Source organism: Kitasatospora sp. NPDC048239, assembly GCF_043202015.1.
GTDB lineage: Bacteria > Actinomycetota > Actinomycetes > Streptomycetales > Streptomycetaceae > Kitasatospora.
Map to the genome: position 1 here is coordinate 332,524 of NZ_JBICZP010000004.1, position 51,949 is coordinate 384,472.

Here is a 51,949-nt window from a genome sequence, read left to right on the forward strand (position 1 = left end):
CAAGCGCCTTGCCGCGCGATACCTCCTCGCCGCCCGCACCCCGACCAGCTGAGGACCACCGTGACCACCATCCTCGGAGGCTTCGCCGGCATCGGCTGGGCCGAAGGCGCCCAGGTGCTCGGCCTCACCGAGACCGGCATCGACTACTCGGCCTCCGCCTGCACCACCCGCACCGCAGCCGGACACGCCACCATCCACGCCGACATCACCACCCTCGACACCGCCGACCACCGCGGCACCACCGGGGTGATCATGTCGCCGCCCTGCCCCAGCTTCTCCAAGTCCGGTAACGGCGCCGGCACCCACGACGCCCCGTACGTAGCCGGAGCGATCCGCGACTACGCCCGCGGCCACGACACCCGCCAGGCCCTGCGCGCCGCCTGCCGCGACGAACGCTCCGCCCTCACCGCCGAACCCATGCGCTGGTACCACGACCTCCGCCCGGAGTGGATCCTCATGGAACAGGTACCCGCCGTCCTGCCCCTGTGGGAGCTGTACGCCGACCTGCTGCAGGACTGGGGCTACCGGACCGCCACCGGCATCGTGGACGCCGCCTCGTACGGGCTCGGCCAGCACCGCAAGCGCGCCGTCCTCATCGCCTCCCAGGCCCGGCCCGTGGCCCTTCCCGCCACGACGCACGGCGGGCCCGGACAGCTGCCGCTCACCGCCATGCGCGACACCGTCGGCTGGGGATACACCCGGCGCCCGTCCCCCACCGTCACCGGCGGCGGCACCTCCACCGGCGGGGCCGAGCCGTTCGGCAACGGCAGCCGACGGGCGATGCGCAACACCGCCGACCGCGACCCGGCCCTGTGCGTCCCCGGCCCCCGCGGCTGGCGGCCCACGGTTGCCGACTGTGCCGCGCTGCAGGGCTTCCGCCCCGGCCTCCAGTGGCACGGCACCGCCGGACAGCAGTACCTCGCCATCGGCAACGCCGTCCCCCCGCCCCTCGCCACGGTGCTGATCGCCGAAGCCACCGGCATCACCGCCCGCCAGCCTGCGCTCGCCGCTGCCTGACATCCCGTCCCGCCGCCGCCCACCCCGGGCGGCGGCCCCACCCACCCGAGGAGCGCCCGTGCCCGACCAGCCCGCCGACCTGCTCGCCAACGCAGCCCAGCACCTGTGGGAGATCGACCACCCGTACTACGGAGCAGAGGGCTACACCAACGAGTGCGAGGACTGGAGCGAGTTCGCCACCGAGATCGCCCCCCACCTCGATGCCGACCTCAACCACCTCTACCGCTGGGACTGGCGCAAGCCCGGCCACCACGAATGGGACGGCCGCGAGAAGTTGGAGCTGTTCTTCATCATGCCGCGCAAGAGCTGCTGCATGTCCTACAGCATCCGCGTCACCGAGGCTGACGAGCCGGCCATCCGCAAGTGGTTGACCAGCATGGTCCAACACCTGGCCGCGCTGTGGGAGCCCATCGACCTCGCCCGTGCGGTGCTCGGCCAGGACGGCGGCCAGCAGTGACCGTCCTGGAGCCGCGGGTGCAGGCCACCCGTTACACCGTCAACTGCATGCCCGAGGACTCCAGCCCCGACGCCCACGTCTTCGAGATCGCCGTTGAGTACCGCGGTCGCGACCTGTGGGCCGTCACCCGGCACCACCAGTCGCTCGGCGCCGATGGCCAGTGGTCCTGGGGCCCCGAGTGGCCGCCCGGCAAGCCCGGCAGCCGCGAACCCGAGAACGACACCGAGTGGGACGCCTACCACGCCGCCCGCGACGAGTGGACGGCCAATCACCGGCACGACCTCGACACCGCGCTGAAGCTCGCACAGGAGGCGGCCCGGCACGTCACGGTAAACGGCCTCACTGTGCAGGCCGCGCTCGACCGGATCGCCCAGATCAGGGCCGCCGAGTGACGACCGCGCACCTGCTGCTCGTGGCCGGCGCCATCCTCGGCGCCGGTTCCGCCCTCACCCTCATCGCCTGCTGCCACGGCACCCGCCGCACCCCCCGCCCCGGAGGCACCACATGAACGACATCCAGGCCCTGCCCGACCTCTGGCTCGTTGGAGTCCGCCGCTGGGGCGGAGAGAACACCCCTGTCGTCATCGACGGCCGCCGGACCTGCGGCACCTGGAGTGGCCACCAGCGCGCTGGCTGCATAGGCCTCGCCCTCGACAACCGACGCGGCCTCACCGGGCTCCTCCACCTGACCATCGACGACGCGCTCCGCTTGTCTGACCTGCTCCGCGCACTCGCCGCCCCCGAGGAGCCGCAGCCGTGAAGCGCCCGCCGTCCGAGCCGACCTTCATCACCGTCACCGACTTGCCCGACGGACGCGTCGCCATCAGCCTGCAGCTCGGCGCCCTCCGTACGTTCAGCCTCGGCCCGGACCGCGACGAGATCGTCCTCGACCGCCGCACCGCCGACGAGCTGGAGGGCATGCTCGCCCGCCACTCGATGCGCCGCATCCACCCGATGCAGGGCTGCAACACGTCGATGGCCTGCGTTATGCACAACGGCTGCCACCGATGCCAGCCCATCGCCGAGGAGCCGCAGCCGTGACCCGACCGCCCAGCACCCCGAACGCCGAGCCCGGCGAACTTCTGAACGAGCGCGAACTTCAGGTCCTCCGCCTCACCGCCAACGGCCACACCACCGCCTACATCGCCCACACCCTCGGCATCTCCAGAGGCACCGTCACCAACATCCGAACCACCACCCACCGCAAGCTCGGCGCCCGCGACAACGCCCACTCAATCGGCCTCGCGATCATCACGCGCCAGCTCCACCCCCGCGAGGTCCGCCTCGTCCACCCGCTCACCCCCAGGAGCGCCGCATGATCCCCGAGCAGGAGACCTACCAGCAGCAACTCACGCGCCAACGCGACGACGCACTCGCCCGGGCCGCCAAGGCCGCGACCGACCTGCGGGCCGCCGAGGACGAGCTCGCCGCGTGGCGCCGGCCGGGCCGCCGCGCCGACCGCTACCGGGCCGCCTGGCAGTCCGCCCGCCGCCGCGCCGCCTACACCCGCCGCGCCTGGCAGTCCACCATCCTGGAGGCCCGCCGCCAGCAGGCCCGGGCCGCCGACGCCGAGACCACCGTCGACATCCTCAGCGCCCAGTACGCGGAGTTCGTGCGGCTGACCCGCGGCATGGTCGACATCCACTACCAGCGTGCCGAGCGTGCCGAGTCCCGCATCGACGCCGCCCGGGCCGAGTGCGAGCGGCTGGTCGCCTCCGTGTACGGCCAGCACGACGAGGACGACGACGCTACCCGCGACGTCTGCGGCCGCATCACCACGATCCTCGACGGCGGGCAGCCCTGCGTCTGCCGTCCGCTCGACGGGTGCGACTGCGGCATGCCGATCAACACCGAGACCGTCCGAGGTGGCCGCCGCCTCACCCACACCGCCCTCGACGGGGCCACCACCAGCACGGCAGGCAGTGCCGGGTACGCGGGCCTGGACGAGCGCCTCCCGGACGGCACCTGCCCCGACACGTGTTCCTGCCACCGGCTGGCCAGCAAGGTCCGGCCGTGAGCTGCGCGGACGACCGCCACCAGGACGAGCGGTACACGGACCAGGCCATCACTGACCGCATCCTCGCCGACAGCGCCGACGCCCCGACCCCGCCCATCACCCCGCCGACCATCACCGTCATCCGCGACCTCGCCGACTACCAACCCTGAGGAGCCTCATGAACCAGCCCATCGCCGTCGGCGACATTCTTCACGGATTCTGTGGCGGGGTTTTCGGCCGCGACCACTACACCTGCTGCACCGTCGAGGCGCTCGGCCCCGACTGGCTCGTCGCCCGCAACCCGCGCGGCGAACTGTCCTGGGCCGACGGCGAGGACGCCCTCGTCACGCTCCGCCGGTACCGCGAGCGGACGGCCAACTACGACGGCGACTTCTGCTGCGAGCCTCGACCGGCCTGGCAGCAGTTCCCGTACGGCCCGCCCACCCACCGCCACTGACCCCAGGCACGGCAACGGGGCACCCACGCAGTCCAATCACCGCGCCGCCCGAGCCGGCCATGACTTACCGCATCCCACCGTGACGGCCTGACGCTCTCGCGTAACGGCGTGGATAGTTCCAACCTGCCGAGCCATTTCGGGTGACCCTTTCGGGCTCTGGCCGGGCATTTTAGGGACCACTAGAAAGGACTCATGAGCAACCCCGAGTACGTCCCGGTCAGTGCCGCACACCTCCGCAACTTCTTCGACGCCGACGGCAAGCCCCTCGGCGGGAGGAGCAAGTGCCCGACGTGCGGCCGGACCAACATGTTCCAGCTGGACTTCTCGGACGGCCAGGTGATGCGGTTCTCCAGCCCCTGCCACGCGTTCGAGGTGCCGACGCCCAAGTAGCCACTCTCGCCCGTTGCGCCCGGCCTACTGGTCGGGCGCTTTTGCGTGTTCGATGGGCTGGTCGTCGCCGCGGAGGTTGGCGAGTCCGTCGGCGATGAGCCAGGCGAGGGGTTCGGCGTCGGCGAGGGGGAGGTGGCCGACGACTTCGCCGTTGATGATCCATTTGAGGAACACGCCGGCGCGGGGTCGGGCGGATTGGGCGAGGCCGGCGTAGACGTGGCCAGTTTCGCCGCGGGCTTCGGCTTCCAGGTTGAGCGCGACCAGCTTGGAGCGGTGGGCGCCGCCGCGGGCTCCGAGCGGCTGGCGGTCGGGGACGTCGCAGTGTGCGGGGTCGCACCATGTGGGGTGGAGGGCTGTGCTCACACACCCACGATATCGAACGTGCGTTCTATGTGTTTGTGATGGTCAGACGCAGCACCACAATCCCTGCCCGCTCGGACACCACCTGGTACCGGGCTCCCCCGTTCTCCGCCGCGGCATAGCCGACCAGATCGGCGGGGGCCTCCGGCCACTCCGGGCGGTCGATGACGATCCAGCCGACGGGCCGGTGCGGGTCGCCGGTCCAGTACACGGTCGCCCGGCCGGCAAGGTGGGGGGACACGGCGATTCCAGCCTCGACTCTGGCTCCGTCGGGGATCATGCGGGCGGCCGCGGCCCGGGCAGCGCCTACTTCGGTGCCGGTCCAGGCTTGGACTCTGGTGAGGTCGGCGATGCCGTATCCGAAGGCGCACATCAGGGCGAGGGAGATGGCGGGGAGTGTGGTGATGGCGCGGTCTGCGATTTGGCGCAGCGGAATCTTCGGTGAGCGGCGGAGCCTGGTGGCGGCGTCCGCAGCGGCGAGGAACATGATCGGCATGGCGGTGGCGGAGTAGTGCGCGCCGGTGCCGTGGATGCCTTCGTTGCTGGAGGCGAGGCGCAGCAGCAGGCCGGGGGCGGCCACGAGGGCGAGTGGGGATCTGGCTGCGAGGAGGCCGGTGATGCCGAGCGTCCAGCCCAGGGTCTTCCAGGTCTGTAGGCGGGTGGCGGCGTCGGCGGGGGTGTGCCACCAGGGGCCGGCGGGGATTCGGTCCCAGTACGGGTAGGCGTGGTCGGGGTTGTAGTGCGGGATGAGCCACCAGACGCATGCCGTCATCGCTGCCAGGCCGAGGACGGCCAGTGTTGCGCCCAGGACACGGTGTCGGCTGGCGAGGGCGATGTACAGGCCGATCGCGGCGACGGTCAGGCCGAGGTCTTCTTTGACGAGGAGTAGCGGCAGTGCCCACCAGGCGGCGCGGGTCCAGCGGCGCAGGATCAGCTGGCGGCCGGTCATGGCGAGGAGGGGGACGGCGAACGCTATCTCGTGGAACTCGAAGTCGACGGCTCGCAGGATCCCGAAGCTGAGGCCGTATGCGGCGCCGGTGCATAGGCCGCGGGCCCGGCCGAGGAGGTGTTCGGCGGTCGCGGAGACGATGCCGGCGGACCAGGCCATGAGTGCGGCCTGGGCGACGAGGAGGGTGATCGCACTGGGGGCGATCCACCAGGCCGGGGCGAGCGTCGCGGTGACGGGTGAGAAGTGGTCGCCGAGGAGGTTGAAGCCGTCGCCTTTGATCGGGGCGATCGGCGGGCCGAACGCTGCGTAGGCCTTGACGGCTTGGGTGAAGATGGCGAGGTCCCAGCTGGGCGATGCGTAGCGCTGGTATCGGAGGACCGAGGTGAGGGTGTAGGCGGCGAACAGGCCTGCGGCGAGGGCCAGGTGCGGGGTGTGACGGCGGTCTGGTCTTCGTGCGGGGCGGGCCTGGGCGGGGAGGGTGGTGACGGCCATTGGTGAACGGTAGCGGCCTGTTGCGGATCAAGGTATTGACTCCGCATGATCACCGGGATCATCCTGGCCACCCCTCAGGGAGGAGCCCGCATTGACCGACATGGCCGACTTCCAAGTGAACCGCACCGGCGACATGCCGCCCTGCCCCCGCTGCGGCGAACCGGCCGCTCTCACCGCCCACCTTCCCCTCGGCGACGGCATCGAGCTGTTCCTGTGCCTCCGGTGCGATACCGGCAACACTCCTGCTGGCCGGCTCGTCGCGATCCTGGGCCTGCCCGAGGACCAGCGTCCGCAGGATCTCTTCCTCGACTTCGCCGTCGCCTGGCTGCGCGACGGCGCTGCGGCACGTGGCTGGGTCCAGATACCCGGGCAACGCGAGCCATAGGAGACGAAGAGGCCCCGCCACTGCGATCGTGGCGGGGCCTTCGTGGTCTCCGGGGTGCCTTCACCTCTACCCCTCGGCTGGCGGGTACTGCTCGCCCCGGGCCAGCGCGGCACGGGCCTGCTGCGCCTCGGCGATGAACTTGTCGAGGCTGTACAGCGCGGCCTGTTGGCTGCTGGGGTCGGCGTAGGCGGTGTCAGCGTCGATGCGCCAGTTGTCACACTGGTGGGGGAGGTGGACCTTCCAGCCGGGCTTGTTGTCGTCGTCGAGCCAGAGTTCCTTGATGTACTCGACGGTGAACCCGAAACGGGGCACTCTCATCGCTTCACTCCGCTCAGGAACTCGTGGAGCTGCCGGTTGTACTTGGCGTCGGCGAGGGCGTGGTGCTCGCCGCCGTCTTGCTGCGGTAGTTGCGGGTTGCCGGATTGCCAGGCAAGGGACTGCAGTTCGTGGAACCACTGCGGGATGTCTTCGGGCATGCGGGACCAGTCGTTGTCCCAGAGGGAGTGGAGGCGGCAGATGTCCTGGCCGCCGTACCAGGCGTAGAGATGGGCTGGCTGGTGATCGGCGAAGTAGCGGGCGATGTCCTTGCGGATCTGCGCGAGCGGCTTGACGTCGGGGTGGAAGTGATCGAGGAACCCGGCGTTGTTCTTCGGGAGGTAGGGCCAGACATGCTTGCCGAGCCAAGGGTGGAAGGCAACGTCGGGCGGGTTGATGTCGCCGTTGACAGCGTAGTAGTCGCGGCCTTGGTTGTCGGTGAGGCCGATGCTGATGAGGCCGCTGGTGGTGGGGTCGGAGGGGATGAACTCGGTGTCGAGGTAGACCTTGCGGATCACTGCTACTCCTCAGAGTCAGAGGGGTTGGCCGTCGCAGTCGGTGTAGCCGTCGACGGTGCGGTGGGGCTGGATGCAGTCGGAGTGGTCGGCACCGTCCTGCCATGCGTTGGCGAGTGCGATCTGCTGGTCGGTCGGCAGGTCGTTGTAGAACACTGCGTCGCCGAACCGGTTGGTCTTGTCGGTCAGCGCTTCGGCTTCGGTGTTCCCGGTGAGCGGGGTCCACCATGCGGTGCACCAGGCGCCGTGGGAGAAGTTGTGGGTGCGGCCGTGGTCAAAGCACCAGACATAGGAGGCGGAGGCGCCTCCGTTCGTGGTCACTGCTGTCCCCGGGCGATCCGGGCGGCCTTGGTGCAGTCGCGGGAGTCGATCCACTGGCCGTCCTCGCCATAGCGGGGGTGGGCTGTCTCGCGCCAGGGAGCGGGCCCGCGGTCCTGATCGATGGCGGGCCAGTAGTGGGCGAGGAACGCGGCGGCCTGGTTCTGGCTGAGGACGATGCCGGACGGATCGGTGTAGACGAGGCTGGTGACGCTGGTGGGGATGTCGTCGGGAGTCACTGCTGCTCCTTCGGGTCGATGAGGTCGAACAGCTGCCACCGGCCGGCCGGCCGGTCCCACTGCTCGACTCGGATGCGGGTGACGCGGCTGGCGCCGGCGCGGGCAGCGGCGAGTTCGGCGCGGACGTGCTCGTAGGCCTTGGCTTCGCTGGTGTGCTCGGTGCGGAGCGGGCCGCCGGGGGCATTGAGGACGACGGCCCACGGCTTGGCCTTGCGCTTCGGCGTGGTCACTGCTGCTCCTTGGCTTGGCAGTTGTGGGCGGGGATGGTGCCGTCGTAGAGGTCTCGCGTGGCGAGGGGGGTTCCGCACTGGGGGCATGGGGCTTGTCTGGTGCGGAACCACTGGTCTTCGACGGTGCAGTCGGTACAGGTGCGGCGGGTTCCGGGGTGGGTGGTTCGGTCGCCGAGGTGGTAGCTGATGTGCGTGGCGTCCACGGTTACTGCTGCGCCTTGGCCTTCTCGTATGCGGCGGTGATGGCGGGCAGGGCGATGTCGAACGCGCTGGTGTCCCAGCCACTGGCGTTGTACCGGCTGACGCAGGAGTTGGGCCACGGGGAGCAGCCGCAGAGGTCGTCGTGGTAGTGGTCGCTGAGGGCCCTGTTGCCGACGGCGGCGAGGTGGTCGAGCAGGTCGGGCGGCAAGGGGGTCATCGGTTCCTCGGTTTCAGTGGCGGATGATGCGGGGGCCGGCGTCGACGCTGGCGTCGCGGTAACGCGTGGGACCCGACAGGCGTGACCAGTGCCGGAATAAAGATCCGTCCCGTTTGATCGCGGTATCACGCCCGCAAGTTGGGCAGGCGACACGCTTTCGCGAGCGGGCCTGCTTGGCGGCGCTGGTTGGCTGATCGCGATGCCAGGCACGGGCGAGGTACTCGTTGACTTCCGGGCCAGCGTGCCTGGTGCCCGCATCGACGTACCTCAGGCCCTGGTTGCAGGTGTGGCATATCAGGCCGCGAACGGCCCACGTCCCAAGTTGGTGGTCGTGGTCGATGTAGAGCCGGGCGGTTGCTTCGCTGCACATCATGCAGCGACCGGCGGCCAGCCCGCGAAGATCGTCGTACTCATTGCAGTTCAGTGAGTATCCGACGTGATAGCAGGACGAGTGCCTCCGGGGAATCCTCGACCCCCGATCCACATTCATGTACACCAGTGTACATGAACGAACGCCGGAGTACACTCCCGTTCATGAATAACGAAGCCGTTGAGATGAGCACTGCCGACGTCCGTGCCAACCTCGCCGACGTCATCAACGCGGCGGCCGCTCACGGCCGCATCACCTACCTGACCAGCCGCGGTCGACGGATCGCCGCTATGGTGCCGCTCGCCATCGCCGAGCAAGCCGAAGCGACGCGACGCCCGACGGACGGTGCCGACGCCTCGTGAACACTGGAGAAGAGCTCCTGCTTCGCCGTGGGATCAGGATCTTGGAGACTGACCTGCCCCCAGACGCAGACCCGCGCCACGACGGCCTCGTCCTCGCCCGGCGGGCCCAGGCCGGCTATCTGTTGAAGGTGGCAGTCAAGCGCGGAGTGAAGGGTGCACAGCGCGCAGCCTTCGCGCAGTGGGCCGAGTCAACCATCGAGCGGCTCCTGGACTCAGGACCCGACGATCGATGGGAGAGGTTCTCGGAGACTGATCAGCACATTTGGCATCGACCCACCACCATCAGCTGGCCATGATCAGGCACAGCGCGTCGACTCCACCCTGCCCAAGTATGAGAGGCCCCGCCGACTCGGCGGGGCCTTGTGTGTGCGGGCATGAAGAAAGCCCCCGGCCCGAGTGGGCGGGGGCTTGCAGTGGCGGGGTTCAGGCGGTGCGGCGGGCCTTCGCCAGCTGGACGGCCGCGACGACCATGCGGGCCGCGAACCGCACGAAGTGGGCGGCGAGGAGCAGCGCCCCGCCCGGGCTGAGACTGGCGGTATCACCGCCCCAGGCGAGGACGAGGAGCGGCCCGCCTTCCTCGTACTCCTCCAGCCGTAGGTCGACCAGGTTCGGGTGGCCTGCCGCCGGCGGGGCGGGGATCGCGTGAGTGGGTCCGTAGTGGAGCCAGTGGTCGCCGGTCTCGGTGCAGTGGCCGGCGAGCCGGTTGCAGTGGGGCACGAGGGTCTCCTTGGTCCGGGAACGCAAGAAGGCCCCACCCTGGCGCGGGTGGAGCCTTCGACTGGTCGTGGTCCGGGCTTGGGGCACCCGGCCGACGTGGCGGCGATTGTAGCCAGCACATCCGGCAGAGCGGAAGTCCCCCACAGCGACACGCCGTTCGCGCCGACCGGCGGGGGCTGATTGTCCGACCCCGCCGCTAGCCTCCCGCCATGAACAATTCTCTGCAGTGGATCCGCGGAGTCGAGCTCCGCCTCAAGGACAAGCTCATCCCGTCCCCGGGCCACCAGTCCCTCCTCCTCGACCAGCTGGCGAACGTCCGGGTGGCGTTCGACAACGGCTTCGTGCACGTCGACACGCGGTCCTCCAGCACCGTCCCCCCGGACCCGAGCGGCGAGTACACGGTGTTCGTGTTCCCCGCGTCCGTGGTCGAGTCGGCCAGGTACCGGGTCACGGAGAGCCAGCCCCGAGTGCGGGCCATCTGACCTGAATGGAGCTCCTCGGATCGCAGGGCGCCGGCCCTTGCCGTGACTGCGGCCAGCACTCTCCCGGCCGGTGGCCCGGTGACCGGTGTCGGCCCTGTTGGGACGTGAAGGTGGCGGCCCGCAACGCCGCGTTCTGGAATGGCCCGACGGGCCTGTACCGGCTGTACGACGGGAACGGGCTGCTGCTGTATGTCGGCTTGTCGACGGCGCCGGAGCGCCGGTTCCGGGAGCACCGCAAGGCGACGCCGTGGTGGCGGGACGTGGACCGGTCGCGGACGACTGTCGAGTGGCTGCAGTGCGGCGGGAACGATGCGATCGCCGTGGAGCGGGAGGTGATCCGCGCGGAGTTGCCGGCGGCGAACATCGAGTGGGTGGCGCCGTTGCCGGACGGGTGTCCGGAGCGGTTGCCGTTGGAGACGTGGTTCGACCGCGAGGCGCAGTATCTGGCGTGGCGGCGGTGGTTCGTGGTGTGGCGGGATTGCCGGTTGCAGGCGGGCGAGTTGGTGGCGCGGGAGTCGGCTGGGGTGCGGTGACGTCACAGGTTCATCACGTCGCCGACGGGCCGGGGGTGGGTCCTGGGAGGCTCGGCGAGTCAGTTCTCCGGAGTCGAGGAGCAGCGCCTTGTCCTACCAGAACTACCCTCCCCCGCCTGGTCCGCAGCGGCAGACGCGGGTGACGAAGCGGGGTGCGAACCACGGCTTGCACGTGTTTCTGTCGATCATCACGTGTGGCCTGTGGGCGATCACTGGTTGGCCGATCGCGGCGGCGATGGGCCGGAAGACGAAGACTACGGTGACGGTCGCGGCCCCACAGGGCCCGTACACGGGCTTTCAGGACCCTGGTGGACCTCCGGGGCAGCCGGGCTATTTCGGGCCGCCACAGCACGACAGCAACGGCGGGATGGGGCATCCCCCGGGCCCGGGCCAGATGCCGACGCACACGACGTGGGGCCGGCCGCCACGGCAGTGACTGCTGCGCAACATGTGGACTCCCCCGTTCCGCAGGCGTAGCGTTCCACGGCACGAGGGGTGGTCACCCCGAGGTGTTCACGTTGCCCGCCGAACACCGCAGCGCCCCACCGTGTCCCAAGCACGGTGGGGCGCTCTCGTCACAGGCCGCCGGTCAGCACGCTGGCGGATCCTCGTCAGGTCTGGCAGATGATGTTCAACTCGCGCTTCATGGCGCTCCTTTCGGTGATGGTGGTCAGGCTGCCCGAAGATCCGCAGCCATGTCGACGAAACGGGCATAGTGCCCCTGAAAGGCGACCGTGATCGTCGACGTCGGCCCCGACCGGTTCTTCGCCACGATCCAGTCCGCCTCCCCCGCCCGCGCCGACTCCTTGTCGTAGGCGTCCTCACGGTGCAACAGGATGATCAAGTCGGCGTCCTGCTCGATCGCCCCGGACTCCCGCAGGTCAGCCGCCATCGGCTTTTTGTCGGTGCGCTGCTCCGGGCCGCGGTTCAGCTGCGACAGGGCGATCACCGGGATCTCCAACTCCTTCGCCAGCAACTTGATCGACCTCGACAGGTCCGAGACCTCCTGCTGCCGGGACTCGTAGCGGTGCCCGCCCCCGGACCGCAGCAGCTGCATGTAGTCGATCACGATGAGCCTCAACTCGGTCTCAGCGGCGATCTGGCGGGCCTTCGTCCGGATCGACGTCATCGTCAGGTCCGGCGAGTCGTCGAGGTACAGCGGAGCGTCCGAGATCCGCGGCATGACCTTCGCAACCCGCGTCCAGTCGTCATCCGTCATGCCAGCCTTGACCTGCATGTGGTGCAGGGGGACGCATCCCTCGGCGCAGATCAACCGCTTCATGATCTCGACACGGGACATCTCCAGCGAGAAGAACGCCGTGCCGAGGCCGTGCCCGATCGCGGCGGACCGGGCGATGTCCATACCTCCGGTGGACTTGCCCATGCCCGGCCGCCCTGCAATGACGATCATCTGGCCGGGGTGCATGCCACCGGTCAGCGCGTCCAGGTCCCTGAAGCCCCACGGGACGCCGATCGGCGTAGAGCCCTCGTTGACGGCCTCGATCGCATCGAGAGCAGCTCCCAGGGTGTCGCGCACGACGGCCAGGCCGACCGAGGACGCGCCCGGCCCGTCCGGGTTCCCGGCTGCGGCAATGATCTCCGCCTGGATCGCCTCGACAACCTCGGCCGGATCGCCCTCGGCCTGGGCGATCATCAGCGAGCCGCGGTTCAACGCCACCGCGAGAGTACGCAGTCGGGCCTTCTCGCGGACGATCGCCGCGTAGTACTCGGCGTTCGCCGCCGCCGGAGCAGCCTTGACGAGCGTGTGCAGGTAGCCGGGCCCACCGCACCTGTCCAGGTCGCCGGTGACGGCCAGCTGCCGGGACACGGTGATCGGGTCGGCAGGGTCGCCGGCGGCGTACAGGGCGACGATCGCGTCGTAGATCTTTTCGTGGGCGGGGCGGTAGAACTCGCTGCCGCGCAGGCCGGTGCCGACGGCATCGGCAACCGCGGTGGAGGCGAGGTGCATGGCGCCGAGGACGGCGCGTTCGGCGTGGAGGTCCTGCGGCGGGACGGGGCCGAGGGCCTGGTCGTCGTCGTGGTCGGTCATGCGGCGGTTCCTTGGGCTCGGCGGGCGAGGGCGCGCCCGGTGGGGTGGCAGGTGGCGCAGTGCGCTTGGTCGCCTCCGGGGAGGGTGACCATGTGGGTGATCGGGTCGCAGTTCGGGCGACCGCAGCGTTCTTCGTCGGGGACGGCGGCGAGCGGCGGAGGGAGCTTCTCGACGAGCCGGCGGCGCAGGAACCCGACAGGGTTGGTGACGGTAGCGGGCATGCCCGTGGTGATCGCGTGCTCCATGCGGGCCTCGGTGGTCCGCTGGAGCCAGGGGGCGACGAGTGGGGCGAGGGTGGCGATCTCGTTTTCGCCGAGGGCGAGTTGGTGGTGGCGGGCTGCGATGCGGGCGAGGGCGGCGTAGGCGGGGTTGTCCTGCCGCCGTGAGGCGGTCCCCCCGCCCTCCCGTCCGTCGTCCGGCTCGGGTCCGGTGGGCGGCTCGGGAGGCGCGGGTCGGGAGGAGGGTGGTTGGGAGGAGAAAGAAGGAGGAGTAGGACCCCTGGTTTCCGGGGGTCTTTCGGCCGATTGCCCCTCGGGTTCCAGGGGGCTTTCCGACGAAAGACCCTCAGGTTCCGGGGGGCTTTCAGAGTGATTGACCCCCGGAACCTGAGGGTCTTTCTGCCCCCTTACCGGCTGGTAGCCACCGAAAGCCCCCCGAAAACCAGGGGTCTTTCGACCGTCCCCAATCACACACGGAGCGAACAAGCACGCGATCCGATACCGCCCCGCACGCCCCCGATACCCACCTGACACCGGCTCGATCAACCCCCGCTTCAACAACGACGACCGCACCGCCTCCCACCGCTTCGCCGACAACCGCACCCGGCGCAGGATCTCGGGATGCTCCGGGCCGTGAAAGGTCTCCCGGGTCGCGTCGTTCGCATCCCGCGCCAACACCGTCAAACACCAGCGCTGCGCTGGCGTCACATCATCCGGACACCAGTCCATGACCTCTTCGACCAGCTTGATCCCCATCAGCGCACCGCCAGTACGGCGGCAGGGGTACGCAGGAACACGGCTTCTCCAGCTGGACACGAAGGTGAGGGTGAACGAGGGGCCGCCCCATCACGGGGCGGCCCAAGCAGGCCTCAGCGGCCGAGGATCCGGTCGACGGTGCGCTGCGCCGTCGCCGCGGGCAGGTCACCCGTGACGGTGTGGTGGCCTGTCTGGGGCTCGTAGTGCGTCGCGACGTTCTCGAAGCCGAGCGTGCGGGCGTCGTCCGCGGTCGCGGCGATCTGGGCGGCCGCGCCAGGCTGGTCCTTGTGGAGGGACTGGAGGAGCTTCACTCAGGCACCTCCTCGACGATGACGAGGTCGGCGCCGTGCACGGACTGCAGGATCGTGGTAACGAGGTCGGCGTCGAGGACCCGCGGGTCGTAGCCGACGATCAGGGTGACGGCGTCGATCTGCACGGGGTGCATCGCGGGCCCGGGGTTGCCGAACTCGACGGGGACGAGGCCGGCGGTGATCCGCGGGGCGGTCATGGTGATCACAGCGACTCCCCCACCTTGCCGCCGGCCAGGGCGCGCAGGTAGCTCTTGGTGAACAGGCGGGCGCCGTACATGTCCCCGGTCTTGAGGGCGAACCGGGCGAGGTGGTAGGCGCCGAGGTTGCCGAGCTCACGGACCGGCATGAGGCCGACGGCGGTGTTCTCGGTGGGGCGGGCGACGGTGACGGCGATCATCGGGTCACCGCCGGGGTGACGTCGACGCTCTTGACGGCGAATGCCATGATGGAGATCTCCGATCTGCGCGTGTTCCGGTTACCAGGCCACTTGCACGCGCGGTGAAGTCGCGGCCCCGCACCTACTGCGGGGCCGTCTTACGTTGTGCAGCACATCAAACCTTATAGGTTCTATTGAGAAGTTTCAATGTTCTCGGGACTGCGCGCGCCCTGAACTGCAATCGCAGGCGCAGCCAATACGTGGCAGTTCCCCCCTTAGGGTGGCCAGTCGCAGCGGAACCTGGCTGGCGCCTGCATGCTGATCAGTTGACGGTGGCAGACTGTCCGTGTGACCAAGCCCCCCATCACGAGCACCACGGCACACACCGCGAAGTTCCGACTGGTGTGGGAAGACCCCGCCGGCCCTGCTCAACCGACCAACCAGTTCGCCGTTGCGCTCGGCGTTCCAAACGCGTCAGGCCGGCCAGACTCCATCTACCTGACCATGGGGATCCTTGAGCCACCCCTACTGTTCGGCTCGGACGAAGAGATCGTCGAGCGGTTGGCCGAATCCGGGCATAAGCTGCCCGTGAAACCTCTTGGCAGATTCGTCCTGACACGAGACCGTATCCAGGAGCTCATCAAGATCCTGGAGTCGGCGGCCGAGATCTACGACGAGGCACAGGGGGAACAGCCATGAGCACCGCACCTTCTCAGAGCAACTCCGCCCAGGTGGTTTACCCACTTGTCGGCGCACCGTCAGCAAGCCTCGCGGAGTGCTTCCCCTGGCTGTCCCTCTCCCTGCAAAGCTCTCCACAGGTGGAACTCGCCACCGCCACGCCGTCCCCCGATGATGGCTTGGGAGATGCGTTCGCAGTATTCGCCGACGAGTCGGCAGAGTGGGCTGCGGCCGCATGGGATGCGGGTTCGGCGGAGTGGCCCGAGTACTAAGCTGTCCGAGTGCCCGTACCGAGCCCTCCGCCTCTCAGGCGGCCGCCGTCCCCTCAGCGGGGAGACATCTACTGGGTGGACTTCGACCCAGCACGCGGTTCAGAGCAGGCCGGCCATCGGCCCGCCGTCGTGATCTCGCTGGACTCGTTCAATAGCCGTATGCCTACGGTGACCGTCGCGGCGATGACAACCAGGGTTCGCGAAACCTCCCCCATCACGGTGACCCTTCAGGCTGGTGACCCCCTCCCCGATGCCGGTGACATCCTGGGATTTCAGGTGATGACCATCGACCAGTCCCGCCTCGAACGCTTCGCTGGTCGCCTGCGCCCTCCCCAGATGGCCGAGCTGAACACAGTCCTGGCCCGCTCATTCGGGCTCCTCGGAGAACTCGGCTAGCAACTACTACGGCCCCGCCATGACTAAGGCAGGGCCGTAGCTTGATCGCTCCCGACGCAGGGGCTAGAAGTCGTACTGCAGCTCGTAGAGGTGGCCTGCCTTCGCCATCACAGCGACCTCCACCACTCTGTCGTCAACGCTGTGAACCACGCGCAGTGTCCTGAGGACTGGAACCTTGGTGGGCGTACCCAGGGCCTTGACCTCGTCCGGCGTCGGAACACGCGCCGAAACAGTGTCCACACACCTGAGCGGCGGATACCCAAGGTCCTGAAGGACCCGCGGCGTCCCGCCCCTGATCCGCTTGCGAACGGCGATCTCAGTGCCTCGCGCGATATCCACAGGGTAGTACGCCCTCACGTATTCGGCCGGCTCGCCGTCGAGCGTGAGGACTTGCTCGCGCCGAAGGGCCACGCCACTCGCCCCAAGTCCGAGCGCCCGCGCAACGTCTTTGGGCGGAACGACCTCGTCTACGTCGAGAAGGACACTCGCTCCCTGCAGCCCACTCTTCGATGCTTCGGTGATCCAGCGATACGGGTCACCCGGGTTTGCCGGCCTTTTGGTCGCCGCAGGCACCACGGTCTGTGGGCGGCGATCAAGCACGATGATGCCCTTGCCTCGGTGGCTGCGGACAAGGCCCTCGCTGGCCAGTTGGTCATTTGCGTGCTTGATGGTCTGGGGTGCAACCCCGAACTTCTCTCGCAGGAGCCTCGTCGACGGCAGCAGGCTGCCGGCAGGGAAGTCGCCGGACAGGATGCCGTCGCGCAGGTAGCTCGCCAGGAGTTCGTGTTGCGGCCAGGCGCCCTTTTCCTGCTCAAGAGTCGGCTTGTCCGGTGCCTCACTGGTGGTACTGATGTCGTGTTCTTTCATGATCTCAGCCGATCTCGACGGTGTAGTGGAGCTTCCGGCCAACGGCCAGCATGGTCATCAGAGAGACCTCGACAGGGCGCCCAGTCACATCCAGAGCAATTCGCAGGAGATCGAGGACCCAGTCAGACGGGTTCGCGTCAAGGATCTCCAGCTCAGCTGCTGACACTGGCCTGGCCGCCACTTCCTCGTGAGCAACCACTGGTTGGTGCCCGAGGGCTGCCAACACCGCCACAGCCCCGCCTCGAATGCGTGCGGGTCTCGCCAGCGGAGTGCCCGCCGCTATGTCGGCCGGGTAGTAGGAACTTGCGACTTCCACTGCACGGCCATCAAGCGTGATCACCCTGCGCCGGATCGAGACGAGCGCCCCTACGGGCAAACGGAGCGCGCAGGCGACGCCTTCTGGCGCCTCGACTTCACCCACTTCAATCAGCCGTTGACCACCCTGCCGCCCAGATGCGCGTGCGAGCTCGCTCCATGCATCGCGGTGTCCGCTGGTGGGTGCTCGGAGGTAGGCAGCCGACGCGTCCAGCTGGCCTTCGTCAGCCATCAGTCGCCTCCTTTTGGCACAGAGCGGGAAACCTTGTCGCCTTTCAAGTTAAGGCACAAGGTTGCGGCCCTGGTAGCTCGAACACAGCCTGAGAACATTGCAGCTTCTCAAGAGAACCTATATAGTTGTGTCCATCAGCCAACGAGGAACCCCTCGGAAGGAGGGCTTCAGCATGCTGCCCGAGAGTCCACCGGTCCTGACCGTCAAGGAGGTCGCGAAAGCGCTCCGGGTCAGCATCCCCACCATCTACCGCTGGGTGCAGGACGGAGAGCTCGAAGCGATCCGCCACGGCAAGCAGTGGTCCCGCGGCCAGGCCGGTCGCGGCGGTGCCATCCGCATCCCCCGCGCGGTCGTCGCGGCCAAGATCCAGGCGATGCACGACCTGGCGGACGCCGCCTGATGCCTGACCCGCACAACGGCTGGCCCGGCCTCGACCCCATTGAACCCGGCCCGCAGCCGTCCCGCCCCTCGCCGGCGTTCGGGGCTCCCCCGATCGGCCAGCGGACCATCACCCCCAGCAAGGAGGACCCCATGCACTACGACCGTGCCTTCGCCGACGGCGCCGGCGACCACTCCACGAACGGCGGCTACGGCCACCAGCCCCTCCCGCCCCTCCCCCCGCAGCCCACGAAGTGACCGACTGGGACAACCGGCCGGTCATCCCCAGGATCCCGCGGCCGCGGAAGCCCATCGACCCGATCAAGAAGGAGGACAAGCAGTGACCCTCGACGAGCAGATCGCCGCCCTCGAAACGAAGGCCCGGACCACGGCAAGGCAGTTCCTCGCCGCCAAGGACAAGGGCCTGCGCGAGACCCTGGCCCAGCAGTTCCGGGCGGAGGTCCAGGAGATCACCGACCTCGAAGCCACCCAGGTCCGCACCCCGCTGGACATCGTCTGATGGCCGGCAACGGTGACCCGGTCCCCGTCGACATCGACGACCCCAACAGCGCCGGCCTGATCGAGCTCCTGTCGCTCATGACCGCCGCAGACGGAACCCCGTACATCGACATCCTCACCGAACCGTTCGACGAGGACACCGAGTGAGCGCCTACTGCGACGCCGCCCAGTCCGCCGCGAACCACAGCAAGCAGGCACAACCCCCGTGTGACGGCCCGGTCGTGGCCCATGTCGTCCAGTGGAACCCGTACATCAACGCGAACGGATGCGTCACCCACGCGGCCCGCATGCTCGCCGCACTGCCCAGCGCGGAGGTCTTCGCGCTGGAGGACTCCCCGTACGACACCGTCCAGGCGGTCCGTGAGGCCGCCGCCCGACTCTGAAAGGAACCGTCTGATGGCCACCTTGCAGGAGCAGCGCGACGGCATCGCCAGCATGCAGATCGCCCTCGGCCGACTGCGCCCCGACGCCACCCCCGCCGAACGCGACGCCGTCATCGACGCTGCCGAGCACGAGGCCGAGGCTCTGGCCACGACCCTCCTCTACCGGCTCGGCGCGGACACCATCCGCTACCCGGCCGCCGCGTGAAAGGCAACCTGATGGACGGCGATGGCAGCTACCTCCGATACCTCATCACCCCTCAGGACAGCGCAAGGGAGGAGGCCCACCGCCTGGCTGCTCTCATCCCCGTAGTGATCCTCGTGATCCTCATCCTCAGCGGCATCGCCTACGCCCTCTACGTCTGATTCTGAAGGGACATCATGAAGAACTTCACCGACCGGATCCTGGGCGAGCCCGCCCGCCTGATCGTCCGGCACCCCGAGTTCGCCGGCCCGGTCTTCAAGCCCGTCCACACGTACGGTGCGGTCACCGACGCGGAGGTCCTCGCGTTCGCCGCGCAGGAGCTCCACCTGCCCGCTGGCTACGTCGACGTCTACCGGGCTGCCGCCTGATGGCCGTTCGTGAGGGTGACAGCGTCACCGTGATCAACACCGACGGGCAGAACCCCAAGACCCTCGGCCGCACCGGCACCGTCGTCCAGGTCCAGACCGATGACGTCGGCCAGCTGGTCTCTGTGAAGGGCATCGACAACCGACTCGTCGAGGCGGTACTCGGAGAGCGCACCTACCGGCCCGAACAGCTTCGGAAGAACTGATGGGCTGGTCCTGGGACCACAACCAGACCGGCGGGACCCGCTCCTACAGTGCGCACACCGAACTCGGCGAGTACCTGAAGCAGATCGCCCCACGAAGCGACTGGGCCGCCATCAGCCCACTGTTCAACCGGGGCAGCGGAGACACCTTCGACATCCAGCCCGACCAGGCCGCGCGCATGGGCGCCGCGTTCAAGGCCCTCACCCCGTTCGCCTCACCGACATGGCAGCAGGCCTGCTACGAACTCGGCGCAGCCGCCGCAGAGGCGGCCCGCACCCGCTCGGTCTGGCACTGGTCCTGACCACGCAACCCAGCCCAGACCTGGCCGCAAGGAGGCCAAAGCAGTGCTTCCCCACGAAATCTACCCAGGCCGCGGTGACATCGCCGCGTTCCGCAACGGTCAGCACACCGCGGTGGTCACCGAGACAGCCTGCCCCGACGGCAACACCATCGAGGCGTTCTGCACCTGCACTTGGAACAACGCCAGCGATCCCGGCAAGCGTCTGTTCAACGACCAGGCCAACTGGTATGCCGCAGTCGCCCAAGCCAAGTCCGACGCCTCCGAGCACGTTTCCTAGCCCCGCCCCCGGGGCGGCCGCCATCAGCCGCCAAGCACAGCCGGCCGCCCCGGACACCCCACCACCCGCCAACGAGCAAGAAGGGCAACCTCAGTATGAGGCTCCTCAACCGCGCCATCGACAGTGCCCGCAGCCAGCGCTACGCCGCCGAGGCCCGCCGCGAACACGACCAGTGGGTCAACACCGTCGCCAAGCTCGGCGTCACCTACTACACAATCGCCCCGATCGGAAGCTCCGGAAGCGGGGGCCTCGTCCACGGCGACTACCAGTTCGACCGCAAAGCCAAGTGGGGCGTCTACACGGGCCAGCTGATGGCCGGCCAGACCCCGTCCTGGCAGATCTGGTCCGCTCACGGCCCGCTCACCGACACCCCGCAGTGGACCGGCGCCGACCAGCACCGCCACGACGAGGAGCTCTCCGCCCGGTTCAGCTCCGACCTCCACGACCGCGTCGCAGCCGCCAGCGCCGGCATCCAGGACGACGTCGCCCAGCGCTACCTGGCCGCGCAGCTCGACATGTACCCGGCCACCCGCGAGCTGCTCCGCGCGGCCTGAACGCCGACCAGGAGAGCCCCGCGCCCAGCCCGCCGCCTCACTCCCAGGAGGAACCATGGCCAGCCAGCAGCACCTCATCCGAACCGTTGTCGACGCTGTCGCCCGCAGCGAGTCCGCCTACCGGGCCGACGCCGCGGCCGACGCCACCTACAGCCAGTCCGTCGCCGACGCCTGCGAGGCCTACAAGGCCGCGATCGCAGCCGGCGTCAACGAGCGCGACATCCGCGCCCTGCTGCCCGCCACGATCCACGGCGCCGCGCGCAGCATCCTGACCCCCAGCCAGCGGGCCGCCGACCAGGCCCTCGCAGACCTGCGCGCCGCGCTCTAGCCCACGCCAAGGCCCGCACCCTCACACACACCGCACCGGAGCAGGGGGACATCGACATGAAACGCGCCGCCGCAGTGGCCCACCACCTGAGGGAAGCCGCGGCCCTGAAGCTTCTCGCCGCCCAGGCCGACGGCCCCGGCCGGACCGAGTGCCTCGCACAGGCACAAGAACACCGCTCGCTCGCCGAGACCGCCCGCCTCGGCGAGTACCCCACCGACCTGGAGGACTGAGCCATAGCCACCCCACTCACGCAGCTCGCCGACGGCGCATCACTCACCCCCGAGGCCTACGACAACCTCACCTGCTGCGGCCAGCCGATGCGGGTCGCGCACGCCACCGAGAGCCTGCCCATCCCCGGAGCCGTCTGCGATGCCTGCCTGTGCGTCGTCACCTCCGGCGTCGGCTACGGCTCGGCCGCACTGTCGCGATGCGGCCGGCACCGGGCCTGACCTCCCGGCGGGCCGTGCACGGTATCGCATCACTCGCACGGACCGCACCCATCGCACGCTCGCTGACCAGGAGAGGAGAACCCCCAAGATGCCCGCCACCATCACCACCCCGCTCGACCTGGACGTGGACCTGTACGGCCCCCTCCTGGTCGCCGAGATCGAGGCCTACCTCAAAACCGTCATCCCCACCGGCGGACCCACCCCGCTGCGCACCGCCCCAACGGTGCACATCCCGGCCCACGGCAGCACCACCCCGCCCTGGTGGGCCGGCCACCCCCAACCCGCCCGCACCCTCACCGACCGGATCCTCCGTCGCCCGGCTCCCACCATCCAAGTCACCGCGAGAGAGCACCTGCAGCTGATGGACCGCTACATCACCCAGCACGGCTGGACCCAGGGCGGCCTCTGGGACGCCACCGGCGCCGTGTGCGTCCTCGGCGCCCACCTCCAGGTCCTCGCCCACGGATACGGCACCCCCGCCACCGCCTGGCAAGCCCGCCTCCTCATCGGCAACGCCCTCGGCCGCGCCGGCCACCCGATCCCGGTCGACACCTGGAACGACGAGCCCGGCCGCACGAAGGCCGACATCCACAACCTGCTGCGCACCGCAGCCACCACCTGAAAGGACGACCACGCCATGACCACCATGTCGATCAGCCGCAACGGAGCCGGTACCCAGGTTCCGCCGGGCAACTACGCCGTCACCCTCATCACCGAGCTGCGCGACAGCGCAGGCACCGGCATCAACCAGAAGCAGATCGTCACCAGGGTCGACATCCCGCACACCCTGGGCTCGCTCGCTGCCGACCTCGCCACCCTGCTGAAGGTGCCCGGGAACGTGCTCGACCTCGTCGTCACCCCGAAGTAGGAGCCGAGCCCCGGACCCACCCGCCTAACCCAGAGAGGAGACCGTCGTGGCCCGCACCGCCGCCCCGGCCGAGCAGCAGGCCCTCACCACCACCGCCCTAGCGCTCGCGGTGCTCGCCGCCACCCTGCTCCCCGCCCCCGCCCTCGCCGCAGTCACCACCGCGATCCTCGCCCAGTACGCGGTGCTCGCCCTCGCGGGCACCGCCCTGCGCCTCGACCTTCCGCAGCTCATCGCCGGCCACCACCACACCCTCCGCGCGATCGCGGCCGGCAGCCTCCTTACCCTCGCCGCCACACTCCGCGCGCTCGCCACCGCAGCACTGTGGGTACTCACCACCAGCGCCCACCACATCGCCCCCAACCACTCACCGACCACTCGCTAACCCAGGAAGGAGCCCAGACGTGAACCCGATCGCAAACACCGAGACTGAGCTCACCACCACTCCCGCGCTGGGCCTCGACGCCCGCACCAAGCGCGAGCTCACCAAGCCGCAGAAAGCCACCATCGGCGCCATCGTTGCCGGCGCCATCTCCATCGCTGGCATCGGCTTCGCAGGCTCCTACAACGCCGTTGTCAGGCTCGCCATCAAGAAGGACTTCGGCGACTTCGCCCGCGTCTTCCCCCTCGGCGTCGACGTCGGCATCGGTACCCTCCTTGCCCTTGACCTCCTCCTCACCTTCTTCCGCATGCCGTTCCCCCTACTGCGCTACGCGGCCTGGGGTCTCACCGGCGCCACGATCGCCTTCAACGTCGCCGCTTCCTGGGGTGACGAAATCGCCGTAGGCATGCACGCCACCATGCCCATCCTGTTCGTCCTCATCGTCGAGGCTGGCAGGCACGCCGTGGGCCGGATGGCGAAGATCAGCAGCGGCGCCTACTACGAGAACCCGCCGCTGCCCCGCTGGTTCCTCGCCCCGTGGCCGACCTACCGCGTGTGGCGCCGCATGCGCATGTGGAACATCCGCTCCTACACCGAAGTGATCCTGATGGAACAGGAGTCGAAGGTCTTCCGCACCACGCTCAGGATCCGCTACGGACGCGGATGGAAGAGGCAGGCCACCAAGCCCGAGCAGCTCGCCATCAGGCTCGCCAAGCTTGGCAAGCCGATCGGCGCAGCGCTGCACGAGGCCTACGGACAGGCCGCCATCGAGGCGCCTCAGGACGCCACCGTCGACTGCCATGAAGGCGCCACGGAAGCGCTCCCGCCTATCTACGTAGAGCGCCCCGAAAGCGCCATGGCGTCCGGCATCGTGGCGCCCCAACCAGTGATTCGGGGCGCCATCGAAAGCGCCCTCGCACCCGCCACGGAAGCGCCTCAGGCAGCGGCTTCGGGGCGCCACGGGAGCGCCACGCATGACGCCACCGTCGACCTTGTGAAGCGCCCTCAGAGCGCCACGGCAGTCGACGCTATGGCGCCCCGAGAGCGCTATGACAGCGCCCGTCAGAGCGCCACCAATGCCGCTTCTGAAGCGCCCCAGAAGCGCCCCGTCGCCCGCCCTCGTAGCGCCACGAAGGCGCCCCGGCCCACCACTTCAGGGCGCCCCACGGCGGCGCCACGGGACGCCGCACGAGACGCCATCAAGGCGCTCTACGCCGACCTTGGAAGGCGCCCCCTGGAGTCCGAGATGGTGGCCGCCCTGAAGGCCGCGAAGCTCCCCAAGTCCCGCCAGTTCGCGAACGCTCGCCGGCTGGAGATCGAGCGAGAGCACCCCGAGCTTGCCGCGCTCGGGTCCGACAACGTCCGGCCGATCACCGGGACGGACGGCTGATCTGACGGCCTGCCGGTGACGCCCAACCCCTGCGGTTGGGCGGCCGCCGCGAGCACTCAGACCACCCCATCCCAGTACCGAGAGGAGCCCCTCGTGGCCCAGTACCTGCCCCCGGCCGACGGGGCTCAGATCCTCCCCTTCCTCCCCCGACCCCAGCGGCAGGACAACGCGACGATCACGCCGACGATGCCGATGACGACGACCATCGCAGAGCCGCGACCTGCGGAAACAGGAAACGACGAGTCCACTGGGGCCTCGTCGTCACCCGCGACGGCGGTGGTCGAGGGCTCCGTCTACGTCGTCCAGAAGACCCGGCCAGCCCTGCCCAGGCGGTTCCTCGCCGCCTGCGTGGCCGTCGCCAACCAGGCCAGCGCCCTCGTCATCCGGTACCGCGTCGAGCTCGCCCCCGCCATGACCGTCGGCGCCGTCACCGGTCTCGGCTGGTGGCAGTACCTCGCCGGTGTCGGAGGCTGGGGAACCGCCGCGTACGCCGGCCTTGCCGTCCTGGGTGCAGCGGTCACCGCCGCCGGGGTAGAGAAGAAGGACGAGATGCTGACACGGGCCGGAGCCGGCCTGACGCTCACCTTCGCCGACGTCGCCACCGCTGTCGGCACCGGCCCTGGCGGTGTCTCCCTCACCGCCGCAGCGGTCACCACCGGCGCCGCGTACGCGGTGTACGTGCCGTGGCTGATCCAGCACCGCAAGGACCACAAGGCGCTGCCGGGGAAAGCCAGCGCCACGGCGAAGGCCAACGCCTCCGTCGACGTCCAGCTGCACCAGGGGGGCCAGGCCGCCCTGAAGGCCTCCGCGTCCAGCAGCACCGAAGAGCAGTCGACGCCCCGGGGCCCGGGCGGCCCGTTCCACGACCGCGTCATCCCGTACGCCGACGACGACTCCGACGACATCACCAAGCCGATCCGGCTCGGCTGGACCGAGTACGGGCAGCCCGTCCTGCTGACCGTCATGTACCGGCACACCCTCGTCGCCGGCGCATCGGACTGGGGCAAGTCCGGCATCATCAACCTGATCATCAAGAAGCTGCTGAAGAAGAAGCACGTCGAGCTGTTCGGCATCGATATGAAGCCTGGCGCCGTGGAACTCGGCCCGTGGGAGCCGAAGATGCGCAGGCTCGCCCGAACCGCCGAGGAGGCCCGCGAGCTCCTGCAGTACATCCGCGCGGAGTGCGACCGCCGTGGCGCCTACCTGGAGGAGCTGTCGAAGAGGGAGATGGCTGCCGGCCGCGAGCCCGTCCGCAAGTGGATCCCCGGCGTCCACGGCCCGGCATGGATCGTCGTGACCGACGAACTCGCCGAGCTGATCCGGCAGGACGAGGAACTCCGCAAGCAGGAGGCGGAGCTCCGCAAGCTGGACCCGGAGATGGGCCCGCCCGAGCAGGACATCGCGACGACATACGAGTCCGCCCTGGCGATCGCCCGCTCGATGGGGATCATGTTCCTGTCCGCGACGCAGCAGCCGTCCGCGAAGGTGTTCGGCGGGTCCAGCGACGCCCGCGGTAACTACGCGAACCGCATCTCGACCAGGGTCGGCGAGGCCGGGCACAGCGTGTTCATCTTCGGGCAGGGCTGCAAGAGCAACGGCTTCACGCCGGAGAAGCTCACCCGACCAGGCGAGTTCTACATCGGCTGCCCGGAGATGCCGTTGACGGATCCGCCGAAGTGCCGGGCCGAGTATGTGACGGACCTGGACATCGCCGCAGATGTGGCGCACCTGCACGCCGCCGCCCCGGCGCAGACCCGGCCCGTCGGGGGCGGAGTTCAGGCGTCCCTGTTCAAGCCCGCCCCGGCCCGGCCGGTTGGTCCGCCGCCGCCCGTCTACCCGGACGGCACCATGGTCGGTCGAGACGAGTGGATCGACCTGTACCGGGTCTTCCTTCAGCTATGCGAGGAGGAGGGCTACGCCACGAAGGAACGCCTGGTCGAAGAGGGGCCGTTCGGTAGCCGGGACACCGTCCGCCGGGCCCTCGACCTGTGGAAGACCCACGGTGTGCAGTCACGCAAGGCCGGCAAGGCCGAGCAGTTCTACCTGCCCGGTGCCGAGGAGTGATAGAAGAGGGGCTCGCCCAGTTCTCACCACGGGCGGGCCTCCCACGAGAGGATGAACCCATGAGCAGTGAGCAGCCCTTCCCTCAGGAACTCCGAGCCGCGATCAACGCCGTAAGCCAGGCGCTCCGCCCCGTTCTCAATCACGCGGTCGGAACTATCGCCCAGGCGTACGAAACCCTCCGCCCCACCATCGAGTACTTCGAACAGCACCCCGAGGAACTCGACCGCCTCCGGCGTGAGAACGAGGCACTCTCCGGAATCGGCGGATGCCACTGCCTGTGCGACCTCCACCGCGATCAGCCCAACGTGACCTGCACCGGACAGGCGGTACCGGGCCTGACGGTGCCGAGGTACTCGGAGATAACAGGCCGGGTAGACGTGCCCATGTGTGGACCTTGCCATGGAGTAGCGACGGTGACCGCATGAGCCACCGCCCGTACCCCAGCACCGACCGGACCCTCCGCCAACTCGGCCGACACCACCACCCCGCACCCAATCCCACGCCGCTGCAACTCGTCGCCGCGAAGGCCCTGCGTGACCTGGCCGCCGCCATGGAGCCACTCCGGCAGGCCAGCCTGCAGTTCGCTCCAGTGCTGCCGGACGTGTTCCCCCGATGACTGACGGAAGTACGACCCCGCCCGACATGGTGGCCCTCAGGACCGTCGTCGAGGTCAACGGCAAGCGGCTTCAGGCACAGACCTTCGCCAGCGTTGAGCTGTGGCATCAGGACCAGCAGTACCAGGAGTGGATGAAGGCCGACCTGCTGAGGTCCCTCGGCGAAGCCATCGTCAAGGAACTCAACCCCGAGATCAGCGCTACCCTGCCACAGCCCACTCTGCACGAGGCGCTCACCGAGGCGCTTCGCCCGTACGACTACCCGTATGGGGAGCTGGGGCTGTGAGTGCTGACCTCGTGGCGTTCATGAACGCCCGCCTCGACGAGGACGAGCAGTTCGCACAGGGCCCGTGGGGGGACAACGGGTACTCCGAGTACAACGAACCGGGCGCCCCAGGTCACCACCTACGGGTGCTGGCCGAGGTCGACGCCAAGCGGCGCATCATCGCAACCTGCAACCACGTCCTCGCCTACGAGGACCACGGTCACTGGCTCGCGAACCAGACACTGGCTATCCTCGCCATGCCGTACCGCGACCACCCCAACTACCAGCCCGAGTGGGCGCCCGACGCCTGACCGCGCCCAGTCCATGAAGCCCCCCCTTCACCGGGCGGGGCTTCGGCGTTTCCAGGACCCGAACCCGGTTGTGCTCCGATAGACCAAGCCACCCGGGTCCCTCCACCCGGCACCGTACTACCTGCCGAGGAGGGGCCATGCCCGACCTATGTTGCGCCCGGCCCATCCGCCATCGGCTTCCGGCGAGCACACGACCGCGAACAGAACCGGCCCTTCCCCTCGCCAGGATTCATCGTCCACGTCACGAACCCCTGGCCGCAGTACTCACAGTTCCGTGGGAGGCCGCGAAGCCGGGTCCTCCGCCCGCCCACGTTTCGGTAGCTCTCCCCGTCAGTCACCGCGCGATCTGCGTTGAGCACGTTGCACCGCGAGCAGGACGGCACGAGGTTGTCAGAGCTGTTGTTCATCGGGTTGCGGTCAAGGTGGTCGACTACGAGCACCCCTTGCCCGGTTCGACCACCAGGCGTCCATTCCACCGAGTCCCCGCAATGGTGGCATGGGTGAGGCCCGGGTCCGATCTTCTCGAAGAGGACCGCCCGGTGTTCAGGGACATATGGCGCAGTCAAGACAAGCGGATGTCCCGGCGCATACCTCATGCGCCGGACTGCAGGGTTGTCCTTGCGTCGGGCTGCGTATTTGCAGGTGTCGGAGCAGTACTTCCCGATCGCAGTAGGGACCCTCGAAAAGGCCGCAGCGCAGTAGGCGCAGTTCCTGGTCTCGGTCTTCCTGTAGCTGTTGGCTGCGCAGGCCCGCGAGCAGAACTTGGGCGACAGGCGCGCCTTGTGTGTGAAGTCCTTCCGGCACTGCCCGCACTTCGCCGTGGCCGTTCTCTTCTTCGCTGCGATGTAGCAGGGGTGAGAGCAGTACTTTCCAGCTCCGCTGGGCCTGCGGACATAGTTGGTTCCGCAGTTCTCGCAGGCAAGCGTAGTACCCGTCATGGCATCGATTATATCGAAAAGGAGAGTTGACCAATGGCCAACCTCGTATTCAATGTGGCACTTGGTCGGGTGGCTGCGTACGCCAGCCTGCCCGCCACGAACGACGCCCTCATCGCCGTCCCCATCGAAACCAGCGGCATCGTCTCCGACGCCACCATGCGCGACTACGACGACCTCTCCACCCTCCTCGCCGGCGCCAGCAACGAGCAGACCACCATGGGACGCAAGACGTTGGCCTCGGTCACCGTCACCGTCGACGACACCAACGACCGCGTCGCCGTCGACTGCGCCGACATCACCTGGACTGCCGCCACCGGCAACGCCGTCTCCGCCCTCGTCATCTGCTACGACCCGGACACCACCACCGGCACTGACTCCGACCTCGTGCCGCTGGTCAAGCTGGACTTCGCCCTGACCCCCGACGGCTCCGACGTCACCGCCACCGTCGCGGACTTCTACCGCTCCACCTCCGCAGCCTGACCGCCACCACTAACGGAGAGGGAGGGGGTGGCTGGTGGCCACCAGGTTCTGGCTGACCAACTCGGCCGCGCCCTACACGCCCACGACCCGTCGCGGGGCTTGGGATACAGCAAGCGGCGAGGACGTTCAGCTCCTCGGCCGCAAGCCGGCCGGGTCGGCGGGCACGTCCAGCATCAACGTCGGCTCCACTGCTGCGGACCGGGACGTCCTGCTGCACCGGTCCATCAGTGCGGGCGCCATCAAGGCGGGCACCATCAGTGGCACCGTGTCGTGGACGGTCGGAGTCCGCGAGTCCAACGTCGACCTCAACGGCTTCTGGCACCTTCACATCTACGCGACCAGCGGTGACTCGGACACGCCCCGCGGCACCCTGCTGGCCGACTACATCGGCAGCACGGAGTTCACCACCACCGCCACCGGCACCGCGATCAGCGGGCAGGCCGTCACGCCTGTCGCCATCCAGGTGGGGGACCGCCTGGTCGTCGAGATCGGCTACCGCGCCAACTCCCTGTCGACGACGTACAACGCGACGATCAACTATGGCAACACCGGCGGCACCGACCTCGGATCCGGCGACACCGCGGTCACAACCGAACCCGGGTGGGTGGAGTTTTCCGGGGCTGACGGCTTGTTCACGCCGAGCTTCTCGACGCTGACTGACACGTTCACCAGCAGCGTCGACTCCAAGTGGACGAAGACCACCAACGTCAGCTCCAGCGGCGGCCGGGCCCGGATCCCCTGCACGACCACCCTTGAGGACATGTACACCGCCACGGCGTACGAGATCCAGGGCTCCCAGGTCCGCTTCCAAGTCCCGACCGTCCCCAGCACGGGCGGCGGCTCCGGCGTGGCGTTCTCCGCCTACCTGTCCGCCGGCCCGACGATCAGCACGACGAACCTGGAGTTCGAGTACTCCCCCAACACCGGCAACCTCGTCCTCCGCAACAGCGTGGGCGGCACCGACGCCTCCCCCACCACCCTCACCTACAACTCGTCCACCCACGCCTGGTGGCGGTTCGCCGAATCCGGCGGCTCCATCACCATGGACACCAGCCCGGACGGCACCACCTGGACCACCCGCCGCACCATCTCCACACCCTCCCAATGGATGCGTCTGGGGACGCTGATCTTCTACGCGGAAGCGCAGCGATCTTCCGGCACCGCCGACAACGCTGAGATTGACAACCTCAACGCCGCCCAGACCATCAGCCTCGGCACCGCCACCGAGACCGACACAGCCCAGGCCATCGGCAGGGTCAAGACCCGTGCCTGTCCACAATCCACAGCCACCGAGACAGCCCTCTCCCCAACAGCCAAGACCAAGACACGGACGCTCAGCATCGCGGGCAGCACCGAGACCGCGCTCGCCCCGGCCCAGCCGTTCGCCAACCTCGTCGACGACTTCTCCGGCGCCATCGACGCCGGCCGCTGGCCCGCCAGCTACGGCACCTACGACACCAGCGCCGGGCACGGCAGGGTCGCCTGCGACACCGGATTCAACGGCCTACGCTCCGGCAGCCTCTACACCCTCACCGGCTCCCACGTGCAGGCCCGCATGTGGCCACCCATCTCCGCCGGCGCCAGCACCGCCACGGCGACGCTTCTCGTCGAGACGAGCACATCCGGCACCGACGGCGGGTTCCTGATTGACTCCGCTGCCGGAGCCATGGGCTTCTACCTCCGCACCGGCTTCTCAGACCCTGGCGCCGTGTTCCTCTCCTACGACCCGACCGGCCACGCCTGGCTGCGCCTGCGCGAGGACGCGGGCACCCTGTACTGGGAGACGAGCCCCGACGGGTCCACATGGACTGTGAGGCGCAGCGAGACCACGCCCGGGTGGGCGTCCGCCACCGACCTGTCCCTCCTCGTCGAGTCCCACCGCGATGCTGGCTCCTCCACCTGGACTGAGCTCGACAACGTCAACATCCTCCCGGCCCGAGTCATCCCTGTCGGGACGGCACAGGAGGCCGCTACCGCGCAGACGGTGACGGCATGTAAGACACTCGTTCTGGGCACGGCGGGCGAGACCGGGTCAGCCCAGTCTGTCGGCCGGAGGAAGTCGCTCACGTCCGGACCCGCCGCGTCTGTCGAGTCGGCGTTGTCCCCAGCCAGGCTCAAGGCTCGGGCCGTCACCGCCGCTGCTGAATCCGGCGCCGCCCAGTCGGTCCAGCGCCGCAAGACCGCGGCGCTCACCCCCGCCGCCAGCAGCGAGCAGGCACTCGCCATCTCCACCGGCCGGCTCGTCCCCGTCGGCTACGCCACCGAGACCAGCACCGCCCCAGCCCCGGGTCGGCTGAAGCGCACACCCATCACGCCAGCTGGCAGCACCGCGACCGCGCTCGCCCCGGCCCGCCACAAGACCATCACCCTCACGGCCGCGGCATCCGTCGATATTGCCATCACAGTCGCCCGGGGCTTCATCATCCCGCTCGGCACCGCAGGCGAGACCGCCCTCGCACTCTCGCCCACCCGCGTCAAGACCCGCGCCCTCAGCCGCGCCACCACCCTCGACCTGGCCGTGGCCGTCACCGTCGCCGGCCAGCACACCACCCACGGCCTGCGACTCACCGGCGGCCCCACCGCCCGGTGGACCGTCCACGGCACCACCACCGCCTGGGCCTGCACTGGAAGGACGATCCCTGTGGACGCGCTCTCCACCGAGTACTACGAAGTCGGTGTCACCTGGGACCGCGGCATCCCGACCGGGTACGGCGTCGAGATGGCCATTGTCCCTGTCGGTCACGAACCCGCGGCTGGCGACTGGCATGCCGCCGCGTGGGACACCGCCAGCAGCGGAACCGGCACGGTCGCGAAGCTGCTGGTCGGCCCGGCGGGCGTTGTTGTCCCGGTGCCGGGCCGGTACAGGGCATGGGTGCGGGTCGCGGCCACCCCGGAGCTGCCCGTGATGGACACCGCTCCGTTCGACATCGCCTGAGGAGGAACCGTGGCAAAACGCGCAGGCCGCACCGGCTTCAAGAGCAACGCCCAGTGGCGGCTCTTCTTCGCCAGCCCCCGGCTCCGCCGCTACGCACACCAGAAAGCCCACGCCACGCCCGGCGGCGCCGTCACCCGGTACCGCCGCCTGCCCGCGCGCAAGGGCGTCCGCAAGCGCTGACCGTTCGCAGCCTCTGTCGGCCCCCGGGCGATCATCCAGATCGACCCGAGGAGGAACCGTGCCCGGAGGAACCACCCGCTACGAAAGGGTGCAGATTGCCGACCGTCGCGCCCGCATGATCCAAGCCCGCATCGACGGCCGGAGCTTCGACGACATCGCAGCCGACCCCGGCTTCGGCTACAGCTCCAGCGACCACGCCCGCAAGGACTTCACCCGGGCCCGACGGGCTGCCAAGGAAGCCGAGCAGGAGATGGTCGATCTGTGGGTCGACCAGCACGTCGACCGGCTGGAGTACTACCTGACCCGGCTCTCTCCCCGCATCGACCGGGGCGAGCCGCGGGCGATCGAAGTGGCAGTGATGGTGTGCAAGGAGATCGCCAAGGTTCAGGGCCTCTACGCCCCGACTCGCGCGGAGGTGACGATCGAGCAGGCGCCGTCCGCGACGGATCTGGAACTCCGCGACATGATCAACGAGGCGAAGGCCAGGCAAGCCGCCGAAGAGGCCCAGCTCCGGGGCGGCGCCTGAGATGGCCGTGACCCGATACACCTTCGACTCCCTCGTCCCGTCCTGGCTCGCCGAGGACCCCGGCTACATCGCCGCGCTCGGCGAGCACCTCGTCGCCCGCGTCGAGCTGCAGGGCTGGAAGGTCGTCGCCGGCCCGGCCGTCATGCCCGCCGACGGCTGCGAGGCCCGAATCCCTGTTGGCACCGTCCTTCTGCGCGCCGAGGTGTGCGTGGAGGAGTTCGACATCGACCTCGCCGACGGCCAGGCGGGCGGTCCCTGGATGGTCGTCCAGAGCACCGACGCCGAGGTTCACGCCTACCCGCTCGACGACCTCATCGTGCACGACCTCCACGACGCATGCCCATGCGGGCCCCGGCAGCGCACCGAGCAGTCCGCGGACGGATCGCAGATGTGGGTCGTCACGCACCACTCCCTCGACGGCCGCGAGCGGCATGAGGCCAGCGACAGCGGGGAGTAGCCCGTGACGGACCTGGCGGCCGGTGTCGTCGACTCCTACCTCGCCGGGGTCACCGGCGAGGGCTTCGACCTGCACCGGTACCTGGCCCGCACCGTGCCCGACGCGCGGATGCTCGACGACCCGGAAGGCCGGCGCGCGCTCACCCGGCTTGACCCCGCCCTGTTCGCGATCGTCTACCTGCGCGACCACATCAAGGACGCCGAGGGCCAGGTCACCTTCAGCGACGCGCACCTGGACTGGTGCCGCGCCGGCCGTCGCTGGATCCGCACGCCGACGATGCCGGCGGAGCAGCGGGACGCCTACGTGGCACCCCGCGAGACCGGCAAGAGCACGTGGTGGTTTCTGCTGCTGCCGATGTGGGCCGCGGCGCATGGCTGGGTGAAGTTCACCGCGGCGTTCTCCGCCAGCGCGGCGCAGGCTGAGGCCCACCTGTCGACGTTCAAGCAGGAGATCGACAACAACGACAAGCTGCGGTCCGACTTCCCGGAACTGTGCAACCCCGCAAAGCGGCCGAACGGCGGGAACGTCGCCGACACGCAGCGCATGTACATCGCCGAGAACGGGTTCGCCTTCGCAGCCCGCGGCATGGACTCCTCCAGCCTGGGCCTCAAGGTGCGCAATCACAGGCCGGACCTCCTGCTCCTCGACGACGTCGAACCGGACGAGTCCTCCTACTCCCCCGACCAGGCCCGGAAGAGGCTCACCACCCTGCGGGACGCGGTCCTGCCCCTCAACGTCTACGCAAGGGTGGTCCTCGTCGGCACGGTCACCATGCCCGGCAGCATCGTCCACCAGCTCGTCAAGCACGGCCAAGGGGTGGAGACCGCGGAGTGGATTGCCGACGAGGGCTTCGCGACGCACCACAGCCTGCCGATCATCCGCCGTGACGACGGCACCGAGCGCAGCATGTGGCCGGCGAAGTGGCCACTGAGCTACCTGAAGAAGATCGAACACACCCGCAGCTTCGCCAAGAACTACGCCAACGATCCGCTCGGCGCCGACGGTGACTACTGGTGCGCCGACGACTTCCGCTACCCCGAGGACGGCCCCGACCCGGTCACGCACATGGTCCTCTCCATCGACCCCGCGGTCACCGCGAAGGCCACCAGCGACTACACCGGCCTCGCCGTCGTGTCCTGGTCCGCGCAGACCCGCCGCTGCACCGTCCACGCGGCGATCCCGGTCCGGATCCCGCCCGGCGCGAAGCTGCGGGAACGGGTGCTGGCCCTGCTGGACGAGTACCCGGAGGTCGGGCTGATCCTGCTGGAAGTGAACCAGGGTCACGGCACCTGGGACGCGATCTTTCACCACATGCCCGTCAAGGTGAAGACCGTCAGCCAATCCGAGCACAAGACAGTCCGCGCGGCGCGGGCCCTCAACCACTACCAGCGGGGCCGCGTCCTCCACGGCCGGACCCTGCGCGACCTGGAGGAGCAGATGGTGGGGTTCCCCCGGGCCCCGCACGACGACCTCGTCGACGCCGTCGGAAGCGCGGTCACCCGGTTCCTCGACACCACCAAACGTGCTGTGCCGACCGCGACCAGCCACACCTACACCCACTGACCGGCCGTTCACAGCCCGCCCGGACCCCGGACCTACGGTGATCGCGACCTGAGGAGGGGACGCGGTGACCGCAAGCGACGACCTGTGGATGGGCCTGGAGGCGCTGCGCGAGGCCAGGCCGGCGTACGTCGAGGCCGCCGCGTACTACGACGACGAGGTGCCGGAGGTGTTCGCCTCGGCCCGGGTCCGACGGGCGATCGCCCGTACCGGCATGGACCACGGCAAGCCGTACATCGCCATGGTCGTCGACGCCGTGGTCGACCGCATGAAGCTCGCCGCCATCACCAGCCCCGACCAGGATCAAGCCGAGGCGCTGCAGCGGATCTGGGACAGCAACAGATTGCGCCGCGAGGCCATGAAGGTCCACAAGTGGCAGGCCGAGTACGGCGATGCCTACCTGATCGTGCTGCCTCGCACCGACGACGCCAGCACTGTGACTGGCGTCGACGAATACGCCAACGACCCGCTGACCGTCCGCATGATCTACAGCGCCGAGAACCCTCGCGAGAAGGCATACGCGGTCAAGCGGTGGTGCGAAACCGTCGACACCGACCGGCAGATCCACCGAGCCGAGCTGTACTACAACGACCGCGTCGAACGCTGGACCACCAAGGCCGACTCGGCGGGAAATGCCCGTGCGGACTGGGAGCCGTGGCTGCCCTCGGCGGTCACAACCGAGGACGGCGAGACGGTCGAGCCGGACGACGACGCGTGGATCATCGAGCACAACTACGGCGAAATCCCGGTCTTCCACTTCCGCAACTCCGAACCCTACGGCGTCCCCGAGCACCGACGCGGCTACGGTGCCCAGGACACCATCAACAAGCTCGACGCCACCCACATGGGCGGCATCGACTACCAGGGCGTACCACAGCGATACGCCCTCACCGACGCAGCGAACGCCGACACGGGCGATTTCGAACCCGCAGACTTCGGCGACGACCTCTTCCCCCCAGACCCCGCAGCCGGCCCGTCCGACAGCGGTGACGACTCGTCCCTCAAGTCCGGCCCGGGCGAGGTATGGCTGCTGCGGGGGTTCCGGCAGGTCGGCCAGTTCGACCCTGCCGAGCCCGCCGTGTTCTACGACCCGCTTGAGTTCAATGTGCGCAGCATCGGAGTACTGACCACCACGCCGCTCCACCTGCTCGACCCGACCAGCGAGCAGCCGTCCGGCCGATCCGTTCGTGCGCAGGACGCCCCGTTCGTCGAGAAAATCAAGGACCGGCAGGAAGGCGCCACCGACTCCTGGCAGGACTCCCAAGGCTTCGCCCTGCACCTCGTCGGATTCGCCGACCCTGTGGTCGACGTGCGCTGGCACGCCGCCGAAACCGTCGACGACAAGGACAGCTGGGACACCGCCAAGGTCAAGTCCGAACTCGGCGTACCCCACCGACAACTCCTCGTCGAAGCCGGATACAGCGACGACCAGGTCGAAGCGTGGCTGGAGTCCCCGACCGACGACGCCGCAGAGCTGACCCGGCGTCTCGCTGACCTGTCCAGCCTCGCCGACACCGTCCAGAAACTCGGCGCGGCCGTCACCCTCGGCGCGATCGACCAGGCCCAAGTGCAGGACCTCATCGGTCCCGTAGTCGACGCCATGACCGGTCGCCCCGTTGTGCCGCCGGAGCCGACCGGTGACTAGCCCCACCGATCTGGCCCGTCTCATCCAGGACCAGCAGATCGGCGAGGCCCGGAACTTGGAAGAAGCCACAGTCCGGCAGGCAGTCGGCAACGCCGACGACCTCCTCGTCGAAGCACTGCGGCTCACCCTCACCGAGTGGATCGGCGAGTTCGGCTCGGCCACAAGCAGCGGGGACGGTGATGCTCTCACCCGAATCCTTGCCGCAGTCGGCGAGCGGATCCGCACGGCGCTGGCGGGGCTTGGTGCCCGCGCACGCCGGGCCGCCGGCAGCTCGCTGCCCCACGCCGTCGCGCTCGGCGCCAAACACGCCCGCCAACTCGTACGTGCCGCCGGCCAGCGGGTGTCGTCCACGGCCGGCTCCGGTGCGCGGCTACCGCGGGCGCTCACCGACCAGGCCCGCGGCATCGGTGACGCCGTCTCGGAGCAACTCCGGCGCGCCAAGCAACTCCTCGCAGCCAACCCGGAGCGGTTCTCCAGCCTGGCGACCGTCCTACAGGTTGCCCGATCCGCAGTGTCCAGGGTTCGGGCGTTGCTCGCATGGCTGGTGCATACGGCCGTCAACGCGGGTACGGCTGCGGTCGCCGACGGCATGAGTGTGGGCCGGCTGTGGGTGTCGGAGCAGGATGCGTGCCTACGGTGCACGGCCTACTCCGGGCGCACTATCAGGCCGGGCGGGGAGTTCCCAGGCGGCTTGTCGTTCGACCCTCAACAACGTGCAGCAGAGGCGCCCCCGGTTTCGGGCCCTCCTCTGCACCCTCACTGCCGGTGCCGCGCAGTGCCGTGGTCTGCATCATGGGGCACTGGCCTGCCGAACCTGCTGCGCCACCAAGCCGAGCGGGCCGTCGCCGAGGGCTGGGCGCTGCCGTCGGAGTCCGGCGTAGCCCGGGTGCGTGCCGCACGCGCGCTCCTCAACTCTGGCGTGTCGCTACCGCCGCGGGTTGCTGAGCGGGCCCACCGCGCAGTGCGCACCGGCCGTTTCGACCGGGCCGCGTGATCACAGTCCGTCCCGGGCCCGCGGCTACGGTCGCAGTCAGTCATGTAAACCCCCGTGATGGGAGACACCCTGTGGACGCTCCGGTGATCGGACCCTCCAGCACCGCGATCAGCCTGCCCCCGTGGACCCTGCTCGGCCACCGCGCCGACGGCCGCCCGATCTACAACGTGGCCGGCGGCTCCGAGGAAGACAACGGCACGGACATCGAAGTCGACGACGACACCGCCGCCGACGAGACCGCGGACGACGAGACCTCTGACGACGGCAGCCAGGACGACGGCGAGAAGCCGAAGCCGAGGCCGCCCGCGGACAGCAAGGCCGACCCGGTGCTGGAGAAGCTGCAGGCCGAACACGCTCGCACCGTCGCGGCGTTGAGGAAGGCCAACGAGGAGGCCAAGAGGAACCGACTCGCCCTCAAGCAGCTCGAAGCGAAGGGCCGCGAGAACGAGGGCGACCACGAGCGTGCGATCCGCGAGGCCACCGAGGCGGCGGAAAGCCAGTGGAAGCCCCGCATCATCAACCAGGCCGCGCGTGCGGCACTCGCGGAGGCCGGCGTTGCCGGTGGCCCGTCCCGGGTCCTCAAGCTCCTCGACACCGATTCCCTCAGCGTGGACGACGACGGTGACGTGATCGGTCTCGACAGCGAGATCGACCGGCTGAGGACCGACTACCCCGAGCTGTTCGCGCGCCCCGAGCCCGCCAAGCCGAAGGCCAGGCCGACCGCCGCACCGAGGCAGGCCGCCCCAGAGAAGCCCAAGAGCTCCTGGGACCAGCACGCCGCGCGTTTGCGGGGCAACTGACCCGCCCACCTAGCGTGATCACGTGCCCGGTCGGAGATCGACCCGGCGCGTGAACGTCCGCCCGAGGCGCCCGTGATGGGGCCCGAGCCCACCGTCTTCTCAGCCCCATCACCGCCCCAGGAGGGCACCCGTGGCACGCAACACCCTCGAAGCGTGGATTCCCGAGGAGTGGGACTCCAAGGTCATCCAGCGCATCAACCAGGTCTCCGCGGTCGAGTCGCTCGCGGCCCGCACCCCCATGTCGACCGACACCCGGCACGTCCCGCGCTCCGCGGGCATGGGCGTCGACGTCGTCGATAAGGGCGGCACGTACGGCGAGGACGCGAGTTCCAACGACGAAGTGGTCCTCAGCGTCAAGAAGTTCGGCAAGGTCGTGCGCCTGGCCGAGGAGGATGTCGACGACTCCGTCGCCAACGTCATCGCCACCAAGATGACCGACTGGGGCACCTCGTACGCGAAGATCCTCGACAACTCGTGCCTCGCCGTCACCGCTGCGGCCGGCACTGGCATCCCGTTCACCAGCCTGTACTACCTGCTGTCCCAGACGGACAGCAACCTCGGTTACACGGCGAGCAGCAACATCACTGTCGCCGCGACCGCCGGGAACGCGACCTACCTGGAGTACTCGACCGCGCTCGGCAACGTGGAGGCCGGCGACTACTTCGATCCGTCGACGACCGTCGCGATCGCCCACCCCGCGTTCCGGAAGTACCTGCGCGGCGTTCTCGACACCACCAACGAGCCGATCTTCGTGCAGGGCCTCGCCGGCACCCCGGACACCATCTTCGGCGTGCAGATCCACTGGTCGCTCGGTGCCCGCACCTCCGCCACCGCAACCAGCGCGCCCACCGGCCGCCCGATCATGGCGTTCGTCCGCACGGACATGATGCTCCTCGGTGTCCGCTCCGGCCCCGAGTCCGTCGTCATCGACGGCCGGGACGGACTCAGCGCCCTGACCGACGAGTCCATCCTCAAGATGCGGGCTCGCCGCGGCTGGGCGTACGGCCACCCGGCGGCCGCGTCCATCCTCGTCGGCTGACACCGCCCCTCTTCGCCCGTGCCGCCCGTCCCCCGGGTGGCGCGGGCCCAGCCGGAGGCTGCGATGACCATTCAGGCGTGGACCGACACCGATACGGTGCTCGCCGTCACTGGCGCCGAGGCCACGGACGTCCAGGTCCTGACCGCGCAGGCGGCGATCGAAGTCATGACCGGCCGCACGTACGCCGACACGGCCAGGATCCGCCCCCGGGACCTGTACTGGCTCGGCCGGGCTGTGGCCTACCAGGCGGTGTGGGCGGCGCAGCAGGCCGGCCTGGAGTCGCGGATGGATCTCACCTCGTCCACGCAGGACGGCATCTCGGCGAACCTCACGGCCGACGCCGTGGTGCTGGCTCCGATGGCCGCCCGCGCGATCAACCGCCTCTCGTGGCGACGCTCCAGGACCATTCACATCCGTTCTCCGTTCGTCGACGGCAGTAGCAACTACGGCATCAACCCGCTGACGGACGGCTCGGATGACGACATGACTTGGAGTCCGCTGCGGTGATCGCCACCACCACCGTGACGGTCCTGCGCGGAACCTCCAGTGATCCGTATAACGATGATGTTGATCTGCCCGTCGAAGCCGGCGCTGACGCCCAGACCCGCATCCCCGCCAGCCTGATCGAAGGCTCCCGCACCATCACGACACCGAACAACCCGACGCCCCGGGTCGTGCGGTACGCCGTCGCCCGCGTCCGACCCGGCACCGACGTCACCGAGGAAGACCGGCTGCGGGACGACCGGACCGGCCGCATCTACGAGATCACCGCAGTCACCCAACCCAGCGCGGTCGGGTTCACACCGATGCTCCGCCTGGACCTCAAGCTCATCAACTGAAGCGGCCGTGAGCCCGGGGAGACCGGGCGGCCACCCAACCCCGACGATCCGGAGAGGACGGCGGACCATGTCGATACGTCTCGACCCGAGCGCCGACGCCCATCTGGACGTCGAGCTGCACCGCGTCATGGTGCACCTCGGACAGGACATGGCCGCCGCAGCGCAGGGACTGGCGCGGGTGAATACGGGCCGCCTCAAGCAGTCGATCCTCTCGGAGGTCGACGGGCTGACGATGCGGGTGTCCACCGACGTCGACTACTGGCGGTACGTCGAGTACGGAACCGGCCCGCACATCATCCGGCCGAAGACCGCGAAGGCCTTGTACTGGGAGGGCGCCGACCATCCCGTCGCCCAGGTCAACCACCCCGGCACGCCCGCGTTCCCGTTCCTGCGGCCGGCCCTGCTGCAGCAGTGGGCACTGCGATGACCACGATCCTGCGGGCCACCACCGAGCTCGTCACCGTCGCGTGGCTGCACGACGTGGTCGGCGACATCGTCGCCACCACCCTCCCCCGCGACAACTCGACGTGGGCGGCATCCGGGTTCGTCACCGTCGCCACCATCGGCGGCAGTGCGGACCCGTACGTGCCGATGCGCTCCCCCGTCGTCTCCGTGGACTGCTGGGCCGTTGCCCCTTCGTCGGGCCGGCCGCCGTGGAACAAGGCGTCGGTGCTGGCCGAGCGGATCCAGGCGGCGTGCTGGGACCACCCCGGCACCCCGCGGCTGCTGACCCTGCCCGGCAACTACCCGCAGGCCCGCGTGCTGTCCGCGTACTCGACGTACGAGCCGCGGCGGGTGCCGGACGACGAAGCGTCGTACGCCCGCATCAATCTCGGCCTGTCCGTGAACTGGGTCGAGGTGACGCCATGACCGCCGAGCGGTGGGCGCTGCAGGGGGAGACCAGCCGGGATCTCCTAACGTGGCGCGGCCGAGTCCTCGTCCACAACCACCGGGGCGAACTGGAGTTCCTCATCACCGGTGCCCGCGCCGTTCCGTGCCCTCGGAACATCCCCGACGAGCAGACCATCCCGCTCTCCTGCCACCCGCAGTTCGCCCATCACCGCTTCCCGCTTCGTCGGGAGGACTACCGATGACCCGTCACACCAGGGGCCCCTCCACCCCGCACGCCGCCCACACCGTGTCCTGGAGGACTGACCCATGGCAGTGACCACCGCCAACCTGCTGCTCGGCCCCGCCACCCTCTACCAGGGGGCGTTCGGCGCAGCGGAGCCGGCCGACACCAACGTCGCGATCAACGCCACCCCAGCCGCATCCGCATGGACGGACATGGGCGGCACGATGGACGGCGTCAAACTGACGATCGACCAGACGTACACCGCACTGGAAGTCGACCAGATCGTCGACCGCGCAGGCAGCCGCTTGACGAAGCGGGACATGAGCATCGAAACGTCGTTGGCGGAGGCGACGTTGGAGAACCTCAGCGTCCTGATGAACGGCGGCACCGCCGCGTCCGGCGCGGGCTACAAGACCCTGGAGCCGAACTTCGCGTCCAGCGCGACGCAGCCGAACTACACCGCGCTGCTCTTCGACGGCTGGGGAGCCAACTCCTACCGACGCAGGGTCATCGTCCGCAAGGTGCTGAACACCGAGTCCGTCGAGGTGGCCTACACCAAGGACAAGCAGACCGTACTCAAGGCCAAGTTCAGCGCGCACTACGTCACTTCCGTGATCGCGCCACTGCACATCGCCGAGGCCACGTCCTAGCAACCCCAAGCGGCGGCGGCCGACGCCGCCCCACCAAGCCCTCCACCCCATCCCTGGAGCACACCGATGGCAACCCGCACCCCAACCAAGCGCCCGACCAAGGCCCCGGTGACCGCCGAGTCGGCGCCGTTCGAACCGGTTCGCATCGGCCGCAAGGCCAGGCCGACCGACGACGGCATCGTCCTCTTCTACCTCGACGACCAGCCCTACCGGATCCCCGCACGGATCAGCCAGGGCATGACGCTGGAGTACCTGCGCCTCGCCCGCACCCTCGGCGAGTCCGCGGCCGCACAGCGGATCCTCGAACGACTCCTCGGGCCCGAGGCATACGAGGCGCTGGAGCAGTCCGACGACGTCCGCGAGGAGGAGATGGATCAGATCCTGCGAGCCGTCACCCACCACATCGCCGGCCCGGAGGACTCGGGAAAAGACCAGGCCTGACCTGGTCGAGGCCGATCGGCGAGCTGCTGGAGCGGGCGGGCTGGATGGTCGACCACGTAGACGACTTGGAGGCCGACTTCCAGGCCCACTACGGGCTGGACCAAGCGGAGCTGGACGGCCCCAGGTGGGTGCGGCTGGCGCAGCGAGTCGCCGCGTACGGCGGAGTGATGGCCCGGCGGATCGAAGAGCAGAGAGACGCGGGCCAGCCAATGCAGCAGCCTCCCGCCAACAGTGGCGAGCGGGAGATGGACCTGACCGAACTCAGGCTGGCTCACCCAGGGCTGGTGAGCGTGACACGAGTGGCCGATTAGGGAGGAGGTGAGCGGCAGTGGCGTTCAGAGTCGCCGAAGGCTATGTCGAAGTGTCGATGGACAAGTCGAAGTACGAGGCTGACAAGCGGCGTCTGCTCGGCGACAAGCTGGACATCGAGGCGCTCGTCAAGCTCAGCGACACCACCGCGAAGGCGCAGCTCTCTCGTCTCGCTCGCCCTCTTACCGTGCAGCTCAAGGCCCAGCTCGATGACACCGTTGCCAAAGCCCAGCTGGCCGAGCTCGGCAACCGGCTCAAGGTGCGGGTGCAACCCGAACTGGACACCGGCACCTACCTCGCTCAACTGTCAAAGCTGACCCGTGACCAGGTCGTTCGCATCACTGCGGTCCTTGACGCCACCAACTACCTCACCCAGCTCGCCCGAATCACCCGCGACCAGGTCGTCCACATCCGTGCCCAGATGCAGGCCGACCAGTACCTCAACCAATTGTCGCGTCTCACACGTGACCAGCGGATCGAGATCCGTTCCCAGCTCATAGCGGGTGACACGCGTGCCCGCCTCGACGCGCTGACCCGTAACCGCAGGATCAGGGTCGACGTCGACGCCGACGGGCTGTCAGGACTGTCGGGGCTGCTGTCCCGGATTGGTGGGAGCAGCGGGGGCGCTGCCGGCGGGATCGGCATGCTGGGCAGCCGGATCGGCATGCTCATCGGCGCGGCACTCACCGCACTGCCGACGCTGGCCAGCCTGGGGCAGGCAATAGTCGCGATGGGCCCGGCGGCAGCCGCCGCGGCGCCGGCAATCGCCTCCCTGGGGGCGATCCTCGGCACGCTCAAGGTCGGCCTCGGCGGCCTCGGCGGGGCGTTCAAAGCCGCATTCGCCCCAGCCGGCGGCGGCGGGGGTGGAGGTGGCGGGGGCGCCGCCGAGATGGCCAAGGCCATCCGGGGCGCCGAGCGTCAGGTCGCGGACGCCAAGCAGAACGTCGCGCAGGCCACAGAGGAAGCCGCCCGACGCGTCGCCAAGGCCAACAGGGATGTCGGTGACGCCGAACAGGCCCTCGCGAACACCCGGCAACAGGCCGCCGACCGCTCCGCCAAGGCCCTGCGAGACGTCGAGACGGCCGAACGCCGCCTCACCGACGCACAGGCCAAGGCACTGCGCGCGCAACAGGACCTGGACGCTGCCCGCCGCCAGGCCGCGCAGGATCTGGAAGACCTCGCCAACCGAGTGGCGGATGGCCGGCTACAGGAACGTGAAGACGTCATTCAGGTCGCCGATGCCGAGGCGGCGCTTGCCAGCGTCAAGCGTGAGGGCTCCGGCGCCACCGCAGACCAGATAGAGCGCGCCCAACTCGCGTACGACCAGGCCGTGCAGTCGCTGCAGGAGCAGCGGCTGGAAAACAGTCGGCTCGCGGATGAGCAGCGGCAGGCCGCCGCGGCCGGAGTTGAGGGCAGTGACGGTGTCCGGTCTGCGCAGGAGCAGGTGACGCAGGCCACGCAGGACACCACTGATGCAACGCAGGAGCTCGGCGACGCGCAGACCGAGGCTGCTCGCACACAGCAGGAGAACCAGCAGGACATCGCCCGGTCGGAGCGTGATCTCGCGGATGCCCGGCAGGCCGCTGTCGATGCGGCGGTGGAGGGCAATCAGCGGATCGCCAAGGCCCAGGAGGAGCTGGCCAGGGCACAGGAGGAGCTGGCCGACGCTCAGACGAAGCAGACTGCTGCGGGTGCTGCCGGGGCAAACGCGTACGCGGATGCGATGGCCAAGCTGGCGCCGAGCGCGCGGGAGTTCGTCGAGGCCGTCAAGGCCCTGGCGCCGGCGTGGAACGCGCTCAAGCTGGACGTGCAGCAGCAGCTGTTCGAGGGGTTCGGCGCCAAGCTCACTTCAGTGGCTCATCAGGTCCTGCCTGACCTGCGGGCCGGGATGGTGGGTACCGCCGGGGTACTGAACCAGATGGGCCTCAATGCGCTGGACGCGGTTGACAAGCTCAGCAAGATCGGCGCCCTGAAGGCCGCGTTCGCCAGCGTCAACGAGGGCTTGAAGCCGCTGCAGAAGGCCCCGGGCGACCTGATCAGCATGTTCACGACGCTGACGGCGGCGGCGGGTCCCGCGTTTCAGAGGATTACGTCGGCGATCGGAGAGACTGCGACCGCATTCTCGACGCGCCTTAACGAGGCGTTCAAGTCGGGACGTCTCACTGAGGCGATCAATCAGGCGATGGAGGTCGCGAAGCAGTTCGGCAAGTTGATCTTCGACATCGGCGGCACAGTCGGGAACATCCTCAAGGCAGCCGGAGCCGCAGGCGGGGACGCGCTCGGTGCTCTTGGCGCGGCGTTCGCAGAGCTGCGGCGGATCACCGGTTCGCCGGAGATGCAAGCCGGACTCACCTCACTCTTCCGCATCCTGAACCAGATCGCAGGGACCGTGGTGCCGCTCCTGGGGCAGGCCCTGATGGCACTCGGCCCGGTAGTCCAGGCGTTGGAACCCGGCTTCAACGCACTTCTCCGTGCGCTCGGGCCGGCGCTTTCGTCGATCACCAGCGCGCTTGGTCCGGTGCTGACGGCAGCGGCTCAGGCCGTGTCCGCGCTTGCTGTCGCTCTCGCCCCTGTGATCACGTTGCTCGGCCAGCTGATCGCCGCGGCGTTGCCGATCCTCACCCCGATGATCAACGCGCTGACGCTGGCCATCCAGGGGCTCGCGCCGATCTTCGCGCAGATCGCCAGCACCGTCGGCTCCGCCCTCCTGCCGATCTTTACCGCGCTGGTCACACAGGTGATGCCGCCACTCATGGCGGTCTTCACTGAGATCATCACTGCGGTGCTGCCAGTTTTCGCGCAGCTCCTGACTGCACTGCAGCCCGCGATCAACGAGCTGTCGACCGCGTTGCTCTCCGTGGTGACCGCACTGGCCCCGCTCCTCGTCGCTCTCGCCCAGCTGATCGGCCCGCTCCTCGGTGCCCTGATGCCCGTGCTCCTGCCGATCATCCAGACGATCGGTCAGCTTGCGTCGATCCTGGCGGGTGAGCTGGCCGCGTACATCCAGAACATCGTGGTCCCCGCCATCCACGTGATCACAGCCTTGCTGCAGGGCGACTTCCACGGCGCCTTCGAGAGCGCCAAGGAGCTCGTCAAGGGAATGATCAACGAGGCAATCAGGCTGTTCATCGAGCTGCCCGGCAAGATCTTCGACGCGATCATCAGCCTCGACCAGAAGCTCATCGAAGTGTTCGGCCGGGCGATCCGCGCGGGCGTCAACTGGCTCCGCGATCACCGCTCCGACATCACCGACTTTTTCAGCGACCTGCCCGGCCACATCCTCGACGCCATCGGCGACCTCGGCAGCCTGCTCCTCAACGCAGGCAAGCAGGTCATCAGCGGCCTGATCGACGGCATCAAGTCAAAGATCAGCGGCCTGACCAACTTGCTCGGCAGCATCACCGACATGATCCCCATCAAGAAGGGGCCCCCAGAGAGGGACGCCAAGCTGCTGCGCCCCGCTGGTGGCCTACTGATGGACGGCCTTATGTCGGGCATCTCCGGACGCGTGCCCGCCCTCCAGTCCCTCCTCCAGGGCATCACCACGCAGATCGGCGGCACCTCTCTCGGAGTCCTCACCGGCCCTCAGATCTCTGCCTCCACGCAGGCTCTGGCCCCCGCAGGATTCTCCGCCCCGCAGGCCGGCGGTGTCGCCGCACCCGCGGCAGCGCCCGCCGTGCCCTCAGTCCAGACTCCGGCTGGGAGCATCACCATCCAGAACATCAACATCACTGGATCCTTCGACATGTCGTCGGCCGCTGACCGGCGTCGCGTCGCCGACGCCCTCGTCATCGAGATCAAGGACGCGCTGCGCGACTACGACCGAGGAAGGGCCCGCTGATGGCCGACACCTGGGGCACCCTGCAGCTCGGCCGCACCCAGCTCCGGGAGACGTTCACTGTCACCGAGACCGCGGGCGACATGCGCACCCTCGACCTGGACGGCCAGGAATCCACGCCGCCCCTCACCAGGCCGGTGTTGGTCGCCCGGCACGACAACATCCTCTCCCTGGACCAGGGCAGCGTCGTAGCGGTGACCTGGACGGACAAGCCGGAACGCAACGGCTACTACGCGGTGAAGGGGAGCAGCGCAGCGCTGCGGGAGTACGTCAACGACGTCGTCACCTCCACCTGGAAAGCCAGCCTCGAACGCCTCGGTGCAGTCGGCGAGATCGACCTGCAGAGCAGGCTCACCGGCGTGGTCCGCGCGAACGACTTCGCCCTCACCGGCGAAACCTGGCACGCCCCGCCCATCGGCCACACCACCTACTACACCGGCGCCACCAGCCCCTCCACCATGACCCGCACCGGCGCCGACGGGACCATGACCGTCTACCGCGGCATCCCCACCGGCGCGAGCCCCCGCTGGGGATGCGACCCCACCGCCTACCTCACCGGCCGGGTCCGCATCAACGACACCGTCGCCGCGTCCGGCGCCGGCTTCGAGATCGAGGGCACCGCCCAGCCCCTCCCCGCCGGTGGCTGGACCCTGGGCAACGCCCTCGTCAACGTGACCCCCACCGCGTCGGCCGGCGTGATCGACGTGCAGTCCTACACGGGCGGCGCCTGGCACTCCAAGCAGTGGAACATCACAGTCGGCGGCGCCAACGTCGCCGCTTGGGACACCGCAACGATCCTTCGCAACGACCCCGAGCAGTGCATCCTGCGTCTGACCGCGCCCCGCTCCCCCGGCCGGGCAACCCTCGACCTCACCCTGCGCCGCGGGTCCCGCATCGTCGAGGGCTACCTGCAGTCCGGCTCCTCATCCACGCTCGCCGTGTACCTGCGCACCTCGGAGACCAACACCAGCGTCGCAGCGTCCGGGTACGTCGTCGCGACCGGCAATGACAGTGACGGGAACCGGGCTGCGGCCGGGTCGGCGCGCAGCTTCAGCGCGCACGCCAACCTCGGAGTCAGCAAGACCTCCACTGCGACGCTCGACTTCTGGCTCGGGATCGTCGCGGGCGGAGGATCCGCAGTCGCGGGGGACGCCGCAACCGACCTCCGGAATCAGTACATCGGCGCCCTCGCCGAGAGCACCTACGTAGTGAGGCGCTGATCCGATGCCGGTAACTGATGTCCTCACCGCACTCGGCCGCTGGCAGATCGACCTCAAGCCGGCCACACCCCGCGATGTCCTCGACGCCCTCGTCGAGTTCGGGCACGTGGCGATCGTGCCCGGCCGGGTCGACGTCCGCACCGCGGGCGACAACCTCCTGGCCGCGGCCAAGTACGTCGGCGTGGTGCGCACCAAGACCTTGGCGGACGACGGCCGCACGAAGGCGGTCGGTGACAAGGTCACCGTCGGCGGCGTCGGCATGGCCGCCTGGTTGGGTGATGAGGACGACAAGGGCAGCGTGCTGGAGAACAGCACGCCCTTCGCGTCCGCGTCGTTCGCCAACACGATCCGCGGCCTGCTGCCGGCCTCCGGGGCCGTCACGGAGGGCACCCTCTACTCGGTCGCGGGCACGTACACCGGCACCCACCAGTGGGAGACCCCCCGCAGGGCCATCCAGTACGTGTGCACCACCATGTCTACTACGTCCGTGCCCGTCAGCTGGCGGGTGAACGGGACCGGCACCCTCGACGCGGGCCCGGAGAGCAACCTGTTCACCACGGTTCCGGAGTGCGCGATCGTGCGGCGCGGCGCCGGCCAGGACATGAGCCTGCGCGCGCTGCCCGGCCAGCTCAACTACCAGGAGGATCTGGACGATTTCACGACACGCGTGATCCTTCTCGCGCAGGGCGAGGGCGCTTCGATCTCGACCGGCTCGGCGGACATCAACCCGGCATTCAACCCGTACAAGGACATCCACGGGAACACGGTCAGGCTCACGCGGATGGTGTCCGAGTCCGGCACCTCGCAGAGCAACGCGTCGGTTCGGGCCCAGCTGGCCCTGTCGCAGTTCGTCAGCCCGCAACGAGGACTGACCCTCTCCACCCTCGACTACGACATCGACGGCAGCTTCAGCCCGGGCGACTACGTGTGGGCGTACGACCCCGACAAAGGGCTGCTCGACACGTCGAACGAGATCACGTTTCGCGGGCAGCGCCTGAACCCGCTCAAGCTCCAGGTCACCGAGGCCACTTGGCCCGTGATTGACGGACACACTGTCGCCTACCGGGCCGCGGACGGCACGTGGACCGACCTCACCGACTATGTGGCGTGGGAGCAGCAAGGCGCCACCACCGTCGTGGTCGGGGACTTCGCCCGCCAGCTCGCCAACTCCAGCACGGAACCGGTCGGTTCTCGGCCGACCGCGGACACGTCGATCCCCGGCGTGCCGGTCTTCGTCACCCCGTTCAGCGGGGCCGCGTACCTGGACAACCGGGGTTTCACCCGCAGCAGGGTGATCGTCTCGTGGAACGCCCCCAACAACACCGACGGCTCCACCGTGCTGGACGGCGACCACTTCGAGATCCGGTACGCCGTCGACACCGACCTCATCTACCCCGCGACCTGGGCGCAGCTGTCCGTCGTCCGCTGGCAGGACCTGCAGCAGTGGAGGCAGCCGTTCGCCGCCCCCACCGGGCAGTGGGAGATCGTCTACGTCGCGTGGGGCACCGGCTCGGTGCAGCTGCAGGACCTGTCTCCCGGCATCGGGTACGACGTTCAGATCCGTGCGGTCGACAAGGCCGGCAACGCGGGCGCCTGGTCGTCGACAACAACGTTCACCGCCACCTCCGACAACATCCCGCCCAGCACGCCAGCCGCTCCATCGGTCGCTGGGTCCAGGATCGCACTGCAGGTCACGCACACGCTGGGCAAGGCCACGGGCGGCACCTACAACCTCGAATCGGACCTCCACCACCTGGAGGTCCATGTCGAGTACGAGCCCAACTTCACACCGAGCACGACGACCCTCAAGGGCAAGGTCTCCGCGACCTCCGGCATGATCCAAGCGCAGATCCCCGTCGTCACGACCGTCTCGGTCGAGGAGGTCTCCACCCGCTACGTCCGGGTCGTGGCGGTCGACATCGCAGGAAACAAGAGCGCACCGTCAACCGCGGCGAGCGCCACGGCCCTCCTCATCGACGACGCCCACATCTCCGACCTGACCGTCACCAAAGTCACCGCCGGCACAATCACAGCAGACTGGATCGTCGGCGCCCGCATCAAGACCGCCGACACCGGTGCCCGAGTCGAGCTCAGCGCGAGCGGCATCAGCACCTACAACGCCGGAGGCACCCGCACTCTCTACGCCGAGGCGGCTACCGGCAACATCACCATCGTCGGTGAACTCGCCACCGCCAGCTCAGGCCGCCGCATCGTCGTCAACCCGAGCAACAGCGGCGAGGCCGTCATCCGGCTCTACAACGTCGACGGCACTGACTTCGGCTACATCAATGCCTGGGGAACCGGCTCAATGGCCAACATCGGCATGCAGTCCGGCACCCACACAAACGGACGCGTCAGCCTGATGAAACTCGCCGAGGACCGCGTCGACTTCGGCCGATATTCGGCAGACGGATTCACCAGATACGTCTGGGAAATCATGGACGACAACGGTTGGGCCGCAGGCTACGAAGGCGGCAGCTACGTCGCCTCGACCGTAGATGCCGCATCACTCCACCACGACACCACCGCAGCGGCGATCGGCGCCTACTCCAACCAGATTTACGGCAACGCGGGTACCGGCTACGGATACTTCAACGGCGACAGCGTCGGCTGGTCCAGCGGAGTCACGAACGGGTATTGGTTTCACGCCTCAGCAGACGCACGAGCCACCCTGTACGGCCGACTGCAATTCGGGGCTGTGTCATCCAGCCAGGGCCTCATCTTCGACAAAATCGATTTCACCTCCGGAGCCGGCGGACACTCAATCACCTACGGCCCGACCATGGCCACCACCTGCCTCCCGCTCGCAACCTACTACGACGGGAACGGAACCCTCTGCCGCTGGCAGGTCACCGCTTTCTCGGCCACCGGATTCACGCTTTCCACCGAATTTGCCACTGGCCCAACCAGCATCGCCTACATGACATTCAGGTAAACCATGGACGTATTCGCCATCACCGAGACCTACCAGGCAACAAGCAGCACGGGCGGCACCTTCTGGGTCGTGGTCACGACCAGCCAGGCCGGGGAACGGCACCAGCACGCCTTCCCGACCGACACCTTGCTGTGGCGCGCCGCCGAATACGGCATCGACCCGGACGACACCGAGACCCTCCTCGACATAATCCTCCACGAGCCGCACATCACCCCCGCAGAAGCACTGGCCGAACCTGTGACCCTCGCTGCGGCCAGGACGACGGGCGAGGCCAAAACCGCGCACTTGGCCCGCATCGCCGCGGTCAAGGCTCGGCGCCGCATCACAGGAATCAAGGCCCCGGCGGGCAAGAGCACACCTGACCCGCTCGCGCCGATCCGCAGTCACCAGCACGCCCCCGGACGGCTAGCTGAGATCCAGGCCATGCTGGCCGGCACCGTCCCGGCTCACGGCCACATGCCCCCCGCCGCACCGAGGAGAGTCTGATGTCGACGACCACGCCCCGCCTCGGCCTGTACAAGCCCGCCTCTGACGGGTCTGAGCTGGTCAACGTCGTGACGGACCTGCTCAACAACCTGGACAAGCTCGACCTCAACGCCAACTACCGGGACTGCACCAGCAGCACCAGGCCGAGCAGTGTGTGGGCGGGCCTGTGCATCCGTGAGTCCGACACCGGGCGCCTCTACGTCTCCAACGGCAGCGCACCCGCCTCCGGCTCGTGGAAGCAAATCCCGGCCGAGGGCGCCAGCTTCCTCGTCGGCCTTACCCTCGGCTCCACCCTGTCCGTCACGGGCGCCGTCACCCTGAACTCGACTCTCAGCGTGTCAGGCAACATCACTGCCAGCGGCACCATCAGCAGCCTGACCAGCAACATTGCGGAGGACACCACCACCCGCACCACCACCAGCACCAGCCTGACCACCGTGGCTGGGTCGATGACGTGCACGCTCACGGTCCCACCGTCCGGCAAGGTCCGGGTCACCCTTGTGACGCTGCAGCGCAACAGCTCGACCGGCAACACTTTCAGTTCGTTCCGCGCGGTCGGCACCGCTGGCGGCACCGCGTTCACGGAGACCCTGACCGGTGCCATCGGCGTCACCGGCACGAACAACGCCACCGGCACCATTGTCCGCCGCATCACCGGCCTCACCCCGGGTGACACTCTGACCGTGACGCCGTATCACATGGTCAACTCGGGTACCGGCACGTATGACTACCGCTACATCATGATCGAAGCCCTCGGCGTATAGGAGCCCCTGTGTCCAGCCCCGCCCCGCAGCAGACCGTGTCCCTCGAAGCCGTACTCCGCGAGTACCAGGCCATGCACGCCGACCAGACGCTCGCCATCGCGCAGTTGCGGGCGGCGCTGGCTGATCGCACCCGCGAGCTGCAGGCCGAGCGCGAGAAGAATGCCGCCGCCGACGAGGCGCCGGCTGCGTGGCCGTACGAACACACGGATCCGGCAGGGACAGAGCGGTAGTCAGGTCCTCGCGTCGCCGCGGTCGGGCTGACCGCTGCTGTTGCCGCCGTGGCAGTTCCACAGCCAGGTCCGCTTGGGCAGGTGGACGATCTGCGCCCCGGCCTGGAGACACTCGACGGTGAACTGGAAGTCCTCGCCGTACCGTTCGCCTCCGATCGTGGCGCCGGGCGGGGGCTCCCGGAACCCCACGGCCTGAGCGAGCTCGGTGCGCACCAGAGTGGTGATGGTGGTCTGCGTAGGCTGCTCGGGGTCGAAGGCCTTGCCGAAGTGCGGCAGCGGGTCGAA

Annotated in this window: 83 protein-coding genes (2 of these 83 running past the window's edge); 63 read left to right on the forward strand and 20 right to left on the reverse strand. The window is 68.9% G+C overall.

Annotated features, from left to right (window positions below; translation table 11 throughout):
• The 11 genes from ACGFZP_RS12905 to ACGFZP_RS12955 form a co-directional block, all read left to right on the forward strand.
• Window positions 1-52 carry the final stretch of a hypothetical protein gene (locus tag ACGFZP_RS12905; RefSeq protein WP_392931562.1) on the forward strand. 308 nt of this gene lie to the left of the window's left edge, so the window shows 52 of its 360 coding nt (coding positions 309-360); its start codon lies off the left edge, out of view; its stop codon occupies window positions 50-52.
• An 8-nt stretch (window positions 53-60) separates the two neighbouring features.
• Window positions 61-1,017: a DNA cytosine methyltransferase gene (locus tag ACGFZP_RS12910; RefSeq protein ID WP_392931564.1), complete on the forward strand. Its 957-nt coding sequence runs from the start codon at window positions 61-63 to the stop codon at window positions 1,015-1,017.
• 58 nt (window positions 1,018-1,075) lie between these two features.
• Entirely contained in the window at window positions 1,076-1,474 is a 399-nt protein-coding gene (locus tag ACGFZP_RS12915; protein WP_392931566.1) for a hypothetical protein, read from the forward strand.
• The gene (locus tag ACGFZP_RS12920) at window positions 1,471-1,866 is read left to right on the forward strand and encodes a hypothetical protein (RefSeq protein WP_392931567.1); all 396 of its coding nucleotides are present in this window, start codon (window positions 1,471-1,473) and stop codon (window positions 1,864-1,866) included. Before ACGFZP_RS12915 ends, ACGFZP_RS12920 begins: the two co-directional genes overlap by 4 nt.
• A 112-nt stretch (window positions 1,867-1,978) precedes the next feature.
• Entirely contained in the window at window positions 1,979-2,233 is a 255-nt protein-coding gene (locus ACGFZP_RS12925; protein ID WP_392931568.1) for a hypothetical protein, read from the forward strand.
• A complete protein-coding gene (locus ACGFZP_RS12930) occupies window positions 2,230-2,514 on the forward strand; it encodes a hypothetical protein (protein ID WP_392931570.1) in 285 nt (94 codons plus the stop codon). Before ACGFZP_RS12925 ends, ACGFZP_RS12930 begins: the two co-directional genes overlap by 4 nt.
• Entirely contained in the window at window positions 2,511-2,792 is a 282-nt protein-coding gene (locus ACGFZP_RS12935) for a response regulator transcription factor (RefSeq protein WP_392931572.1), read from the forward strand. The genes ACGFZP_RS12930 and ACGFZP_RS12935 overlap by 4 nt, the downstream gene beginning before the upstream one ends.
• Window positions 2,789-3,490 (forward strand): hypothetical protein, encoded by a 702-nt coding sequence (locus tag ACGFZP_RS12940; RefSeq protein WP_392931573.1) that lies wholly within the window; start codon window positions 2,789-2,791, stop codon window positions 3,488-3,490. The genes ACGFZP_RS12935 and ACGFZP_RS12940 overlap by 4 nt, the downstream gene beginning before the upstream one ends.
• On the forward strand, window positions 3,487-3,639 hold the full coding sequence (locus tag ACGFZP_RS12945) for a hypothetical protein (RefSeq protein WP_392931574.1): 153 nt from the start codon (window positions 3,487-3,489) through the stop codon (window positions 3,637-3,639). Before ACGFZP_RS12940 ends, ACGFZP_RS12945 begins: the two co-directional genes overlap by 4 nt.
• A gap of 8 nt (window positions 3,640-3,647) precedes the next feature.
• Window positions 3,648-3,926, forward strand: a complete 279-nt coding sequence (locus ACGFZP_RS12950; protein WP_392931576.1) for a hypothetical protein — start codon at window positions 3,648-3,650, stop codon at window positions 3,924-3,926.
• A gap of 192 nt (window positions 3,927-4,118) precedes the next feature.
• Complete coding sequence (locus tag ACGFZP_RS12955) at window positions 4,119-4,316, forward strand: hypothetical protein (protein ID WP_392931577.1); 198 nt, start codon at window positions 4,119-4,121, stop codon at window positions 4,314-4,316.
• Window positions 4,317-4,340: 24 nt separating this feature from the next.
• Here ACGFZP_RS12955 and ACGFZP_RS12960 read toward each other — a convergent pair whose 3' ends face one another.
• Complete coding sequence (locus ACGFZP_RS12960) at window positions 4,341-4,679, reverse strand: hypothetical protein (RefSeq protein WP_392931579.1); 339 nt, start codon at window positions 4,677-4,679, stop codon at window positions 4,341-4,343.
• Between the two features lie 25 nt (window positions 4,680-4,704).
• Window positions 4,705-6,117, reverse strand: a complete 1,413-nt coding sequence (locus tag ACGFZP_RS12965; protein ID WP_392931580.1) for a DUF2079 domain-containing protein — start codon at window positions 6,115-6,117, stop codon at window positions 4,705-4,707.
• A 100-nt stretch (window positions 6,118-6,217) separates the two neighbouring features.
• On the opposite strand from ACGFZP_RS12965, the gene ACGFZP_RS12970 reads away from it, so the two are divergent.
• Window positions 6,218-6,502, forward strand: a complete 285-nt coding sequence (locus tag ACGFZP_RS12970; protein ID WP_392932238.1) for a DUF6300 family protein — start codon at window positions 6,218-6,220, stop codon at window positions 6,500-6,502.
• A 66-nt stretch (window positions 6,503-6,568) separates the two neighbouring features.
• Here ACGFZP_RS12970 and ACGFZP_RS12975 read toward each other — a convergent pair whose 3' ends face one another.
• From ACGFZP_RS12975 to ACGFZP_RS13010, 8 genes are read right to left on the reverse strand one after another with little or no spacing between them, the layout of a single operon-like run.
• Window positions 6,569-6,820: a hypothetical protein gene (locus ACGFZP_RS12975; RefSeq protein WP_392931582.1), complete on the reverse strand. Its 252-nt coding sequence runs from the start codon at window positions 6,818-6,820 to the stop codon at window positions 6,569-6,571.
• On the reverse strand, window positions 6,817-7,335 hold the full coding sequence (locus tag ACGFZP_RS12980) for a hypothetical protein (protein ID WP_392931584.1): 519 nt from the start codon (window positions 7,333-7,335) through the stop codon (window positions 6,817-6,819). The genes ACGFZP_RS12975 and ACGFZP_RS12980 overlap by 4 nt, the downstream gene beginning before the upstream one ends.
• A gap of 15 nt (window positions 7,336-7,350) precedes the next feature.
• A complete protein-coding gene (locus ACGFZP_RS12985) occupies window positions 7,351-7,653 on the reverse strand; it encodes a hypothetical protein (protein ID WP_392931586.1) in 303 nt (100 codons plus the stop codon).
• Window positions 7,650-7,889 (reverse strand): hypothetical protein, encoded by a 240-nt coding sequence (locus ACGFZP_RS12990; RefSeq protein ID WP_392931588.1) that lies wholly within the window; start codon window positions 7,887-7,889, stop codon window positions 7,650-7,652. The genes ACGFZP_RS12985 and ACGFZP_RS12990 overlap by 4 nt, the downstream gene beginning before the upstream one ends.
• Window positions 7,886-8,119 (reverse strand): hypothetical protein, encoded by a 234-nt coding sequence (locus ACGFZP_RS12995; RefSeq protein WP_392931590.1) that lies wholly within the window; start codon window positions 8,117-8,119, stop codon window positions 7,886-7,888. The genes ACGFZP_RS12990 and ACGFZP_RS12995 overlap by 4 nt, the downstream gene beginning before the upstream one ends.
• Window positions 8,116-8,322 (reverse strand): hypothetical protein, encoded by a 207-nt coding sequence (locus ACGFZP_RS13000; RefSeq protein ID WP_392931591.1) that lies wholly within the window; start codon window positions 8,320-8,322, stop codon window positions 8,116-8,118. Before ACGFZP_RS13000 ends, ACGFZP_RS12995 begins: the two co-directional genes overlap by 4 nt.
• 2 nt (window positions 8,323-8,324) lie before the next feature.
• Window positions 8,325-8,537: a hypothetical protein gene (locus ACGFZP_RS13005; RefSeq protein WP_392931593.1), complete on the reverse strand. Its 213-nt coding sequence runs from the start codon at window positions 8,535-8,537 to the stop codon at window positions 8,325-8,327.
• A gap of 13 nt (window positions 8,538-8,550) precedes the next feature.
• Window positions 8,551-9,027 carry an endonuclease domain-containing protein gene (locus ACGFZP_RS13010; protein ID WP_392931595.1) on the reverse strand — a complete coding sequence of 159 codons (477 nt, stop codon included), beginning with the start codon at window positions 9,025-9,027 and terminating at the stop codon, window positions 8,551-8,553.
• Window positions 9,028-9,071: 44 nt separating this feature from the next.
• On the opposite strand from ACGFZP_RS13010, the gene ACGFZP_RS13015 reads away from it, so the two are divergent.
• A complete protein-coding gene (locus ACGFZP_RS13015; RefSeq protein ID WP_392931597.1) occupies window positions 9,072-9,269 on the forward strand; it encodes a type II toxin-antitoxin system prevent-host-death family antitoxin in 198 nt (65 codons plus the stop codon).
• A gap of 423 nt (window positions 9,270-9,692) precedes the next feature.
• Here the strand turns inward: ACGFZP_RS13015 and ACGFZP_RS13020 are convergent, their stop codons facing one another.
• On the reverse strand, window positions 9,693-9,986 hold the full coding sequence (locus ACGFZP_RS13020; RefSeq protein ID WP_392931599.1) for a DUF6907 domain-containing protein: 294 nt from the start codon (window positions 9,984-9,986) through the stop codon (window positions 9,693-9,695).
• A gap of 209 nt (window positions 9,987-10,195) precedes the next feature.
• Here ACGFZP_RS13020 and ACGFZP_RS13025 point away from each other — a divergent pair, with 209 nt between their 5' ends.
• Both ACGFZP_RS13025 and ACGFZP_RS13030 read left to right on the forward strand, forming a co-directional pair.
• Window positions 10,196-10,468: a hypothetical protein gene (locus ACGFZP_RS13025; RefSeq protein WP_392931601.1), complete on the forward strand. Its 273-nt coding sequence runs from the start codon at window positions 10,196-10,198 to the stop codon at window positions 10,466-10,468.
• A 110-nt stretch (window positions 10,469-10,578) separates the two neighbouring features.
• The gene (locus ACGFZP_RS13030) at window positions 10,579-11,001 is read left to right on the forward strand and encodes a GIY-YIG nuclease family protein (RefSeq protein ID WP_392931603.1); all 423 of its coding nucleotides are present in this window, start codon (window positions 10,579-10,581) and stop codon (window positions 10,999-11,001) included.
• A 670-nt stretch (window positions 11,002-11,671) separates the two neighbouring features.
• On the opposite strand, the gene dnaB is transcribed toward ACGFZP_RS13030, so the two are convergent.
• From dnaB to ACGFZP_RS13055, 5 genes are all read right to left on the reverse strand, one after another.
• The gene (gene dnaB, locus ACGFZP_RS13035) at window positions 11,672-13,051 is read right to left on the reverse strand and encodes a replicative DNA helicase (RefSeq protein WP_392931604.1); all 1,380 of its coding nucleotides are present in this window, start codon (window positions 13,049-13,051) and stop codon (window positions 11,672-11,674) included.
• Complete coding sequence (locus tag ACGFZP_RS13040) at window positions 13,048-13,296, reverse strand: hypothetical protein (RefSeq protein ID WP_392931606.1); 249 nt, start codon at window positions 13,294-13,296, stop codon at window positions 13,048-13,050. The genes dnaB and ACGFZP_RS13040 overlap by 4 nt, the downstream gene beginning before the upstream one ends.
• Before the next feature lie 842 nt (window positions 13,297-14,138).
• Window positions 14,139-14,336, reverse strand: a complete 198-nt coding sequence (locus ACGFZP_RS13045; RefSeq protein ID WP_392931607.1) for a hypothetical protein — start codon at window positions 14,334-14,336, stop codon at window positions 14,139-14,141.
• Entirely contained in the window at window positions 14,333-14,542 is a 210-nt protein-coding gene (locus tag ACGFZP_RS13050; protein ID WP_392931609.1) for a hypothetical protein, read from the reverse strand. Before ACGFZP_RS13050 ends, ACGFZP_RS13045 begins: the two co-directional genes overlap by 4 nt.
• Entirely contained in the window at window positions 14,539-14,733 is a 195-nt protein-coding gene (locus ACGFZP_RS13055) for a hypothetical protein (RefSeq protein ID WP_392931611.1), read from the reverse strand. Before ACGFZP_RS13055 ends, ACGFZP_RS13050 begins: the two co-directional genes overlap by 4 nt.
• Window positions 14,734-15,060: 327 nt before the next feature.
• Here ACGFZP_RS13055 and ACGFZP_RS13060 point away from each other — a divergent pair, with 327 nt between their 5' ends.
• Together ACGFZP_RS13060 and ACGFZP_RS13065 are read left to right on the forward strand one after the other, a co-directional pair.
• Window positions 15,061-15,411, forward strand: a complete 351-nt coding sequence (locus tag ACGFZP_RS13060) for a hypothetical protein (protein ID WP_392931612.1) — start codon at window positions 15,061-15,063, stop codon at window positions 15,409-15,411.
• Window positions 15,412-15,671: 260 nt separating this feature from the next.
• Window positions 15,672-16,058, forward strand: a complete 387-nt coding sequence (locus tag ACGFZP_RS13065; RefSeq protein WP_392931614.1) for a type II toxin-antitoxin system PemK/MazF family toxin — start codon at window positions 15,672-15,674, stop codon at window positions 16,056-16,058.
• A 63-nt stretch (window positions 16,059-16,121) separates the two neighbouring features.
• Here ACGFZP_RS13065 and ACGFZP_RS13070 read toward each other — a convergent pair whose 3' ends face one another.
• Together ACGFZP_RS13070 and ACGFZP_RS13075 are read right to left on the reverse strand one after the other, a co-directional pair.
• Window positions 16,122-16,925, reverse strand: a complete 804-nt coding sequence (locus ACGFZP_RS13070; protein ID WP_392931615.1) for a GntR family transcriptional regulator — start codon at window positions 16,923-16,925, stop codon at window positions 16,122-16,124.
• Window positions 16,926-16,929: 4 nt separating this feature from the next.
• Complete coding sequence (locus ACGFZP_RS13075) at window positions 16,930-17,472, reverse strand: UTRA domain-containing protein (RefSeq protein ID WP_392931617.1); 543 nt, start codon at window positions 17,470-17,472, stop codon at window positions 16,930-16,932.
• Window positions 17,473-17,644: 172 nt separating this feature from the next.
• Here ACGFZP_RS13075 and ACGFZP_RS13080 point away from each other — a divergent pair, with 172 nt between their 5' ends.
• The 19 genes from ACGFZP_RS13080 (at window position 17,645) to ACGFZP_RS13170 (ending at window position 26,133) form a co-directional block, all read left to right on the forward strand.
• Window positions 17,645-17,872 (forward strand): helix-turn-helix domain-containing protein, encoded by a 228-nt coding sequence (locus ACGFZP_RS13080; RefSeq protein ID WP_392931618.1) that lies wholly within the window; start codon window positions 17,645-17,647, stop codon window positions 17,870-17,872.
• The gene (locus ACGFZP_RS13085) at window positions 17,872-18,108 is read left to right on the forward strand and encodes a hypothetical protein (protein ID WP_392931620.1); all 237 of its coding nucleotides are present in this window, start codon (window positions 17,872-17,874) and stop codon (window positions 18,106-18,108) included. Before ACGFZP_RS13080 ends, ACGFZP_RS13085 begins: the two co-directional genes overlap by 1 nt.
• A gap of 82 nt (window positions 18,109-18,190) precedes the next feature.
• Window positions 18,191-18,370 (forward strand): hypothetical protein, encoded by a 180-nt coding sequence (locus tag ACGFZP_RS13090; protein WP_392931622.1) that lies wholly within the window; start codon window positions 18,191-18,193, stop codon window positions 18,368-18,370.
• A complete protein-coding gene (locus ACGFZP_RS13095; RefSeq protein ID WP_392931624.1) occupies window positions 18,370-18,516 on the forward strand; it encodes a hypothetical protein in 147 nt (48 codons plus the stop codon). The genes ACGFZP_RS13090 and ACGFZP_RS13095 overlap by 1 nt, the downstream gene beginning before the upstream one ends.
• Entirely contained in the window at window positions 18,513-18,752 is a 240-nt protein-coding gene (locus ACGFZP_RS13100) for a hypothetical protein (protein ID WP_392931626.1), read from the forward strand. The genes ACGFZP_RS13095 and ACGFZP_RS13100 overlap by 4 nt, the downstream gene beginning before the upstream one ends.
• 13 nt (window positions 18,753-18,765) lie before the next feature.
• Window positions 18,766-18,957, forward strand: coding sequence for a hypothetical protein (locus ACGFZP_RS13105; RefSeq protein ID WP_392931627.1), 192 nt, complete (start codon window positions 18,766-18,768; stop codon window positions 18,955-18,957).
• On the forward strand, window positions 18,954-19,115 hold the full coding sequence (locus ACGFZP_RS13110; RefSeq protein WP_392931629.1) for a hypothetical protein: 162 nt from the start codon (window positions 18,954-18,956) through the stop codon (window positions 19,113-19,115). Before ACGFZP_RS13105 ends, ACGFZP_RS13110 begins: the two co-directional genes overlap by 4 nt.
• A 15-nt stretch (window positions 19,116-19,130) precedes the next feature.
• Window positions 19,131-19,322, forward strand: coding sequence for a hypothetical protein (locus tag ACGFZP_RS13115; RefSeq protein WP_392931630.1), 192 nt, complete (start codon window positions 19,131-19,133; stop codon window positions 19,320-19,322).
• The gene (locus ACGFZP_RS13120) at window positions 19,322-19,525 is read left to right on the forward strand and encodes a hypothetical protein (RefSeq protein ID WP_392931632.1); all 204 of its coding nucleotides are present in this window, start codon (window positions 19,322-19,324) and stop codon (window positions 19,523-19,525) included. Before ACGFZP_RS13115 ends, ACGFZP_RS13120 begins: the two co-directional genes overlap by 1 nt.
• Window positions 19,525-19,824, forward strand: a complete 300-nt coding sequence (locus ACGFZP_RS13125; RefSeq protein WP_392931633.1) for a hypothetical protein — start codon at window positions 19,525-19,527, stop codon at window positions 19,822-19,824. The genes ACGFZP_RS13120 and ACGFZP_RS13125 overlap by 1 nt, the downstream gene beginning before the upstream one ends.
• A 43-nt stretch (window positions 19,825-19,867) precedes the next feature.
• Window positions 19,868-20,101, forward strand: a complete 234-nt coding sequence (locus ACGFZP_RS13130) for a hypothetical protein (protein WP_392931635.1) — start codon at window positions 19,868-19,870, stop codon at window positions 20,099-20,101.
• Window positions 20,102-20,196: 95 nt separating this feature from the next.
• Window positions 20,197-20,655 (forward strand): hypothetical protein, encoded by a 459-nt coding sequence (locus ACGFZP_RS13135; RefSeq protein WP_392931637.1) that lies wholly within the window; start codon window positions 20,197-20,199, stop codon window positions 20,653-20,655.
• Between the two features lie 55 nt (window positions 20,656-20,710).
• Window positions 20,711-20,983 carry a hypothetical protein gene (locus ACGFZP_RS13140; protein WP_392931638.1) on the forward strand — a complete coding sequence of 91 codons (273 nt, stop codon included), beginning with the start codon at window positions 20,711-20,713 and terminating at the stop codon, window positions 20,981-20,983.
• 56 nt (window positions 20,984-21,039) lie between these two features.
• A complete protein-coding gene (locus tag ACGFZP_RS13145; protein WP_392931640.1) occupies window positions 21,040-21,213 on the forward strand; it encodes a hypothetical protein in 174 nt (57 codons plus the stop codon).
• 307 nt (window positions 21,214-21,520) lie between these two features.
• Window positions 21,521-22,054, forward strand: coding sequence for a hypothetical protein (locus ACGFZP_RS13150; RefSeq protein ID WP_392931642.1), 534 nt, complete (start codon window positions 21,521-21,523; stop codon window positions 22,052-22,054).
• 15 nt (window positions 22,055-22,069) lie between these two features.
• A complete protein-coding gene (locus ACGFZP_RS13155) occupies window positions 22,070-22,300 on the forward strand; it encodes a hypothetical protein (protein ID WP_392931644.1) in 231 nt (76 codons plus the stop codon).
• A gap of 46 nt (window positions 22,301-22,346) precedes the next feature.
• Window positions 22,347-22,682 (forward strand): hypothetical protein, encoded by a 336-nt coding sequence (locus ACGFZP_RS13160; RefSeq protein ID WP_392931645.1) that lies wholly within the window; start codon window positions 22,347-22,349, stop codon window positions 22,680-22,682.
• Between the two features lie 19 nt (window positions 22,683-22,701).
• Window positions 22,702-24,069, forward strand: coding sequence for a DUF2637 domain-containing protein (locus ACGFZP_RS13165; protein ID WP_392931647.1), 1,368 nt, complete (start codon window positions 22,702-22,704; stop codon window positions 24,067-24,069).
• Window positions 24,070-24,162: 93 nt separating this feature from the next.
• A complete protein-coding gene (locus ACGFZP_RS13170; protein WP_392931649.1) occupies window positions 24,163-26,133 on the forward strand; it encodes an FtsK/SpoIIIE domain-containing protein in 1,971 nt (656 codons plus the stop codon).
• Window positions 26,134-26,156: 23 nt separating this feature from the next.
• On the opposite strand, the gene ACGFZP_RS13175 is transcribed toward ACGFZP_RS13170, so the two are convergent.
• Window positions 26,157-26,423, reverse strand: a complete 267-nt coding sequence (locus ACGFZP_RS13175) for a hypothetical protein (RefSeq protein WP_392931650.1) — start codon at window positions 26,421-26,423, stop codon at window positions 26,157-26,159.
• Between the two features lie 131 nt (window positions 26,424-26,554).
• On the opposite strand from ACGFZP_RS13175, the gene ACGFZP_RS13180 reads away from it, so the two are divergent.
• The 27 genes from ACGFZP_RS13180 (at window position 26,555) to ACGFZP_RS13310 (ending at window position 51,664) form a co-directional block, all read left to right on the forward strand.
• Window positions 26,555-26,749, forward strand: coding sequence for a hypothetical protein (locus ACGFZP_RS13180; protein ID WP_392931652.1), 195 nt, complete (start codon window positions 26,555-26,557; stop codon window positions 26,747-26,749).
• A complete protein-coding gene (locus tag ACGFZP_RS13185) occupies window positions 26,746-27,033 on the forward strand; it encodes a hypothetical protein (RefSeq protein WP_392931654.1) in 288 nt (95 codons plus the stop codon). Before ACGFZP_RS13180 ends, ACGFZP_RS13185 begins: the two co-directional genes overlap by 4 nt.
• A complete protein-coding gene (locus ACGFZP_RS13190) occupies window positions 27,030-27,323 on the forward strand; it encodes a DUF6221 family protein (protein ID WP_392931655.1) in 294 nt (97 codons plus the stop codon). Before ACGFZP_RS13185 ends, ACGFZP_RS13190 begins: the two co-directional genes overlap by 4 nt.
• Before the next feature lie 971 nt (window positions 27,324-28,294).
• Window positions 28,295-28,741 (forward strand): hypothetical protein, encoded by a 447-nt coding sequence (locus ACGFZP_RS13195; RefSeq protein ID WP_392931657.1) that lies wholly within the window; start codon window positions 28,295-28,297, stop codon window positions 28,739-28,741.
• Window positions 28,742-28,775: 34 nt separating this feature from the next.
• Window positions 28,776-31,676 carry a hypothetical protein gene (locus ACGFZP_RS13200; protein WP_392931659.1) on the forward strand — a complete coding sequence of 967 codons (2,901 nt, stop codon included), beginning with the start codon at window positions 28,776-28,778 and terminating at the stop codon, window positions 31,674-31,676.
• 9 nt (window positions 31,677-31,685) lie between these two features.
• Entirely contained in the window at window positions 31,686-31,856 is a 171-nt protein-coding gene (locus tag ACGFZP_RS13205; RefSeq protein ID WP_392931661.1) for a hypothetical protein, read from the forward strand.
• A 58-nt stretch (window positions 31,857-31,914) separates the two neighbouring features.
• Window positions 31,915-32,382, forward strand: a complete 468-nt coding sequence (locus ACGFZP_RS13210) for a hypothetical protein (RefSeq protein WP_392931662.1) — start codon at window positions 31,915-31,917, stop codon at window positions 32,380-32,382.
• A gap of 1 nt (window position 32,383) precedes the next feature.
• Window positions 32,384-32,839: a hypothetical protein gene (locus tag ACGFZP_RS13215; RefSeq protein ID WP_392931664.1), complete on the forward strand. Its 456-nt coding sequence runs from the start codon at window positions 32,384-32,386 to the stop codon at window positions 32,837-32,839.
• A 3-nt stretch (window positions 32,840-32,842) separates the two neighbouring features.
• Window positions 32,843-34,402: a hypothetical protein gene (locus tag ACGFZP_RS13220; protein WP_392931666.1), complete on the forward strand. Its 1,560-nt coding sequence runs from the start codon at window positions 32,843-32,845 to the stop codon at window positions 34,400-34,402.
• Between the two features lie 88 nt (window positions 34,403-34,490).
• On the forward strand, window positions 34,491-36,044 hold the full coding sequence (locus ACGFZP_RS13225) for a phage portal protein (protein ID WP_392931668.1): 1,554 nt from the start codon (window positions 34,491-34,493) through the stop codon (window positions 36,042-36,044).
• Window positions 36,037-37,038, forward strand: coding sequence for a hypothetical protein (locus ACGFZP_RS13230; protein ID WP_392931670.1), 1,002 nt, complete (start codon window positions 36,037-36,039; stop codon window positions 37,036-37,038). The genes ACGFZP_RS13225 and ACGFZP_RS13230 overlap by 8 nt, the downstream gene beginning before the upstream one ends.
• An 83-nt stretch (window positions 37,039-37,121) precedes the next feature.
• Window positions 37,122-37,838, forward strand: a complete 717-nt coding sequence (locus tag ACGFZP_RS13235) for a phage scaffolding protein (protein WP_392931671.1) — start codon at window positions 37,122-37,124, stop codon at window positions 37,836-37,838.
• Between the two features lie 130 nt (window positions 37,839-37,968).
• Complete coding sequence (locus tag ACGFZP_RS13240) at window positions 37,969-38,877, forward strand: phage major capsid protein (protein ID WP_392931673.1); 909 nt, start codon at window positions 37,969-37,971, stop codon at window positions 38,875-38,877.
• 63 nt (window positions 38,878-38,940) lie between these two features.
• Window positions 38,941-39,384, forward strand: coding sequence for a hypothetical protein (locus tag ACGFZP_RS13245; RefSeq protein WP_392931675.1), 444 nt, complete (start codon window positions 38,941-38,943; stop codon window positions 39,382-39,384).
• Window positions 39,381-39,716, forward strand: a complete 336-nt coding sequence (locus ACGFZP_RS13250; RefSeq protein ID WP_392931677.1) for a hypothetical protein — start codon at window positions 39,381-39,383, stop codon at window positions 39,714-39,716. The genes ACGFZP_RS13245 and ACGFZP_RS13250 overlap by 4 nt, the downstream gene beginning before the upstream one ends.
• A 67-nt stretch (window positions 39,717-39,783) precedes the next feature.
• On the forward strand, window positions 39,784-40,143 hold the full coding sequence (locus ACGFZP_RS13255) for an HK97 gp10 family phage protein (RefSeq protein WP_392931679.1): 360 nt from the start codon (window positions 39,784-39,786) through the stop codon (window positions 40,141-40,143).
• Window positions 40,140-40,586, forward strand: coding sequence for a hypothetical protein (locus ACGFZP_RS13260; RefSeq protein WP_392931680.1), 447 nt, complete (start codon window positions 40,140-40,142; stop codon window positions 40,584-40,586). The genes ACGFZP_RS13255 and ACGFZP_RS13260 overlap by 4 nt, the downstream gene beginning before the upstream one ends.
• Window positions 40,583-40,810, forward strand: coding sequence for a hypothetical protein (locus ACGFZP_RS13265; protein WP_392931681.1), 228 nt, complete (start codon window positions 40,583-40,585; stop codon window positions 40,808-40,810). The genes ACGFZP_RS13260 and ACGFZP_RS13265 overlap by 4 nt, the downstream gene beginning before the upstream one ends.
• Window positions 40,811-40,874: 64 nt before the next feature.
• On the forward strand, window positions 40,875-41,441 hold the full coding sequence (locus tag ACGFZP_RS13270; RefSeq protein WP_392931682.1) for a hypothetical protein: 567 nt from the start codon (window positions 40,875-40,877) through the stop codon (window positions 41,439-41,441).
• Between the two features lie 66 nt (window positions 41,442-41,507).
• Complete coding sequence (locus ACGFZP_RS13275; RefSeq protein WP_392931683.1) at window positions 41,508-41,882, forward strand: hypothetical protein; 375 nt, start codon at window positions 41,508-41,510, stop codon at window positions 41,880-41,882.
• Window positions 41,883-41,926: 44 nt separating this feature from the next.
• Window positions 41,927-42,193 carry a hypothetical protein gene (locus ACGFZP_RS13280; protein WP_392931685.1) on the forward strand — a complete coding sequence of 89 codons (267 nt, stop codon included), beginning with the start codon at window positions 41,927-41,929 and terminating at the stop codon, window positions 42,191-42,193.
• A gap of 17 nt (window positions 42,194-42,210) precedes the next feature.
• Window positions 42,211-46,032 (forward strand): hypothetical protein, encoded by a 3,822-nt coding sequence (locus ACGFZP_RS13285; RefSeq protein ID WP_392931687.1) that lies wholly within the window; start codon window positions 42,211-42,213, stop codon window positions 46,030-46,032.
• Entirely contained in the window at window positions 46,032-47,249 is a 1,218-nt protein-coding gene (locus ACGFZP_RS13290) for a hypothetical protein (RefSeq protein WP_392931689.1), read from the forward strand. The genes ACGFZP_RS13285 and ACGFZP_RS13290 overlap by 1 nt, the downstream gene beginning before the upstream one ends.
• 4 nt (window positions 47,250-47,253) lie before the next feature.
• Window positions 47,254-50,184 (forward strand): hypothetical protein, encoded by a 2,931-nt coding sequence (locus ACGFZP_RS13295; protein WP_392931691.1) that lies wholly within the window; start codon window positions 47,254-47,256, stop codon window positions 50,182-50,184.
• A 3-nt stretch (window positions 50,185-50,187) separates the two neighbouring features.
• A complete protein-coding gene (locus ACGFZP_RS13300) occupies window positions 50,188-50,670 on the forward strand; it encodes a hypothetical protein (protein ID WP_392931693.1) in 483 nt (160 codons plus the stop codon).
• Entirely contained in the window at window positions 50,670-51,434 is a 765-nt protein-coding gene (locus tag ACGFZP_RS13305; RefSeq protein WP_392931695.1) for a hypothetical protein, read from the forward strand. The genes ACGFZP_RS13300 and ACGFZP_RS13305 overlap by 1 nt, the downstream gene beginning before the upstream one ends.
• 8 nt (window positions 51,435-51,442) lie before the next feature.
• Window positions 51,443-51,664 (forward strand): hypothetical protein, encoded by a 222-nt coding sequence (locus ACGFZP_RS13310; protein ID WP_392931696.1) that lies wholly within the window; start codon window positions 51,443-51,445, stop codon window positions 51,662-51,664.
• Here ACGFZP_RS13310 and ACGFZP_RS13315 read toward each other — a convergent pair whose 3' ends face one another.
• On the reverse strand, window positions 51,665-51,949 hold the 3' portion of the coding sequence (locus ACGFZP_RS13315) for a glycosyltransferase family 2 protein (protein WP_392931698.1). 255 nt of this gene lie beyond the right edge of the window; the window shows 285 of its 540 coding nt (coding positions 256-540); its start codon lies beyond the right edge, outside the window — the gene reads right to left on this strand; the stop codon is at window positions 51,665-51,667.

What these genes read in the sequence shown, in the direction of transcription:
- ACGFZP_RS12925 (WP_392931568.1), top strand. Translation starts at nt 1,979, where the DNA reads ATGAACGACATCCAGGCCCTGCCCGACCTCTGGCTCGTTGGAGTCCGC.
- ACGFZP_RS12940 (WP_392931573.1), top strand. Translation starts at nt 2,789, where the DNA reads ATGATCCCCGAGCAGGAGACCTACCAGCAGCAACTCACGCGCCAACGC.
- ACGFZP_RS12950 (WP_392931576.1), top strand. Translation starts at nt 3,648, where the DNA reads ATGAACCAGCCCATCGCCGTCGGCGACATTCTTCACGGATTCTGTGGC.
- ACGFZP_RS12955 (WP_392931577.1), top strand. Translation starts at nt 4,119, where the DNA reads ATGAGCAACCCCGAGTACGTCCCGGTCAGTGCCGCACACCTCCGCAAC.
- ACGFZP_RS12965 (WP_392931580.1), bottom strand. Translation starts at nt 6,117, where the DNA reads ATGGCCGTCACCACCCTCCCCGCCCAGGCCCGCCCCGCACGAAGACCA.
- ACGFZP_RS12970 (WP_392932238.1), top strand. Translation starts at nt 6,218, where the DNA reads ATGGCCGACTTCCAAGTGAACCGCACCGGCGACATGCCGCCCTGCCCC.
- ACGFZP_RS12975 (WP_392931582.1), bottom strand. Translation starts at nt 6,820, where the DNA reads ATGAGAGTGCCCCGTTTCGGGTTCACCGTCGAGTACATCAAGGAACTC.
- ACGFZP_RS13005 (WP_392931593.1), bottom strand. Translation starts at nt 8,537, where the DNA reads ATGACCCCCTTGCCGCCCGACCTGCTCGACCACCTCGCCGCCGTCGGC.
- ACGFZP_RS13010 (WP_392931595.1), bottom strand. Translation starts at nt 9,027, where the DNA reads ATGAATGTGGATCGGGGGTCGAGGATTCCCCGGAGGCACTCGTCCTGC.
- ACGFZP_RS13015 (WP_392931597.1), top strand. Translation starts at nt 9,072, where the DNA reads ATGAATAACGAAGCCGTTGAGATGAGCACTGCCGACGTCCGTGCCAAC.
- ACGFZP_RS13025 (WP_392931601.1), top strand. Translation starts at nt 10,196, where the DNA reads ATGAACAATTCTCTGCAGTGGATCCGCGGAGTCGAGCTCCGCCTCAAG.
- dnaB (WP_392931604.1), bottom strand. Translation starts at nt 13,051, where the DNA reads ATGACCGACCACGACGACGACCAGGCCCTCGGCCCCGTCCCGCCGCAG.
- ACGFZP_RS13040 (WP_392931606.1), bottom strand. Translation starts at nt 13,296, where the DNA reads ATGGAGCACGCGATCACCACGGGCATGCCCGCTACCGTCACCAACCCT.
- ACGFZP_RS13055 (WP_392931611.1), bottom strand. Translation starts at nt 14,733, where the DNA reads ATGATCGCCGTCACCGTCGCCCGCCCCACCGAGAACACCGCCGTCGGC.
- ACGFZP_RS13070 (WP_392931615.1), bottom strand. Translation starts at nt 16,925, where the DNA reads ATGAAAGAACACGACATCAGTACCACCAGTGAGGCACCGGACAAGCCG.
- ACGFZP_RS13075 (WP_392931617.1), bottom strand. Translation starts at nt 17,472, where the DNA reads ATGGCTGACGAAGGCCAGCTGGACGCGTCGGCTGCCTACCTCCGAGCA.
- ACGFZP_RS13080 (WP_392931618.1), top strand. Translation starts at nt 17,645, where the DNA reads ATGCTGCCCGAGAGTCCACCGGTCCTGACCGTCAAGGAGGTCGCGAAA.
- ACGFZP_RS13085 (WP_392931620.1), top strand. Translation starts at nt 17,872, where the DNA reads ATGCCTGACCCGCACAACGGCTGGCCCGGCCTCGACCCCATTGAACCC.
- ACGFZP_RS13095 (WP_392931624.1), top strand. Translation starts at nt 18,370, where the DNA reads ATGGCCGGCAACGGTGACCCGGTCCCCGTCGACATCGACGACCCCAAC.
- ACGFZP_RS13105 (WP_392931627.1), top strand. Translation starts at nt 18,766, where the DNA reads ATGGCCACCTTGCAGGAGCAGCGCGACGGCATCGCCAGCATGCAGATC.
- ACGFZP_RS13115 (WP_392931630.1), top strand. Translation starts at nt 19,131, where the DNA reads ATGAAGAACTTCACCGACCGGATCCTGGGCGAGCCCGCCCGCCTGATC.
- ACGFZP_RS13120 (WP_392931632.1), top strand. Translation starts at nt 19,322, where the DNA reads ATGGCCGTTCGTGAGGGTGACAGCGTCACCGTGATCAACACCGACGGG.
- ACGFZP_RS13125 (WP_392931633.1), top strand. Translation starts at nt 19,525, where the DNA reads ATGGGCTGGTCCTGGGACCACAACCAGACCGGCGGGACCCGCTCCTAC.
- ACGFZP_RS13135 (WP_392931637.1), top strand. Translation starts at nt 20,197, where the DNA reads ATGAGGCTCCTCAACCGCGCCATCGACAGTGCCCGCAGCCAGCGCTAC.
- ACGFZP_RS13140 (WP_392931638.1), top strand. Translation starts at nt 20,711, where the DNA reads ATGGCCAGCCAGCAGCACCTCATCCGAACCGTTGTCGACGCTGTCGCC.
- ACGFZP_RS13145 (WP_392931640.1), top strand. Translation starts at nt 21,040, where the DNA reads ATGAAACGCGCCGCCGCAGTGGCCCACCACCTGAGGGAAGCCGCGGCC.
- ACGFZP_RS13150 (WP_392931642.1), top strand. Translation starts at nt 21,521, where the DNA reads ATGCCCGCCACCATCACCACCCCGCTCGACCTGGACGTGGACCTGTAC.
- ACGFZP_RS13155 (WP_392931644.1), top strand. Translation starts at nt 22,070, where the DNA reads ATGACCACCATGTCGATCAGCCGCAACGGAGCCGGTACCCAGGTTCCG.
- ACGFZP_RS13180 (WP_392931652.1), top strand. Translation starts at nt 26,555, where the DNA reads ATGAGCCACCGCCCGTACCCCAGCACCGACCGGACCCTCCGCCAACTC.
- ACGFZP_RS13185 (WP_392931654.1), top strand. Translation starts at nt 26,746, where the DNA reads ATGACTGACGGAAGTACGACCCCGCCCGACATGGTGGCCCTCAGGACC.
- ACGFZP_RS13195 (WP_392931657.1), top strand. Translation starts at nt 28,295, where the DNA reads ATGGCCAACCTCGTATTCAATGTGGCACTTGGTCGGGTGGCTGCGTAC.
- ACGFZP_RS13215 (WP_392931664.1), top strand. Translation starts at nt 32,384, where the DNA reads ATGGCCGTGACCCGATACACCTTCGACTCCCTCGTCCCGTCCTGGCTC.
- ACGFZP_RS13225 (WP_392931668.1), top strand. Translation starts at nt 34,491, where the DNA reads ATGGGCCTGGAGGCGCTGCGCGAGGCCAGGCCGGCGTACGTCGAGGCC.
- ACGFZP_RS13245 (WP_392931675.1), top strand. Translation starts at nt 38,941, where the DNA reads ATGACCATTCAGGCGTGGACCGACACCGATACGGTGCTCGCCGTCACT.
- ACGFZP_RS13255 (WP_392931679.1), top strand. Translation starts at nt 39,784, where the DNA reads ATGTCGATACGTCTCGACCCGAGCGCCGACGCCCATCTGGACGTCGAG.
- ACGFZP_RS13260 (WP_392931680.1), top strand. Translation starts at nt 40,140, where the DNA reads ATGACCACGATCCTGCGGGCCACCACCGAGCTCGTCACCGTCGCGTGG.
- ACGFZP_RS13265 (WP_392931681.1), top strand. Translation starts at nt 40,583, where the DNA reads ATGACCGCCGAGCGGTGGGCGCTGCAGGGGGAGACCAGCCGGGATCTC.
- ACGFZP_RS13270 (WP_392931682.1), top strand. Translation starts at nt 40,875, where the DNA reads ATGGCAGTGACCACCGCCAACCTGCTGCTCGGCCCCGCCACCCTCTAC.
- ACGFZP_RS13275 (WP_392931683.1), top strand. Translation starts at nt 41,508, where the DNA reads ATGGCAACCCGCACCCCAACCAAGCGCCCGACCAAGGCCCCGGTGACC.
- ACGFZP_RS13280 (WP_392931685.1), top strand. Translation starts at nt 41,927, where the DNA reads ATGGTCGACCACGTAGACGACTTGGAGGCCGACTTCCAGGCCCACTAC.
- ACGFZP_RS13290 (WP_392931689.1), top strand. Translation starts at nt 46,032, where the DNA reads ATGGCCGACACCTGGGGCACCCTGCAGCTCGGCCGCACCCAGCTCCGG.
- ACGFZP_RS13295 (WP_392931691.1), top strand. Translation starts at nt 47,254, where the DNA reads ATGCCGGTAACTGATGTCCTCACCGCACTCGGCCGCTGGCAGATCGAC.
- ACGFZP_RS13300 (WP_392931693.1), top strand. Translation starts at nt 50,188, where the DNA reads ATGGACGTATTCGCCATCACCGAGACCTACCAGGCAACAAGCAGCACG.
- ACGFZP_RS13305 (WP_392931695.1), top strand. Translation starts at nt 50,670, where the DNA reads ATGTCGACGACCACGCCCCGCCTCGGCCTGTACAAGCCCGCCTCTGAC.